The sequence below is a fragment of the Synechococcus sp. LTW-R genome, assembly GCF_014217875.1.
Classification (GTDB): domain Bacteria; phylum Cyanobacteriota; class Cyanobacteriia; order PCC-6307; family Cyanobiaceae; genus Vulcanococcus.
In genome coordinates, this window is sequence record NZ_CP059060.1 from 1,358,387 (window position 1) to 1,411,715 (window position 53,329).

Genomic DNA, 53,329 nt, shown 5'->3' on the forward strand with positions numbered 1-53,329 from the left:
GGGGCTGGAGTGCCGCGGGTAAGGCCGCACACCACTGCTCTTCCTGCGGCGACAGACCAACGCCAGAGGGCGCAGCCAACGGGGAGAGCCAGAGCAGGGGCGCCTGCGCCGGCACGCCTTCTAGGCTCCCGCGAGTTGAACCCTCACCCCCCATGGCCCTGCAGGTCGGAGACGTCGCACCGGAATTCAGCCTGCCTGATCAGAGCGGCAACAGCGTCAGCCTGAGCAGCTTCCGCGGGCAGCGCGTGGTCATTTACTTCTATCCCAAGGACGACACCCCGGGCTGCACCAAAGAGGCCTGCAACTTCCGCGATCAGTGGGCCAGCTTTGAGAAGCACGGCATCGCGGTGCTGGGGATCAGCAAGGACGGCGCCACCAGCCACAGCAAGTTCATCAGCAAATACGACCTGCCCTTCACCCTGCTCAGCGACGCCGAGCCCTGCCCTGTGGCGGAGAGCTACGGCAGCTATGGCCTCAAGAAATTCATGGGCCGCGAGTACATGGGGATGATGCGCCACACCTTTGTCGTGGACGCCGAGGGGAAGATCGAGAAGGCTTACCTCAAGGTCAAGGCGGCCTCCATGGCCGACGACATCCTTCAGGACCTCGGCCTCAGCTGAGCTGATCCAGGGCCTCCAAGCACAGGTTGGGGGCCTCAACAAACCGGCCCGGCTCCAACCAGGGGGCGAGACGCGGAGCGTCCCCCCCGGTCAGCCAAACGGTGCACTCCTCCTCGAGCTGCTGCTGGGCCTGCTTGATCGCACCCACCATCGCCTGGAGGCAGCCCACTTCCATCGCCGCGGCGGTCTCCTTCGGCCAGGGCGGCAGGGCGCGATCCACCCCATCGGTCTGCGGTAACTGGGCTGTGCCTTGATGCAGGCTGCGCAACTGCAGGGCCAGTCCGGCACTCAGGCGACCGCCGGCAAACGTCCCCTGGGCATCCACAAGGGTGAGGCTCAAGCTCGTGCCGGCATCCGCCACCAGGACGGGGCCCTGCTGCTGCCGCCAAGCCCACCAGCCCGCCAACGCCCGATCAATGCCGAGCCAAGCGGGGGCTCCAGCCAGGGGAACCTGCGCGAACGGCAGCCGCCGCTCCTCCGGCAACGCCAGGGCGGCGGACACCGAACCCACTGCAGCCCAGGCCCGAAGTGGCGGCACGCACCAGGGGGGCTCAGGGGATGCCGTATCCCAGCAGCGCAATCCCGAGGGCGAGCGCTCCGCCCAATGCCAACGGCTGTTGCCCACCAGCAACAGCTGGGCCATTTAGATGCCCTCGCCGGCCATCCCGGGAAGGTGAATGCCGCATTCCTGCTTCAAGCCGCCGAAGCGCGTGGCCCGTCCGCTGGCGCTGCCGTCGTCGGGGGCACTGGAATGCCAATCGCCGACCGTGGAATAGCCCTTGTCAAAGAGCGGGTGCTGGGGCAGGTCGTTCTCCTGCATGTAATAAAAGACGTCGCGGTTGTTCCAATCCAGCAAGGGGCGCAAGGCCCAGCGGCCGCGGATGAGCTGAACGGGATCCATCGCCTTGCGGTGGTCGGTCTGGCCGCCGCGGACGCCGCTGGCCCAGCAGCTGACCTTGAGGTCGTTCAGGGCCCGATCGAGGGGCTCGACCTTGCGAATCCGGTGGTAGGTCTCCAGGTCCTCCACCTGCCCGGTTTCCCACAGGCGACCGTGGAGGGCCTCCATGCGAGCGGGGCTCATGCCGGACTGGGCGACATGCAGCTGGAGACCAAGCCGCTCCACCAGAGCCTGGGAGTACTGATAGGTCTCGGGCGGCAGATAACCGGTATCCACCCAAATCACGGGAACCTGGCGATCCAACTGGCTGATCAGGTGCAGGGACACCGCGGCCTGAATGCCAAAGCTCGTGGTGAGGGCAAAGCCGTCACCGAAGGTCTCCAGTCCCCAACGCATGCGCTCCAGCGCACTCAACGACCGCAGCTGCTCACAGGCCTGCTGCGGATCGAAGCTGGGTGCGGAGGGGGAGGCAGACGTGCTCATCGCACCATCTTCCAATGCGGGGGGAGATGGTTAGGGTTCGCCCTGGTCTTCTTCTCCACCGTCTGCCGTGCCCCCATCCGAGGTTGAGCCCGCAGCTGTTGTGGTGATCGGCGGTGGCTTCGGTGGTCTCAATACGGCTTTGCAGCTGGCGGCCTCCGCAGAGCACCCGTCGGTGGTGCTGCTCGAGCCCCGCGAGCACTTTCTCTTCCTGCCCCTGCTCTACGAACTGCTCAGCGCTGAGCTGAAACGCTGGGAGATCGCCCCCCGCTACAGCGAACTCCTGGCGGGGTCCGGCGTGGTTTGGATCCAAGAGCGGGCCGCGCGCATCGACCGCGCTAACCGCACGATCACGACGGATAGCGGACGCCAACTGCCCTACAGCAGCGCCGTGATTGCCAGTGGCGGGCAACTGGAGACCTATGGCGTCCCTGGGGTCCGCGAGCACGCCATCGGCTTTCGCACCCTGGAGGACGTGGCCCAGATCCAGGGCTGGATTGACCAGCTCAACACCAAGCAATCGCCCCTGCAGCGGATTGGGATCGTGGGGGCCGGCGCCAGCGGCGTCGAACTGGCCTGCAAGCTGGCCGATCTGTTGGCGGGCAGCGCCATCGTCGAATTGGTGGAGCAAGGCCCCGAGCTGCTCCCGATTGCCAAGGCCTTCAACCGCGAGCAGGCCGGCAAGGCCCTACAGCAACGGGACATCCGGCTGCGCCTCAACACCCGTGTGGCCAGCGTGGAGGCCAACGGGCTGCAGTTGAAGCGACTCGGGGATGGCACGACCAGCGTGGAGACCCTGCGCTGCGATGGCGTGATCTGGACCGCCGGCTTGGCCGCCAGCGTGCCGGAGCTGGAGCCGCCCCTGCCCCTCGACCCGCGGGGTCGGCTGCGCTGCGCGCCCTCGCTCCAGGTGGAGGGCAGCGAGGACCTCTTTGTCCTGGGGGATGCCGCGGCCTGCCCGGACCCCAGCGGCGAGCACCCAAGCGGCGCCCTCTATCCCGCCAATGCCCAGGTGGCCTATCAGCAGGCCAGCTGCATTGCCCGCAACCTGCAACGCCTGCGCATCGGTGCCCCCCTGGACAGTTTCATCTGGAAGGATCTGGGGGAAATGATGGGCCTCGGGATTGGCCAGGCCAGCCTGACGGGCATGGGAGTCACCCTGGCCGGCCCCGCGGCCTTTCAACTGCGGCGCCTGGCTTACCTGGCGCGGATGCCCGGCCTGCCCCAACAGCTGAAGGTGGCCGGCGGTTGGCTGGCGAAGTGGTTGTGACCCGGCCCAGCGGCCTGCTGCTGGATGCGATGGGCACCCTGATTGGCCTGCGCCAGTCCGTCGGGGAGAGTTACGCCGCCATCGCCCAGGACTTTGGGCTGGAGGTCGCCCCCGAGGAGATCAATGGCGTCTTTGCTGGCCTCTTTCGCCAGGCGCCGGAGCTGGCCTTTCCCGCGCTGAGCGGAGAGGAGCTCGCCCAAGCGGAGGAACGGTGGTGGACCGATCTGGTGGCCAAAGTCTTCCAAGCCTGCGGTCACGACGCTCCGTTGCCGGACGGGTTTGGAACAACCCTCTTCCAGCACTTCGCCGATGCGGAACCCTGGCTGGTCTATCCCGATGTGGCCGCGAACCTGCAGCGCTGGAAGCAGCGGGGCTTGAAGCTGGCGGTGGTCAGCAACTTCGATCAGCGGCTGCTGGCCCTGCTGGAAGCACTCGAGCTCAGCCCCCTGCTGGATGCAGTGGTGGTCTCCTCTGTGGTCGGGGCCGCCAAACCCAGCCCCTTGCCGCTGCAGGTGGCGCTCGAGCAACTGGAGCTCAACGCTGATCAGGTCTGGCACATCGGCGATAGCCCAGAGGATCAGGCCAGTGCGGCGGCCGCAGGCCTCCGCTGCCTGCTGATCAAGCGCCCGAAACCCAAGGGCACCCCTTGAAGCAATCCGCGTTGATGGGCCGCACCGCTGGATTGCGGCCCGCTCAAACCCGGCGCTTGGAGCGGCTCAGCCATCGGCGCCACCCGGAGAGCGCCGGGGTCGACTGGATCAGCCTGCAGCGCCTGGCGGCCGAAAGCGCGGAGCTGGATCTCCCCCTCAGCCTGGTCCTTGATGAACGGGGCCTCTGCCGTCTGCTCTGGGTCGGCCCCCTGGAGCAATCGGGACGCCTGCTCGAGCGCCTGCCAGGGGGCCCCCGCCGGCAGGGCAACGCCCTGCGCTTGATCACCTGCGTCGGCCGGGCCAAGCACCTAGAGCCCCATGGCCATGAAGCCGTCGTGGGGCTCGACCTGCAGCCGGGTTTTTGGCTGCGCTTCGGCAACAGCCCCCAGGCCGGCGGCCACTGGCCCGCCGCGGCCTTCAGCCCGAGCAGCGACCCCCACTGCCCCTGGCGGACCTTGGAGGAGGACGATCTGGCGGCCCTCTGTGGGTTGGCGCCGCCGGAGACCCGTGAGCCCACGCACGCCCAAGCAACACCGGGAATCGAGCAGGTGCTGCTGCTGGTGCTCAGCCCCAGCGACCCCGAAGCGGCCCGCCGCGAAATCGCGGAGCTCGAAGGCCTCGTGCGCAGTGCGGGGGCCAAGCCCCTGGGCCTGGTGGTGCAGCGTCAGTCGAACCGCGTCGGCCAGAACCTTTGGGGTGAAGGCAAGGTGCAGGAGGCCGCTCTGGAAGCCCGGCGTCTGGGGGCGTCGCTGGTGGTGACCGATCGGGAACTCACCCCAGCCCAGGCCAGGAACCTGGAGGCACGGCTCGAGCTGCCCGTGAGCGACCGCAGTGAGCTGATCCTGGACATCTTTGCCCAACGGGCCGCCAGTGCCGCCGGGCGTCTCCAGGTGGAACTCGCGCAGCTGCGCTACCGCCTGCCCCGGCTCGCCGGCCGGGGCCTCTCGCTCTCTCGGCAAGGGGGGGGGATCGGCACCCGCGGCCCGGGGGAGACCCAGCTGGAGAAAGACCGGCGGGCCATTGCCCGCCGCATCGACAAATTGCAGCGGGATGTGCAAAAGCTCCGGGAACACCGGGCGCGGCTGCGCAGCAACCGGCGCTCCCAACGGCGCTTAGCCCTGGTGGGCTACACGAACGCCGGCAAAAGCTCCCTGCTAAACGCCCTGAGCAAGGCACCACAGCAGGAGGCGGTACTGGCGGAGAACAAGCTTTTCGCCACGCTGGATCCGACCACCCGGCGGATCGTGCAGCCCCATCCGGAGGGGGGTGCCCCGGCCCATTTGCTCCTGACGGACACGGTGGGCTTCATCCGCGACCTGCCGCCCCCGCTGGTGGAAGCCTTCCGCTCCACCCTGGAAGAAACCCTGGATGCCGATCGGCTGCTGCTCGTGGTCGACCTCTCCGATCCCGCCTGGAGCGAGCAGCTGCGCACCGTCCACGCGATCCTCGATGAGCTGGGCAGTGAGGTGCCCCGGCAGCTGATCGCCAACCAAATCGACCGCTGCCCCGCCGGAGCGATCGATCAGGCCAAAGCCCTGGACCCCAAAGTGCTGTTTGTCTCCGCCACCGGTGGGCTGGGCCTCGAGCACCTGAAGAGCAGCCTCTTCGCCTGAAGCCCGTCAGGGCCCCGGGCGGATGTGCCACCATCAGCGCCTTCAACCGGCCACGGCCATGCCTCTGCAGCTCGGCGACACCGTTCCCGATTTCACCCAGGACTCCCAGCTGGGTCCGATCAACCTCTACGACTTCGCTGGTGACAGCTGGGTTGTGCTGTTCTCCCACCCCGCTGACTACACCCCGGTCTGCACCACCGAACTGGGTGAGGTCTCCCGCCTGCGCGCGGAATGGGACAAGCGCAATGTCAAAACCATTGCGCTGAGCGTCGATTCCGCCGAGAGCCACAAGGGCTGGATCTGCGACATCAACGAGGTCCAGAACACCACCGTTGACTACCCGATCCTCGCCGACGAGGACAAGAAGGTGAGCGATCTCTACGGGATGATCCATCCCAATTCGCTCAACAACCTGACGGTGCGCTCGGTCTTTATCATCGACCCGAGCAAGAAGCTGCGCCTGCAGATCACCTATCCCGCCAGCACCGGCCGGAACTTCAACGAGATCCTGCGGGTGATCGACTCCCTGCAACTCACCGACCACCACCAGGTCGCCACCCCGGTGAACTGGACCGACGGTCAGGACTGCGTCGTGGTGCCTTCGATCCCCACGGACGAAGCCCGCAGCAAGTTCCCCAAGGGTGTCACCGAGATCAAGCCCTACCTGCGCATGACCCCGCAGCCCAACAAGTGACAGTGAGTCGCTGAACCCTCGTCAGAGGCGCTGGCCCTCGGGAGAATTCCCGGGGGCTTTTTGCTGGGCGATGCGGGTCTTGGGACTGATGAGCGGCACCAGCGCCGATGGCGTTGATGGGGTGCTCGCCAGCTTCCATGGACCGGTTCACCGGCCCCACTGGCAGATCCACGGCCGAGCCTCGGTGGCCTACCCGGCCCGCTTGCGCGATCAGATCGTGGCGGTCGGCCAGGGGCAACCCACCACGGCGGCGGACCTACTGGAACTCGGCGAAGCCCTGACCGAGGTGCAGGCCGAGGCGGCCCTGGCTTGCGATCCGAAGGGCAGCGCTGAGCGGGTGGGCTGCCATGGCCAGACCCTCTGGCACCGTCCCCCCAGCCCTGAGCGGGCCGGGAACAGCTGGCAACTGCTGCATGCGCAGCGCTTGGCCCACCGGCTGGACACGCCCGTGGTCTTTGATTTCCGTGCCGCCGATCTCGCCCTGGGCGGCCAAGGGGCGCCGCTCGTGCCGGCCGCGGATGCCGCCCTCCTTCCCCCCATTGGCGGCTGGCGGGCCCTGCTGAACCTGGGAGGCATCGCCAACTTGACCCTGCTGCCGCCCGGCTCGGGGCCTGAGCGGGGCGCGGCGGTGCTCGGCTGGGATTGCGGCCCCGCCAACACGCTGCTGGACCTGGCGGTGCGGCACTTCAGCCAGGGTGCCCAGAGCTTTGATGCGGGCGGGGCCTGGGCAGCCAAGGGCCAGGCCGATGAGGTCCTGATCAGCCGCTGGCTGCAGGAGCCCTACGTCCAGGGCCGGCCCCCAAAATCGACGGGCCGGGAGCTCTTTGGCGCCGCCGATCTCGAGCGCCGCCTGCGGGAGATCCATCCAGCCGAACCCGCCGATGCCCTCGCCACCTTGACGGGCTTCACCGCCGCGGTGGTCGCCCAGGATTTGCAGCACGGGACTCCCCCCTTGGAGCTGCTCGTGGCGGGGGGAGGCGTGCGCAACGCCACCTTGATGGCGGAACTGCGGCGACGCTGCCGCGGCCTGCGCCTGCGCCCCCTGGCGGAGCTTGGCATCGCCGAGAGCGATCGCGAGGCCTTGGCCTTTGCCCTGCTGACCTGGTGGCACGCCCGGGGCGTAAGTGGCTCGCTGACCTCGGTCACCGGAGCACGCCGCCCCTCGGTGCTTGGACTCTGCGCAGATCCACCGGGGCGGGCAGGCCAGCGGCCCTGAGATCAACTTCCGTCGCGAAGGATCGGCAAGAGGCGATGCCATCCATAAGGTGAGAGGGACCGGCCGAAGAATCGATGAGTTCCGGCAATGCCCCCGCGCTCTACGAGCGCATCCGCAGCGACCACGACCTCACCCAGGAGCTATTCCGGCAAGCCCTGCAGGACCCCTCAGGCACCCTCAGTCGCATCTGTGAACTGGGAGCCAGCTGGGGGCTGCCCGTCAGTCGCGACGACGTCAAAGCCCACCTGGCGAGCGTCGAGGATCCCGACACCAAGCAGTGGCTGCTCAAGGCCCGCGGCGGACTCTGAGCGGTTGCGCTGGGGACGGCGGTCTTCGCCCATCCAACTGAAAAACAGCCAGTAGCTGACGATCGCGAGGCCTGCGGCCACCACCAGGGCCGCCACCTGCTCGAGTCGCTTGACCATGGCGGTCCAGGCAGTCAGGAAGCTCCAGTCTGCCGGGCTGATCGGACCGGAATCGGCCGGAGGGAGATGATGCTGGTACGACCCAGGGCGTGAGCCCGAACCGGCGCCCTCTACCGCTACCGCCTTGCTTCGCCTCGAACGCGTCTCCAAGATCTATCCCACGGGCGAGGTGCTCCGGGATGTCACCTGGGAGGTGAAAGCCGGCGACCGCATTGGCCTGGTCGGCGTGAATGGCGCCGGAAAATCCACCCAGATGCGGATCATTTCTGGTCTGGAGGAGCCCAGCAGTGGGCAGGTGGTGAAGCAGGGGGAACCCCGCATCGTTTACCTCCAACAGGAATTTGACGTCGATCTGACGCGCACGGTGCGTCAGGAGCTCTTCCAGGCCTTCGGCGAGGCCGCACAGGTGCTCAACCGCCAGCGCCAGGTGGAAGAGGAGATGGCCTCCGAGAAGGCCGCGAGCGACCCCGATCACCTCGACGAGCTGATCCATGAACTCGGCCGGCTGCAAAGCCGCTTTGAGGGCCTCCATGGCTATGAGCTCGATGCCCGCATCGACAAGCTGCTGCCCACCATCGGCTTCACCCCGGAGGGGGCCGAGCAGCTCGTGGCGGACTACTCGGGCGGCTGGCAGATGCGGATTGCCCTGGGCAAGGTGCTCCTCCAAGAACCCGACCTGCTGCTGCTGGACGAACCGACGAACCACCTGGACGTCGAGACGATCCAATGGCTCGAGGACTACCTGATCGGCCAGACCTGTCCCCTGGTGGTCATCAGCCATGACCGGGCCTTCCTCGATCGGGTCTGCAACCAAATCGTCGAGACCGAACGGGGCGTCTCCCGCAGCTACCTGGGCAACTACAGCAACCACCTCGAGCAGAAGGCGCTGGAGCGGGAAGCCGGCCAGGCGGCCTTTGAGCGGCAACAGAAGGAACTCGCCACCCAACAGGCCTACATCGACCGCTTCCGCGCCAGCGCCACCCGATCCACCCAGGCCAAGAGCCGCGAGAAGCTGCTCGACAAGGTGGAGCGGATCGAGGCCCCCATCGAGAGCGTCAGCGGTCCACGCTTCCAGTTCCCGCCCGCGCCGCGCAGCGGACGGCTGATCGCTGAGATCAAGGACCTGACCCACAGCTACGGCGAGCAGATCCTCTTTTTGGGGGCGAACCTCGAAATTGAACGGGGCGATCGGATTGCCTTTGTCGGCCCCAATGGGGCCGGGAAATCGACCCTGCTGCGGCTGGTCATGGGCATCGAGACCCCCGAGGAGGGCTCAGCCGCGCTGGGGGAGCACAACGTGATCGCCAGCTACTTCGAGCAGAACCAAGCCGAAGCCTTGGATCTGAGCAAAACGGTGATCGACACCATGTTCGAGGCCGTGCCGGACTGGACCCAAACCCAGGTGCGCTCCCTGCTGGGCAGCTTCTGCTTCAGCAATGACGCCGTCTTCAAAGAGGTCGGCAAGCTCAGCGGCGGCGAGAAGGCCCGCCTGGCCCTGGCCCTGATGCTGCTCAGCCCCTGCAATCTGCTGGTGCTGGATGAGCCGACGAACCACCTCGACATCCCCGCGAAGGAGATGCTGGAGAACGCCCTGCGGGACTACGAAGGGGCGGCCCTGGTGGTCAGCCACGACCGTTATTTCGTCTCCCAGGTCGCCAACAAGATCGTCGAAATCCGCGACGGCGAACTGGTGGTCTATCGCGGCGATTACGCCTACTACCGCGAGAAGAAAGCCGAGGAGGCCGCCGCCACCCAAGCCGCCCTGGAGGCCGCCGAACAAGAGGCCAAGCGCAAGGCCAAACGCGACAAACAAAAAGCCAAGGAGGCAGCCCGAAAGTCCGCTGCCTGACAGGAAAAAGCCGGCAAAATTACAGGCAAGATCGAATAAATACCTAACGCATAAACTTCACATTGCCCTAGGCAAGATGACTCATTCTTCTAGGGGTTATCGACAACTTGTGCATAGGCTGTTAGGGACCATTCGAGAGCCGGCCATGGACCCCCTGTTCAACACCACTCCATCGGCCTTCAGCTCCAGCTACGGCTCCGCTCCAGTGCGCAACGAGAGCGACCCGGTGAGCAGCTACTTCGAATGCATCACGGCCTGCTCGGTGGATGACGGCGAATGCGTCACCCAATGCGTCGAGGTTCTGCGCGAGCAGCAATGAAGCCCTAGCGCTTCATCAAGGTCGAGAGCTCAACGGGGGTCACGCTGACCTCCAGGGTTCGACCATCCCGCTCCAGCTCAAGCCGCAAGGGGCGCCCAACGCCATGGCGACTGACCACCTGAATCAGGGCCGCCGGATCCGCCACCGCCTGTCCCGCCGCGGCCACGATCACATCGCCAGCCTGCACCCCAGCCCGGGCAGCGGGTCCAGCAGGCATCACGCTGCGCACCTTCGCTCCTGAGCCATTGCGCACCGGCTCAAGGGCGACCCCAACCATCGCGTGGCTGACCTTGCCACTGGTGACCAATTGCTCGGCCACCGAACGGGCCTGATTCACCGGAATAGCAAAGCCCAGGCCCGCCCCAGGTCCGGAGCGCACCAGGGTGTTGATGCCAATCACCTCGCCGTCGGCGTTCAGCAACGGACCACCGGAATTGCCGGGGTTAATGGCCGCATCCGTCTGAATCAGTTGCAGACGCTTATCGGTGATCCCCAAGGCCGCCGCGTTGCGGTTGAGGCTGCTGACGATCCCGAAGGTGACGGTCTGATCCAGTCCAAAGGGATTGCCCACGGCGATGACCCACTCCCCCACCTGCAGGGCATCGGAATCGCCCAGGGCGGCCACGGGCCAGGGACCCGGTCCGCTCAGGCGCACCACCGCCAGATCGGTGACGTCGTCACTGCCCACCACCTTCCCCTCGACGCGGCGGCCGTCGGGGAGGCCCACCATGACGCGCGTGCTGCCCTCCACAACGTGGGCATTGGTGAGCAGCAGGCCGGAGGCGTCGTAAAGCACCCCGCTGCCCTGGCCCCGCTCGGTCCGCTGGGAGGGCGGAATGCGGGTCGTGCCGCCCCCGGGCGGCAGACCGAAGAACTGCCGCAGCCTGGGGTCGTTGAACGGGAAAGGGGACACCAGGGCCCCGCCGGGGACCACGACGGTACGCTCCGTGTCGATCGTGACCACCGCCGGACCGGTGCGCTTGACCGCCTCGGCCACAAAGGATTGGCGTGTGATCGCCGGGGCGGGGGCGCTTTGGGCCGACACCGGCGGCAGACCCGCCAAGAGCGCACCACCGCTGCTCGCCAGCAGAAGGCCGGCCATCCGTGCCGCTACGCCAGCCATCCGATCTCGAGCAAATCTGCGAAACCGTAAGCAGAACGCTTCAAAGCGCGCAACCACCGGGGCGCACGCGATGATGGTCGGATCGTGCGCCTGGCTGGTTCATGCTCGCCACCACACCTGATCTCGGTTTGGTCGCCAGCAAGCTGCTGCCGCTGGTCTATGGCGCCTGTTTCATCGGCCTGCTCTGGCAGGCCTTCCGGATCATGGCCCGCGGTTACTCGGCGGTGCCGCGCCCCGGCGATCAAGACCGCACCCCCCAAGGCGATCGCACCGGCCGGTTGACCATTCATCCCGAACTCCTGGATCAGGACGGGCAACTCACCCAAGACGACCTGCTGACGGTTCGTTTTGGCGAGGACGACGACTAGCCCGCCTGGTTGAACGACCCCCAGGCAGCCCGCTTGGACCCTCCAGCTGGTACAACCAGTGGGTGCTTGTGAACATTGGCGGAGGCCGAGTGGAGCAAAGAACCCGGATCGTGGCTGCTGTGCTCAAGGCCATCAAGCTGCCCCCGCGCTTCCAGCTCAAGTTGGTGAAAGAGGATCCCGTTCGACTCGAACTGATCCTGACTCCTGCCTACGGCAAGGACCCCATCCTGGTGGGCCTGGTTGAGTCCCAGGACCTCGTGGCCCGCCGCGACCGCGAGGGGCGGATCCCCCGCGATCTTCAAGGCACCTGGGATTGGACGGTGCGTCACGGCAAGGTGAACACCGGCGGCTGGAACCCCTATCTCAAGGAAGCCCTGCAAACGATGTTCGAGACCGGTCTGCCGGCCATCGTTTACGAGGAACTGACTGGCGAGCTCTATCACCCGGTTGATGGCGCGCGCCACGTGCGCTGAGCCCCGAACCAGCCACCGTGCCGCTTCCGATTGAGCCGCTGCTGCCTGACCTGGTGCAGCAGCTCGGGCCAGGCGGCACCTTGCTCCTGCAGGCTCCGCCAGGGGCCGGCAAAACCACGGGCGTTCCCCTAGCGCTGCTCGAGGCGTTGCCGCCGGAGAGCGGCAGCATCTTGATGCTCGAGCCGCGTCGCTTGGCCGCCAAAGCCGCGGCCGAGCGCCTGGCCAGCAGCCTGGGGGAGGAGGTCGGCGACCGGGTCGGCTATCGGGTTCGCCTTGAAAGCCGCGTGACGGCGGCGACTCGGGTTGAGGTCATGACCGACGGCCTCTTCCTGAGGCAACTGCAGGCCGACCCCAGCCTGGAGGGGGTGGCCTGCGTGATCTTCGATGAATTCCACGAGCGCCGCAGCGAGGCGGACCTCGCCCTGGCCCTACTGCGGGAGGCCCGCACGCTGATTGCCCCAGAGGTGCGCCTCCTGGTGATGTCGGCGACGCTGAACCTCCAGCCCCTGCGCGAACAACTCCCGGAGGCGGCGCTGCTCACCAGCGAAGGGCGGTGCTTCCCGGTGGCCGTCCAGCACCAACCGGCCCGGGAGCGCGAGACCCTGGCGGCCCAAGTGGTGCGGGCCCTGGAAGCCCAGTGGCTCGACCAACGCCACGACCATGAAACGGTCCTGGTCTTCCTGCCGGGGCAACGCCAGATTCAGCAGTGCCAAGAGGCGATCGCGAGCACCCGCTGGTCAGAAGACCTGGAGATCTGCCCGCTGCACGGCAACTTGCCGTTGGGTGAGCAAAGTCGGGCGATCCAAGCCAGCCGCGGCCCAGCAGGGAAGGTGGTGCTGGCGACGGCCATTGCCGAAAGCTCTTTGACGATTGCGGGGGTGACCCTGGTCATCGACAGCGGCTTCAGCCGCCGCAGCCGCTTTGATCCCGCCAGCGGCATGGAGAGCCTGGTCACCCTGCCCGCCAGCCAGGCCAGCGCCGAACAACGGGCCGGACGGGCCGGACGCCTGGGGCCGGGGCGGGCGATTCGCCTCGGGAGCCCGGCCGAGCAGCAGCGGCGCCCGGCCTTTGATCCACCGGCCCTGCTGGAGGCCGACCCGGCCCCGCTGGTGCTGCAACTGGCCCAATGGGGCGCGGGCCTGGGCGAAGAGCTGCCCTGGCTGGAGCCGCCCCCACGCCCCCACCTGCTGGAGGGACAAGAGCTGCTGCGGCAGCTGGGGGCCCTGAACGGGGCGGGGCAACTCAGCGCCCATGGCCGTCAACTCAGCCAACTCGGGGTGCATCCCCGCCTGGGACAGGTGCTACTGCAGTCGCGGGACCTGGGTGTCCCCAGCCTGGGCTGTGCCCTGGCGGCCCTACTCAGCGAACGGGACCCGTTGCGGCTCGACGAGGCCGGCTGCGACCTGCTGCGCCGGTTGGATTGGCTGCGGCAGAACGGCCGCGACCATCGCCGCCGCACCATCCAACAGCTGCAGGCCCAACTGGAGCGCCAGCTCAAGGGCATGAAGACGGGCTCCCCTCAGCCCCAACCGGAAACGCCTGGCCATGAGGCCGTCCTCTGCGCGGAGCTGATTGCCCATGCCTACCCCGAGCGGGTCAGCCTGCAGCGCCCCGGTACGCCCGGCCGCTACCAGCTCCGATCGGGCCGTGGGGCGGAGCTCCATCCCGGCGACCCCCTCTGGGGCAGCGAGGCCCTGGCCATTGCCCATGCCGATGGCGGCGGCAGCGACTGCCGGATTCAACTGGCCCTGGCCCTTCCCAAAAGCAGCCTCGAGCAGCTGGCGCAGGAGCAGGGCGAACGCCGGCAGGCAGTGAGCTGGGATCCGGCCCAAGGGAGGGTCAAAGCCGAGGAGTGCCTGCAACTGGGGGCCCTCACCCTGGAGCGCCACCCCCTGCGGGATCCCCCCGCTGACGCGCTGCGGGCCGCCCTGTTGGAGGGCCTGGCCGATCTGGGGCTGGAAGCCCTGCCCTGGAACAAGGCCGCACGGCAATTGCAGCAGCGGCTCTGCCTGGCCCACCGGGAACTGGGCGCACCCTGGCTCGACCGCAGCGATGCGGCCCTCCTGGCGGATCCCGAACGCTGGCTGGGGGATCAATTGGACGGCCTGCGCTCACGCCAAGACCTGCAGGACCTCAACCTCTGCGAGGCCCTCTGGAGTGGCCTGGACTGGTCCCTGCGGCAGGAGCTGGAGACCCTGCTGCCGACGCGCTTGGCGATTCCCTCCGGCCGCGAGGCCAGCCTGGATTACACGGACGGGACCCCGGTGCTCGCCGTGAAGCTGCAGGAGCTCTTTGGTTCCGCCAACACCCCCACGGTGCTACGCGGACGCCTTCCAGTGACGGTGCAGCTGCTCTCGCCAGCCGGTCGGCCCGCCGCGATCACCCAGGACCTCGCCGGGTTCTGGAACGGGGCCTACAAGGACGTCCGGCGGGAGCTACGGGGCCGCTACCCCCGCCATCCCTGGCCCGAGGATCCGGCCAATGCACAGGCGACGGCCCTCACCAAGAAACGCCTGGAGCAGCAGCAGCGCTAGGCGGCCCAGAGGTGGCCAAAGCCAAAGTGGCGCAGCCCCTCGGCAATGCCCTGGCAGCCGTGGCCTTGGGCGTAATAGACGCCCGAGAGACGGGGCAACTGCTCCACCAAGGCCGGTTCGGCATTGCCGACCATGACCCCTTTGAGGCCGGTTTCAAACATCGCCAGATCGTTGAGGGTGTCCCCCGCGGTCACCACCGTGGCGTGATCGGCCTCCAGCCACTCCAGCAGCGAGAGCAGGGTGGTTCCCTTGTTCACCCCGCCGGGGAGCACATCGAAATATCGGTTGTCAGAGAGCACCACCGTGGCCCCCTCGGCCTCAATGACGGGGATCAGGTCCTGGTTGAACTGCTCGAGATCGACATAGAAGGCCAGGCGGCGATTGGAGCTCATCGGCTGCAGCTCCAGCCCGGGCTGCCCAGCCAAGAGAGTCCGGAGGCGCGGTTCAAGGGCTTGCCAGCGCTGCTCAATCGGATCGACCGCCAGGGGCACCGGCAGCAGCGAAGAACCGCAGGCCACGGTGCAACCCACGTCACCAATAACGAGGTGGGGTGCGGCCAGCCCCAACGGTTCGTCCACGCTCAGCACCTGGGCGATGGCCCCCAGATCCCTGCCGGTGCAGAAGACATGGAGGACGCGCTCCCGTTGCTCGGCCAGCCAGCGATAGAAGGCCCGGCGCTCCTCACTGGGTCCCCCCAGCAGGGTGCCATCGAGATCCGTGACCAGGACCAGCTCCGGGCGCTCCGGCAGCGGCGCAGAGAGCTGACTTTGCAGACGCGCTCGAGGGGACGTCACAAGGCACGCGGGCAAAGGCGCGCCAACGCTATCGGTGGGCCAAACTGGCTGCGGTTGTGCGATCTGCAGAGTCCTGGCCCGCTTCTACGCCAAAAATCGACGCGACGGTGCCCGCCTGCTCAGCTCGGCTCTGGTGCTGACCACCATTGCCCTGTTCAACCTTCAGAACCCGATTGGCCTGGGCCTCAGCGTGGTCGGCGCCCTCGTCTGCCTCTACTGGTGGAGCTGCTACCGCCAACTCGAGCGTTGATGCTCCCTCGCGCCTGAGCCCGTGTTGAAGAGCGACTCCGGCATCCCGCGTTACAGCGTCGCGGAACTGAACCAAGCGATTGGATCGCTGCTCGAGCGCGGCTTTGCGCCCCGCTTTCTGCTCGAGGCCACCGTTTCACGGCCGCAGCTGAAAAAGGGCCACCTCTGGCTGACCCTGGTTGATGAATCGGCGTCGATCTCTGGGGTGGTCTGGTCATCCCAGCGGGAGCGCCTGAGCTACCAGCCCCGCGAAGGGGATGGGGTGCTCGTGGTCGGCAAGCTGAACTTCTGGGCCAGCCGCGCCAACCTCTGCGTTCAGATCCTGGACATCCGGCCAGCCCTGAGCGCGGTGCTGCGGCAGTTCGAGCGGGTCTGCGCCGTGCTGGAGCCGGAGGGCCTCTTGGCGGCCGAGCGCAAGCGGGCCCTGCCGGAGATGCCAGCGGCGATTGCCCTGATGACGAGCGTGCCCAGCTCCGCCCTGGCGGACATGCTGCGTACAGCCCAGGAGCGCTGGCCGGCGACCACGGTCCACGTCGTCCCGATCCCCGTGCAGGGGATGGTGGCCGGCACCATTCGAGAGCGCCTGGCCGAGGTGATCGAACGCAGCGCCGACGCGCAGATTGAAGCGATCGTCCTCGCCCGGGGGGGCGGCAGCCGGGAAGACCTTGCGGTCTTCGATGACGAGGACCTGGCCCGGGATCTGGCGGCCAGTCCGATCCCGGTGGTGACCGGCCTGGGCCACGAGGACGACACGACCGTGGCGGATCTGGTGGCGGACTACCGGGCGGCGACCCCAACGGCGGCGATCGTGGCCCTGCTGCCGGACCGCGAGGCCCTGGCCCAGGGACTCCAGCACCGTCTGGCCATCGTGCGGCAACTGATGCTGCATCGCCTCCAGCAGGGACAGCAACGTCTTGAACTCCAGCGCCAGAGGCTGAACCAATGCCACCCCATGCGGCTGCTGGAGCAGGAGCGCAGCCGGCTGAAGCAACGGTTGCAGTTGCTCGAAGCCCTCTCGCCGCAACGGCTGCTCAGGCGCGGCTTCTCCTTGGTGCGCAAGGCCGACGGCTCCCTGCTGCGTTCCGTTAGCCAGAGCCAAAAGGGAGATGCGCTCCGCCTGGAACTGGTAGACGGCAAGATCGAGGCGGTGGTGGAGCAGGTGAGCGCCCAACCCTGATGCGATGACCGAGAGCAAACCCCAGCCCAAACGCAGAAAGACGGCCAGCAAGAGCAAGGCGGCTGAGGCCGAGCAGTGGCAGAAGGAGGTCGACCAGCTGAGCTACCAGGAGGCCAACACCGCACTGGAGCTCACCCTGGCCAAGTTGCAATCGGCGGAGTTGGAGGTGGAAGAGATGGCCGGGCTCTACCGCCGGGCCGAGGCCTATGCGGCCCGCTGCCAAGTCGTCCTCGAGCAGGTCGCCCAGGAAGTGGTCGAATGGGAGGCACTGAGCTCCTAGAGACCGCGATGACCGCCAAACCCGTGCAGCAACCCTGGCTGGCCTGGGTTTATCTCGCCCTGGCGGTGGCGGGGGGCGTGCTGCCCTGGCTCTCCAACCTGGAGTTCATGCGGCAGTACGGCGCGAGCTTTGACCTGGCCCAGTTCATCGCCTTAGCGAATGCCAATCCGGCCGCGGAATCCCTCTCCCGTGACTTGCTCGTGGGTGCGTCGGCGATCACGGTCTGGATGATTGTCGAGAGCCGTCGCCTGCAGATGCGCCATCTGTGGATCGTGCTGCTCAGTGCCGGCACGATCGCCTTTGCCTTCGCGGCCCCCTTCTTTCTGTTCCTGCGAGAGCGCCGTCTGGCCGAAATGGCACGAACGGCGGAAGGCTGACTACTGGTCCGTGACGTCCTGCACTTGAACGTCGACCACCGCATCACTGGCGGGGGCATCGACGGGTTTGGCCGCTGAGCCAGCGGGACGCACCTGGCTGAGGTCAGCGCCGCAGGCCGGACAGAGTGCGGAACCGACGCTTGGGGTGCCGCAGGCCGGACAGGTCACAAGGCGGCGCTTGAACCACTGCCAGGCCAAAAATCCGGCCCCACCGAGCACGAGCGGACCAAAGACGAGCAGCAGGGTGATGCCCTCGAGCACATCCACGAACAGACGACCGGCCAAGCCTGGAGCGATCAAGAGCACGCCGATCAGCGAGATCCAGAGCCAAGGAATCGGACGTTGCATCGCCTAGAGGGAACAGAGCCGCCGCACGCTCATCATCCTGCCGAAAGCTCGCGGCGCTTGCTGCAGACCACGCTGAGGGCCATGCCGTAATAGACAACGAGTGCCACCAGCCAGACCCAGAGACTCAGGACGAGGACACCACCGATCACGCCGTAGGCCTGGAAGCGCGCACCCAGGGAGATCAGGCTTCGCCCCAGGGCCAGGTTGAGCCCGGTGAGGGCTGTGCCGATCAGAAGCGCGCCAGGAACCAGAGGCCGCAACGGCACCCGCCGGGTCGGCATGAACGCCAGCAGGACGAACGCCAACGAGCAACTGATCAGAACGCTGATCCCCAAATCCACCAGCAGCGGCACAGGCGCCCAGAGGTGCAATTGCTCGGGCAACCAACTCTCCAAGAGCGAACGCCAGCTCCCCGGCTTGAGCAAACGCAGGTTCGTTGTGAGCTGGTCAAGGACGACAAAGAAGCCGATCAGAACAACAACAATGAGTGACTCAATACGGTTGCGAATAAACTTCCAAACCGGCTTTTTCCAGTTCTCCGGTGGAGTCAGGATTGGACGAAATCCCCAAAGCCGGTCCGCGCCGCGCTGGAGGCTGAGATAAGCGTTCGTCGAAGAAATCACCAAGAAGATGACACCAATCAAGCCCGCGCCGGTGCCCTGTTTATAGAGACGTAGCAGCGTCGTACTCACCAAGGGCAGAGCCGAAGGCGGCAAAAACTGATCTGCAAAGGCGATGACCTGATCAGCCAGACCATCCATCCGGCCCAGAACAAGCCCGGCCACACCCAAGGCAATCAGAAGAATCGGGAAGAAGGATTGAAGACTGTGATACGCGAATGCCGCGCTGAGATCGACACAATCTTCTCGATCCCAGAGGCGGTAGGCCTTCCAGAACGGCTTCACAATGGCGCGCCAGCGACGCGAACCCACCAACACCTGCACAATCACTTGGCCTGAATCAACAATAGGCCTCAGCCTCGGTCGCCCCATCGGGACGGAGCCTGGCCACCACGTCCAGCACCCAGGATTCCCGAGCCGCTATTTCAAGCCAACAAAAAAGCCACCCTTAAGGGGTGGCTTTCTCGCCTCAACCCATGGCTCTCATCTTCAGAAGAGAGCGGCATGGATTGAGTTAGTGGAGCGAATGTTTTACCTGGCATCGACCTATTTTCTCAGGGGGCTACCCCCCAAATATCGTCGGCGCTACAGCGTTTCACAGCCGAGTTCGAGATGGATCGGAGTGGTTCCACTGCGCCATGGACACCAGGATAGATATTCGCTCTCAGGTGAACCCTGAGAACTGCATAGGTTACGAACAACTCTCATGCTTGCTTTCGCTTGCTTGAGGTTGTCGCTCTGTAATTCAAAAGCTCTCCACATTGACCTTGCGATCATTGTGTTTTGAGAGATGAGATTTGGTCAAGCCCTCGGTCTATTAGTACTCCTCTGCTTCACGCATTACTGCGCTTCCACATAGAGCCTATCAACGGGTGTTCTGCCCGTGACCTTACTGGCTTAAGCCATGGGAATACTCATCTTGAGGTGGGCTTCCCACTTAGATGCTTTCAGCGGTTATCCACTCCGCACATGGCTACCCAGCGTTTACCGTTGGCACGATAACTGGTACACCAGAGGTGCGTTCCTCCCGGTCCTCTCGTACTAGGGAGAAATCCTCTCAATATTCCTGCGCATGCACCGGATATGGACCGAACTGTCTCACGACGTTCTGAACCCAGCTCGCGTACCGCTTTAATGGGCGAACAGCCCAACCCTTGGGACCGACTTCAGCCCCAGGTTGCGATGAGCCGACATCGAGGTGCCAAACCTCCCCGTCGATGTGAACTCTTGGGGGAGATCAGCCTGTTATCCCTAGAGTAACTTTTATCCGTTGAGCGACGGCCCTTCCACTCAGAACCGTCGGATCACTAAAGCCTACTTTCGTACCTGTTCGACTTGTAGGTCTCACAGTCAAGCTCCCTTCTGCTTTTGCACTCGTCGGCTGATTTCCAACCAGCCTGAGGGAACCTTTGCGCGCCTCCGTTACCTTTTAGGAGGCGACCGCCCCAGTCAAACTGCCCACCAGATACTGTCCGGTTCCCGGATAACGGGTAACCGTTAGAACCCTAGCTCGCAAAGAGTGGTATCTCACCAGTGGCTCACCATCACCCACAAGCAATGGATCAAAGCCTCCCACCTATCCTGCGCATTGCGAGCCCGAGCACAATACCAAGCTACAGTAAAGCTTCATAGGGTCTTTCTGTCCGGGTGCACGTAGTCCGCATCTTCACAGACAATTCTATTTCGCCGAGCCTCTCTCCGAGACAGCGCCCAGATCGTTACGCCTTTCGTGCGGGTCGGAACTTACCCGACAAGGAATTTCGCTACCTTAGGACCGTTATAGTTACGGCCGCCGTTCACCGGGGCTTCAGTCGTTAGCTTCGCTTGCGCTGACCAACTTCTTTAACCTTCCGGCACTGGGCAGGCGTCAGCCCCCATACATCGTCTTGCGACTTAGCGGAGACCTGTGTTTTTGGTAAACAGTCGCCTGGGCCTATTCACTGCGACCAGCTCGCGCTGGCACCCCTTCTCCCGAAGTTACGGGGTCATTTTGCCGAGTTCCTTAGAGAGAGTTACCTCGCGCCCCTCGGTATTCTCTACCACCCCACCTGTGTCGGTTTCGGGTACAGGTAATCATGCCTTAACGGGTATAGGGCTTTTCTTGGAAGCTTGACGTCACCAACTTCGCTGCCGTAGCAGCTCGCACTCACGCCTCAGCTCAAGCTGTTTTCGCCAGCTCTCAACGCCTCGAACGCTTGGACCGGTAACCAACATCCGGATTGGCTAGCCTTCTCCGTCCTCCTTCCCAAAACATGATCAGTACAGGAATGTTGACCTGTTATCCATCGACTACGCCTTTCGGCCTCGCCTTAGGTCCTGACTAACCCTCCGCGGACGAGCCTGCCGGAGGAACCCTTAGGGTTTCGGGGAATGGGATTCTCACCCATTTTTTCGCTACTCAAGCCGACATTCTCACTTCTATGCAGTCCACGCCCGCTTACGCTAACGCTTCACCCCACATAGAACGCTCCCCTACCATTAAACAAGTTTAATCCGCAGCTTCGGTACAACACTTAGCCCCGTTCATTTTCGGCGCAGGATCGCTCGACCAGTGAGCTATTACGCACTCCTTTGAGGATGGCTGCTTCTAGGCAAACCTCCTGGTTGTCTCGGCAATCCCACCTCCTTTATCACTTAGTGTTGATTTGGGGACCTTAGCTGGCGGTCTGGGCTGTTTCCCTTTCGACCATGGAGCTTATCCCCCACAGTCTGACTGCCTAGTTACACACAGGGTATTCAGAGTTCGTCTCGATTTGGTACCGCTCTCGCAGCCCGCACCGAAACGGTGGCTTTACCCCCCTGCTGGAGCACTAGACGCTACGCCTCAACGTATTTCGGGGAGAACCAGCTAGCTCCGGGTTCGATTGGCATTTCACCCCTAACCACAGCTCATCCGCTGATTTTTCAACATCAGTCGGTTCGGACCTCCACTTGGTATCACCCAAGCTTCATCCTGGCCATGGTTAGATCACCCGGGTTCGGGTCTATAAACACCGACAATCGCCCTATTCAGACTCGCTTTCGCTATGGCTCCACCATTTCCGGTTTAACCTGCCAGTGCCTATAAGTCGCCGGCTCATTCTTCAACAGGCACACGGTCACCCTATGAGTAGGGCTCCCATTGCTTGTAAGCTCACGGTTTCATGTTCTATTTCACTCCCCTCCCGGGGTTCTTTTCACCTTTCCCTCGCGGTACTGTTGCGCTATCGGTCACACAGGAGTACTTAGCCTTACGAGGTGGTCCTCGCTGATTCACACGGAATTCCACGTGCTCCGTGCTACTCGGGATACAGCTAGCTCAGTTCAGTTTTCGAATACGGGGCTTTCACCCTCTGTGGCGCGCCATTCAAACGCTTCTTCTAACCTCCCTGATACACGTTGCTGTCCCACAACCCCGATAGTCGAAACTATCGGTTTAGGCTCTTCCCCGTTCGCTCGCCGCTACTTAGGGAGTCGTTTTTACTTTCCTTTCCTCCAGCTACTAAGATGTTTCAGTTCGCTGGGTTGGCTCGCGCCAGCCTATAGATTCAGCTGGCCGTTCTAGGGGTTGCCCCATTCGGAAATTCCCGGATCAAAGCGTTTTTCCAGCTCCCCGAGACTTATCGCAGGTAAACACGTCCTTCATCGCCTCTGTGTGCCAAGGTATCCACCGTGAGCCCTTTGTAGCTTGACCAATTAATCCTCCTAACGCTTCAGGCTGTTGAGGCCCATTCTCTCAGTTTTCTCTTAACCAAAGATCAGATTGCTCTGCTTCTCGATCAGTTAGAAAAAAGGATCAAACTCCCCGCTCCTCGGCGGATTGGGAAGAACGCTAGAAGGTCTCGGCTCTCAAAAATAGAATTATCAGGTCACCATTCACCTTGCGGTGAACAATGCTCTGATCTCTATGAGATGCTTTTGTCTTTCCAGACTCACCTATGCAGTTGTCAAGGTTCTGCTAAATCCTCTCTCTTTCGAGAGTGAATTCAGCATCAGCTCAATCTTGACTCAATCATGAATCAGCAATGAGCTGAGGCTGAATACATCTGGTTCAACCAGTGGATTCTCTGCGAACAACGTCTAGTCACCAACTCAGAAGCTCTTCCTGGCTTAGGAGTTCAGATATGTTAGTGGAGGTTAGCGGACTCGAACCGCTGACATCCTGCTTGCAAAGCAGGCGCTCTACCAACTGAGCTAAACCCCCAAATGATCCAAAACTGGATTTTGGAATGGGCCATCCTGGACTTGAACCAGGGACCTCACCCTTATCAGGGGTGCGCTCTAACCACCTGAGCTAATGGCCCAGGAAGTGAACCCTCTATGGGGTGACCTAGACAACGTTTAGGAACTAAAAATCAATCGTTGTGCAGCCTTACGACTCACAGGATTGAAGTTGAGGTACCGATCGACCTAAGGTGACAGGATTTCGGCCTAAGAATAAAAGTACTCAGGCATCAAAATCGTTGTTTGTCTCCCTGTTAGGAGGTGATCCAGCCGCACCTTCCGGTACGGCTACCTTGTTACGACTTCACCCCAGTCATCAGCCCCACCTTCGACGTCCTCCTCCACAAGGGTTGGAGTAACGGCTTCGGGCGTGGCCAACTTCCATGGTGTGACGGGCGGTGTGTACAAGGCCCGGGAACGTATTCACCGCAGTATGCTGACCTGCGATTACTAGCGATTCCTCCTTCACGTAGGCGAGTTGCAGCCTACGATCTGAACTGAGCCACGGTTTATGGGATTTGCTAGCTCTCGCGAGTTTGCTGCCCTTTGTCCGTAGCATTGTAGTACGTGTGTAGCCCAGGATGTAAGGGGCATGATGACTTGACGTCATCCACACCTTCCTCCGGTTTATCACCGGCGGTCTCGCTAGAGTGCCCAACTAAATGCTGGCAACTAACGACGTGGGTTGCGCTCGTTGCGGGACTTAACCCAACATCTCACGACACGAGCTGACGACAGCCATGCACCACCTGTCACTGCGTTCCCGAAGGCACTCTCTCGTTTCCAAGAGATTCGCAGGATGTCAAACCCTGGTAAGGTTCTTCGCGTTGCATCGAATTAAACCACATACTCCACCGCTTGTGCGGGCCCCCGTCAATTCCTTTGAGTTTCACACTTGCGTGCGTACTCCCCAGGCGGAACACTTAACGCGTTGGCTACGACACCGAGGGGGTCGATTCCCCCGACACCTAGTGTTCATCGTTTACGGCCAGGACTACAGGGGTATCTAATCCCTTTCGCTCCCCTGGCTTTCGTCCATGAGCGTCAGTTATGGCCCAGCAGAGCGCCTTCGCCACTGGTGTTCTTCCCGATATCTACGCATTTCACCGCTACACCGGGAATTCCCTCTGCCCCTACCACACTCTAGTCTGTCAGTTTCCACTGCCGAAATGGAGTTAAGCTCCACGCTTTAACAGCAGACTTGACAGACCGCCTGCGGACGCTTTACGCCCAATAATTCCGGATAACGCTTGCCACTCCCGTATTACCGCGGCTGCTGGCACGGAATTAGCCGTGGCTTATTCATCAAGTACCGTCAGATCTTCTTCCTTGATAAAAGAGGTTTACAGCCCAGAGGCCTTCATCCCTCACGCGGCGTTGCTCCGTCAGGCTTTCGCCCATTGCGGAAAATTCCCCACTGCTGCCTCCCGTAGGAGTCTGGGCCGTGTCTCAGTCCCAGTGTGGCTGATCATCCTCTCAGACCAGCTACTGATCGATGTCTTGGTAGGCCATTACCCCACCAACTAACTAATCAGACGCGAGCTCATCCTCAGGCGAAATTCATTTCACCTCTCGGCATATGGGGTATTAGCGGTCGTTTCCAACCGTTATCCCCCTCCTGAGGGCAGATTCTCACGCGTTACTCACCCGTCCGCCACTAACCCGAAGGTTCGTTCGACTTGCATGTGTTAAGCACGCCGCCAGCGTTCATCCTGAGCCAGGATCAAACTCTCCGTTGTAGATCAAATCCTATTGATCACTTTCGTGATCTCAATTTGACTTGCCTCACCCACAACTCGCGCTGGCGCACGGTCGCAGTTGATGCCACTTCCTCTGACAGAAGCGTTCAAAGAGTGCAAAACAAAATCTCTTTCGTTCAGACTTTCCAGGATCTCAGATCCGGTCGTTGCTCCACTTGCTGCACACCGACACAACCGTCAACCGTGAGAGTCGACAGATCGTGCAAGCAACAAGCTTCCACAACTAAAAAACTTTTGACGGGACCTCACACCCTCACTGCATCTTCGTTAACCACTCACCTCAGCCTCTCAGCCTCAGCTCGCGACTAACGCAGTGAAAGCGTCAGTTCCTAAACGTTCAGTTGTCCAGGTGCTCCGATCGCCACACGCTTCTCAGCTCGACCCTCTCAGGTCTTTCGGGCTCTCGGTCCGCGGCCTCGCGACCGCTTGTTGAACTTACATCACCGAGTTCCCTCGGCTTTCAGTTCACCAGCGGCATCGCTGCCGCCGATCGAACCTACATCACCAAGTCACCTCGGGTTCCAGTTCGCTGCTCACTCGCCTTTCGGTTTGCTCGCAGCACATAACCATAACACCATCGGCCCCTCTGGGGTCAAGTGCTCTGTCCATGGCTGACGAAGCCCCAGAACATTTCTAGGGTTTGACAAGAGAGGCGACGAGCGGGAGGCCAGTCTTGGCCAAGCAATTCAGCCAGGAGCGACTTCGCGTCAGACCCAGCTCCCGCGAAGAAGCGGTTGTTGCTGCCGCCGAGGAGCATTTCGAGCGCACCCTCGTGCGGATTCGCGGCGAGCTCGTTGGATCCGTCGCGGCCCTCTCCCACCCCGGCGGTGTGGATGAAGCCCTGAACTACGGCGAGGTCTTCCTGCGGGACAACGTTCCCGTGATGCTCTACCTGCTGCTGAAGGGCCGCTACCAGATCGTTCGGAACTTCCTCGATATCTCCCTAGAGCTGCAGAGCAGCACTTACCAGACCCGCGGCGTCTTCCCCACCAGCTTTGTCGAACAGGGGGATGAGCTCCTCGCCGACTATGGGCAACGCTCCATTGGCCGCATCACCAGCGTTGACGCCAGTCTCTGGTGGCCCGTCCTCTGCTGGCTCTACGTCAAACGCAGCAAGGACTACGAGTTCGGCTCCAGCCAGAAAGTCCAGCGCGGCATCCAGCTCCTGCTCGATCTCGTCCTGCACCCCACCTTTGAGGGCACTCCGGTGCTCTTCGTGCCGGACTGCTCCTTCATGATTGACCGCCCCATGGACGTCTGGGGGGCACCGCTTGAGGTCGAAGTCCTGCTCTATGGCTGCCTCGGTTGCTGCTGCCAACTCATGGACCTGGCCCAGCAAAGCCACAACAGCCGCTTGCTCGAGCAACGCCTCGTCCTGACCAAGCAGTGGAAGTACGACCTGCGCCGCTATCTGCTCAAGCACTACTGGGTCACCAGCAAAACCATGCAGGTCCTGCGGCGACGACCCACCGAGCAATACGGCGAGCAGCAGTCCCTCAACGAATTCAACGTCCAACCCCAGGTCATCCCCCCCTGGCTGCAGGACTGGCTTGAAGACCGGGGCGGTTATCTGATCGGCAACATGCGCACCGGCAGACCGGACTTCCGCTTTTACAGCCTCGGTAACTGCCTCGGCTGCCTCTTTGGACTGATCACCGCCCCCCAGCAACGGGCCCTCTTCCGGCTCGTTCTGCACAACCGCGATGCCCTGATGGCGCAGATGCCCATGCGCATCTGCCATCCGCCACTCGAAGGCGACAAGTGGTCCGAAAAAACTGGATCGGACCCGAAGAACTGGCCCTGGAGTTATCACAACGGCGGCCACTGGCCGAGCCTGCTCTGGTACCTGGGCGGAGCCGTCCTTCTGCATCAGCAGCTCTATCCCACCGCCGATGTTCTGCTGATGGGACAGATGCAGGCCATGCTCGAAGAGTGCTATTGGATGCAGCTCAACCAGCTGCCCAGACAGCAGTGGGCTGAGTACTTCGATGGCCCCACGGGCACCTGGGTCGGCCAACAGGCCCGGACCTATCAGACCTGGACCATCGTCGGCTTCCTGCTCCTGCACCACCTCCTCCGGGTCAAGACCGAAGACGTCGGGATGCTCGACATCAACACGCCCTGAGTCCAGACACAAAAAAGCCCCGGCGTTCTGCCGAGGCTTTTGAGCTGCAGAAATTCAGATCCGAATCAGAACAGGCCGAGGGTCAGGGACTTGTCGATCGGCAGAGCAGCGCCAATGCCCAGGTAGATGGTGAACACGGTGCCGAACAGGAAGGCACCCATGGCCACGGGACGGCGGAAGGGGTTCTGGAACTTGTTGAAGCTCTCGATGAAGGGCACCAACATCAGACCCAGAGGAATCATGGTCTGCAGGGCGATACCCAGCAGCTTGTTGGGCACCACGCGCAGGATCTGGAAGACCGGATACAGGTACCACTCGGGAAGGATTTCCAGAGGAGTGGCAAAGGGATCAGCCTTGTCACCCAGCATCGCGGGGTCGAGAACAGCCAGGCCCACCAGGCATGCCAGGGTTCCCAGGATGACGACCGGGAAGATGTAGAGCAGATCGTTCGGCCAGGCGGGCTCGCCGTAATAGTTGTGGCCCATGCCCTTGGCGAGCTTGGCCCGCAGCTTGGGATCGCTGAGATCTGGCTTCTTAAGGATGTGCATGAGAGTGACCGGCGTAAGGGTCGTTTGTTTACCAGTGAAGGAAGGCTAGAAACCGCCCTGGGTTTGGCGGAGCCGTCAAAAGAGAAGCCGTCAGGGATCGCAACAAAGCGATCCCCAGGCCGAGATCACAAGGGACCGGAGATGCCCTGCTTCCGGATCATCAGGAAGTGCATGAGCATGAACACGGCCAGCAGCCAAGGCATCACAAAGGTGTGCAGGCTGTAGAAGCGAGTGAGGGTGGCTTGGCCAACGCTCTCGCCGCCGCGGAGCAGCTCAACCATGAAGTCACCGACCACGGGGACAGCGGCGGGGACGCCCGACACGATCTTCACGGCCCAGTAGCCGACTTGGTCCCAGGGGAGGGAGTAACCGGTCACACCGAAGGACACGGTGATCACGGCCATGGTCACGCCGGTGATCCAGGTGAGCTCACGGGGACGCTTGAAACCGCCGGTCAGATACACGCGGAAGACGTGCAGGATCAGCATCAGCACCATCATCGATGCGCTCCAGCGGTGGACGGAGCGGATCAGCCAGCCGAAGCTGACGTCGGTCATCAGGTACTGCACCGAGGCGTAGGCCTCAGCCACGGTCGGCTTGTAATAGAAGGTCATCGCGAAGCCGGTCGCGAACTGCACCAGGAAGCAGACCAGGGTGATGCCGCCCAGGCAATAGAAGATGTTGACGTGGGGCGGGACGTACTTCGACGCGACGTCGTCAACGATGTCCTGGATGTCCAGGCGCTCGTTGAACCAGTCGTAGACGGGCGATGACTTTCCGCCGGCGGCGGGTGAGGAGTTCGCCATGCAGCGATTGGGTTTGGTTGGCAGAGTCTACCGATCACCTCCTGCCGCACGTGAGCGCGACGCCGCTTGTGACATCACCGCCACAAAACCCGACTCCGCGGCATTTCAAGGGGCTCAGATCCATTGCAGCCATTGGACTGTCCTGGATTCTCAGCCTCTGGCTGACCGCCGCTCCGGCCCTGGCCCTGAACGATGGCCAACAACTCGTGGTCGAAAGCTGGCGCCTGGTGAACCAGAGCTACGTCGATCCGGACCGCTTCGAAACCATCCATTGGAAACGGCTCCGGCAAAAGGCCTTGGAGCGCTCCATCCAAAGCAGCGCCGATGCCTATGACGCCATTGAGGCGATGCTCGCGCCCATTGGCGATCCCTACACCCGCCTGCTCAGGCCTGCCGACTTCGTCACCCTGAAAGCCAATACAGAAGGAAGTGTCAGCGGCGTTGGCCTGCAGCTGGGAATCCGTCAGGACGACACGGCCATCGTCGTCATTGCCCCCCTCGAGGGGTCACCCGCCGCTGAAGCGGGCATCAGCAGCGCCAGCGTGCTCAGCCAGGTCGACGGCATCAGCACCGCCGAGCTCGGCCTGGAAGCCACGGCCGCACGGCTGCGGGGCCAAGAAGGAACGTCAGTTCTGCTGCAGCTGATCACCCCGAGCGGCAAGCCCCAAGAGGTTGAGCTCAAGCGGAGGCAGGTGGATCTGCAGCCCGTCCGCAGTCGCCTGCTCGAAGCCGATGGCCATCGCTTGGGCTACATCCGCATCACACAATTCGCTGAACCGGTGCCCCAGGAGCTGGCCAAAGCGCTGGAGGGCCTGCAGTCCAAGGGCATGGACGGTCTGATCCTCGATCTCAGGAACAACTCAGGGGGCTTGGTCAGTGCCGGCCTGGCCGTCGCCAACGTCTTTTTGGATGGCGGGCCCATCGTGGAAACCCAAAACCGAGATGGATTCAGCGATGCCCAGCAGGCCAACCGCGGCCAGCTCTATGGCGGGCCGATGTTGACCCTCGTCAATGGCGGCACCGCCAGCGCCAGCGAAATCCTGGCGGGAGCGCTGCAGGACGATGAGCGCTCCCAGTTAGTGGGCAGCCGCACCTTCGGCAAAGGCCTGATCCAGACCCTGATTGGCCTCGGGGGCGATGGCAGTGGACTGGCCGTGACGGTGGCTCGCTACCTGACCCCGAGCGGCCGGGACATCCAAAACTTGGGGATCGAGCCCAACCAGCGCCTGGCGGATCCGGAACCACTCAACCCCGGCGGCGATGGAGACACCTGGCTCGAGGTGGCCGTCCATCAGCTCGCTGAACAGATCGAGGCCGGATGAGCGCCCGCACCTATCACGATCCACTGCACGGGGCGATCCGCCTCTCCCGGCAGGAGCCCGCAGAAGCCCTCGCGATTGACCTGGTCGATACGCCGGTCTTTCAGCGCCTGAGGCGCATCCGGCAATTGGGGCCGGCCTACCTGACCTTCCACGGGGCGGAATCCAGTCGGTTCACCCACTCCCTGGGAGTGCTGCAACTCGCCCGCCAGGCCCTAGGGAATCTGGGGCGCAGCCATGCAGAGCTGAACGAGCACCGGGGAGTGCTCTATGCCGCGGCCCTGCTGCACGACGTCGGCCATGGCCCCCTCAGCCACACCGGCGAGGAAATGTATGGACTGCACCATGAGAGCTGGTCCAGCCGCCTCATCCGCGAGCACCCCGCGCTGCGGGAGCCGCTCGAGGCCTTTGCGCCAGGGACCGCAGATCACGTGGCGGACCTGCTCGAGCACGGCCGCTATCGCAATCCGGCGATCAAGGCGCTGGTCAGCAGCCAGCTCGACTGCGATCGCCTCGATTACCTCCTGCGCGACAGCTACAACACCGGCGCGAGCTATGGGGTGCTCGACCTCGAGCGCATCCTCGCCAGCCTGACCCTCGCCCCCGACGGCCAACTCGCCCTGCAGCCCAAGGGGCTCATGGCGGTGGAGCACTACCTCGTGGTGCGCAACCTGATGTACCGGAGCGTCTACAACCACCGCCTCAACGTGGTCTGCAATTGGCTCCTGAACCGCACCATCTCGCTCGCCCGCGAGCTCGGTCCAGCTCAGGTCTGGGCCGATGCGGTGATGGAGCGTTGGCTCTGGGATCCCAAACGGCTGGACCTTGAGGCCTTCCTTGGCAATGACGACGTCCGCACGGGCTACCACCTGCAGCGCTGGCTCGAGGAGGGACCGGCCCCACTGCAGCAGCTCTGCAGCCGGGTCATCAACCGAGAACTGCTGCGGGCCTCGGATCTGAGCCAGCTTCCCCAGGAGAGTCGCCTCAGCTTGCTGGCCAAAGCCCAGACCCTGAGCGAAGCCGCAGGACTACGCCCCGACCTCTGTTGCGGCCTGCACCAGCAGAGCAACAACGGTTATCACCCCTACAAAGGTGGGCTCAGGCTCTGGGATGGCCATCAGTTGGGGGCAATTGAGCAGCGCTCAGCCCTGATTCGCAGCTTGATCCAACCCACCCAAACCGCCTGGCTGATTCACCCGCCTGAGATCACGTCGGCGATCCGCGAGGCCCTGGCCCTGGAAGTTGCGGCTGGAGATCCCTAAGTTGCACGCCATGCAGGCCGCCCCCCGTCGCTTCGTTCTCAAACCGCTTCGTCAGGCGGAGGCCTCAGCCCTGGAGGAAGTGGGCTCGCAACTCGGGGCGGCCGAGGGCAGCGGGACGGCGGTGCTGGTCTGTGATGACCGCCCCCTGACCCTGCCGGAACTGCGGGCCATTGCGGAGCGGCTCGAACAAGCGGCGTGGCCGCTGCTGCGCGTCGAAGCACGCGAAGCCCTCAGCCTGGTTCCCGCCGCAGCGCTTGGACTCGAGACCGCGCTGATCGGCGACCAACTGCAGCCAACTCAGGCGGAACCGGACGGCAGCGATCTGACTATTCATCGCGGCACCCTCAGGTCGGGGGACCACCTGCAGGTCGAAGGCTCGCTGCTGGTGCTCGGCGATGTAAACCCTGGGGCTCGGGTCAGCGCTGGCGGGGATGTCCGGGTCTGGGGGCGGCTGAGGGGCATCGCCCACGCCGGCAAGGCGGGCAACGGCGCGGCCCGGATCGTGGCCCTGCAGCTGCGGCCGCTTCAGCTGCGCATTGCCGATACCGTCGCCCGGGGCCCCGAGGATCTCCCCCCTGCCGGATTCAGCGAGGAAGCCCTGCTGCTCGATGGGGCGATTGCGATCCGTCCGGCCGAACCGCTCTGGCCGCAGGAGGGCTAACGGTTCACCAAGCCCAAGACCCCCAGGCCAGCGGCCACGGCCATGAACCAAAGGGGAGAGATCTTGGTGCGCAGCATCAAGAAACAGACCACCGCCGAGACCGCATAGGCCGGCGTGTCGTGATCGGAGATGCGCAGGATCTTCAGACCTACCGCGAAGAGCACACCCAAGGTGATCGGCCCCATCGCCCGCTCGAAGGCCAAGCGAAACGGTGAGGTCTTGAAGCGGTTCCAGCTCAAGGCCGCGATCACCATCAACAGGGTCGAGGGCAGCAGGATCACGACCTCCGCCATGACCCCACTGAGCAGCGCCCAAAAGGGGCCCTCCTCAAAGGCCGCCCCCATGCCGAGCAAGCCGACAATCATCGAGCTCGGGCCCGGGGCACCTTCGGCGATGGCATAGATCTCGGCGAACTGCTGGGAGCTCAGCCAGCAGTACTTGTCGACGGCCATGTAGTGGTATTCCGCCAGCAGCGTGTTCCCACCGCCCAGGGAAAACAGCGAGAGGCTGAGGAAATCCCAGATGACGGCGATCAGGTTGCGCCAATCCCCCAGATGGGCGGGTTGGCAGGCCGCAGCCAGAAGCAGGGTCATGGCTTTCTCGGCCAGTACCAGACCATCGCCAAGGGCCCCGCCACAAGCACCAGGGGCACGAGGCGCACGTGGAAGACGGTCATCGCCACAAAACTGATGGCCGCCAGCAACAGGGCGACGCGGTCATGGAGATAGGCGGCGGCGATCTTGAAGCCCATTGAGAGGGCCATGCCTGCAGAGGCCGTAATCACTCCCGCCAGGAGACGATCCATCGCCATCGACGTGTGCAGGTAGTAGTAAGCGAGCCCCAGGCCCATCAGCACGCTGAAGGGCAGCAGCAAGATCCCCGCCAACGCCGCCAGGGCACCGCCTAAGCCGCGGAAATGGCTACCGATGTAGATCGCCATGTTGATCTGGTTCGGTCCGGGGAAGAGGCGGGCAACCGTCAGACCGGTGATGAACTCCTGCTTGGTCATCCAACCCTTGTCTTCCACGACAATCCGCTCGCTCCAAGCCGAAAGCCCGCCTCCAAAGGAGGAGAGGGCCACCTGCTGCATGCCCCAGAACAATTGCCAATGGGTGGGGGGCATCAGTCGTGCACGAAGTGGGGGTCGGGCGGCAGCTCACCCTCCTCGTGATAAGCCGGGTCGAGGGGGTCAGGGGCGCTGTACTTCTTGGCGGCCTCCCAGTCGGCGTTGAACGTCTCCGACAACCGAGCGATGACGTCCGGTGCATCCACCTCAATCACCAATTCGCGGCGGAGATCAAAGGCACTGCGGTCGATGTTCATCGAGCCGGTCATTGCAGCCTGCTCATCCACCAGGATCAACTTGGCGTGCAGCTTCAGCTGCTTCTGACGGCGGATCTTGACCCCGGCATGCTCGAGGAGCCTGAGGGAGCTGAAGGTGTCATAGACATCCCAATCGCTCAGGCCGTGCTTGCCGCCGCAGAGCACCCTGACCTTGACCCCTCGCTGCTTCGCGGCCACCAGCCGCTCGAGGATCACGGCGTCCACAAACTTGGGGTGCTGAATCCGCAACGACTCCTGGGCGCTATCGATCACCCGGGCCATTTGCCCGCGGCTGTGGACATTGCTCCAAACCAAGCCCACATCGAGGCGCGGATCGAAGGCCCGGCGTTCCCAATCCGCTTCAAAACCCGCGACCACCTGTTCAATGACAAGCGGGTCCTGGCTGATGACGCCGTAATCACGGGTTTCGGTGAAGTACTTATCCGAAAGGTTGAAGGTGGCGATCAGGGCGGCATGGCCATCGATGACCATGGATTTCTCATGGGTGACCGGGAAGCGCTCGCTGGTCCAGGCCACCTCTACACCCCAGCCCTGAAGCAGGGCATAGGCCTTATCGTTCCAGCGGTCACCGCCTGAGGTGTGGGGATTGAGCATCACGCGGATCCGCACACCCCGTTGCTGCGCGCGAAGGAGGGCCTGCTCGACGGCCTCGCTCTGGAGCTTGAACTGCTTGATCAGCAGTTGGGACTGGGCCTGATCGATACAATGCAACGACCGCCTCGGCCCCGTCATCGGGCATCACGAGAAGACGCTGACTGGCTGCCATGGCGGCCCAGAAATGACGTCTGATGTCTAGAGAGAAACGGCTGGATTGGCCTTAACCTTCACGCACGTTTCGGTGCGCTGTGGCCTCCAGTAGTCGCTTCATCCTGATCTGCTCAGGCAAAGGGGGTGTGGGCAAAACCACCCTGACCGCCAACTTGGGCATTGCTCTGGCCAGGCAGGGCATGCGCACAGCCGTTCTGGATGCCGACTTCGGTCTGCGCAACCTCGATCTCCTGCTGGGCCTCGAGAACCGGATCGTCTACACCGCCCAGGACGTTCTCTCGGAGACCTGCCGGCTCGAGCAGGCCTTGGTGAAGCACAAGCAGGAGCCCAACCTCGCCCTGCTGCCTGCGGGCAATCCGCGGATGCTCGAGTGGCTGAAGCCCGAGGACATGCAAACCATCGCCGAGATGCTCGGCGAGACCCATGACATCGTCCTGATCGACTGCCCGGCGGGCATCGAAGACGGCTTTAAGAACGCGGCCGCCGCGGCTAAGGAAGCCATCGTCATCACCACCCCTGAAGTGTCCGCGGTGCGGGACGCTGACCGGGTGATCGGCTTGCTCAACACCCGGGGCATCAAGCCGATTCAGATGGTCCTCAACCGGGTTCGCCCGAAGATGATGGCCAACCAGGAAATGCTGGCGGTGGATGACGTCACCGACATCCTGGCCCTGCCTCTGTTGGGGCTGGTGCTCGAAGACGAGCAAGTGATTGTGAGCACCAACCGCGGTGAACCCCTAACCCTGAACGGCTCCAACTCACCCGCCGCCACCGCCTACAGCAACATCGCCCGGCGCATCTGCGGCGAGGACGTGCCGCTCATCGATCCCTCCAAGGTGAAGCAAGGCTTGCGCGCCAAGCTCAGCCGCCTGATACAAACCAAGATTTTCTGAACTGATGAGCCTGCGCGAATTCATCGACAAGTTGCTTGGGCGTCAGACCGCCAGCGCCACCACGGCTAAGGAGCGCCTGCAGCTGGTGCTGGCCCATGACCGCAGCGACCTGAATCCGGAACTGCTGGAGCAGATGCGCCGCGAGATCCTCGAGGTGGTTAGCCGCTACGTCGAGATTGACCTCAGCGAAGGGGATGTGAGCCTCGAGACCGAAGACCGCGTGACCGCTCTGGTGGCCAACCTGCCGATCCGCAGGGCCATCTTTAAGCCCACCCCGGCGGAAACCGAGGAGGGCGCAGAGGCCGAGGACGCCAGCGAGACCCCGAGCGCAGAGGCGGAAGCGAGCGAAACCGAAGAGGCCATCGCCAGCCAGGCCTGATTGATGGGAAAGCTGAGGGGAGTTGCCTCTCCCCATGGTTGCCCCCGCAGGCCTTCAACCCACGCCAGCAGAGCGGCGCGTGCTCTCGGAATTGCGACGCGGCAAAAGCAACGGTTCGATCGCAACCACCTTGGCCATCAGTCGACGCACGGTCGAATGCCACCTTTCGCGTCTGCTCAGCAAAACCGGTTGCCGCAACCGCACCCAGCTCCTGCTCTGGTCCATGACCGAGCGATAAGCTCTGGCTGGGGCCAGTCCCCTTTGCCGGCTTAGCTCAGTGGTAGAGCAGCGCTTTTGTAAAGCGAAGGCCATCGGTTCAAATCCGTTAGCCGGCTTTTCAAGGACAGTCCCGGTCCTCCTCGTCAATCAACACTCCTACAACTGGGGTGATGAGGCGGCCTTTCTCGGACTCCAGAGCGCACTCGCATCTCGGGGTTACCGGATCGAGCTGATCCTGGGCAACACCCACGCCATACCGGAAGGCGGCTGCATCGCCGCTTCAGGCATCCCCTTTTATCCGGCGCAAGTCAGAACACGTCTCGAGCGCTGGTTGCTGTCAGCCTCCCTACTCCATCCAGCCCTGTGGTTTCTCAGCTGAAACACCAACACAGGTCCAACGAGAGACACAAAAAGCCCCGCGAATGCGGGGCTAGGGGTTCATATCAAGCGGGAGTCACTTGACGTACTTCAGACCTCGGTAGTTCAGCTGAGGGTGCTTCTGGGAGACAGCCTCTTTGTTCTGCTGGTACTTCTGGCCGCGGTAGGTGAGGGTCATGGGTGGTTCCTCGGAGTCAGCCCAGGTCCCCGTTCCATGGCCTGGATCGAACTGCGCCTCAGACACCAAAGGGTGCCGAGGTGAACGTTTTGTAGCGATTGCTACAGCACCGTTTTAGCCGCGCCAAAACCAGGCGTGTCGTTCAGCCGATTACATAACGCTGATTTCGATGCTTAATCGCTCGGGCAGTTCTGACGCGGGGTCAAAAAGAACAGCAGCTCGCACTGAAAACGCGTGAAATCACTGAGGGCGTTCTCCACATCCCCCGGATACCCCTGATCGGTCTGATCCGACGACGGGAGGGGGCCGATTGGCGGCGGCAGGGCTTCAGCCATCGCGACCCCAGGCAGAGCCGAAAGGGATGCCGCAAGAACAACAGCAGGCCAACGGGTCATCACCGCACCACAGCTCTACTCACTCCTTAGCCATGGCCAAAGCGAACGGCAAGACATGAAAAAGCCCGCCGGATCCCGAAGGATCAAGCGGGCCATTCAGGAGTGGACGTGGATCAGGCTGGGCTCAGCCGACGCTCCACACACCACCGGCAATCTTCACCAGGGGAGCCACGATCGTGGTGCCCGCCAGGAACCAAGCGAAGGCAGCGCCGCCGCAACCGCCGAGCCAGAAGCCGCTAGCGAATTCGGCCCAACCAGCCTTGGTGAACAGATCTGAGGGGGGGTTGTCGATGGTGGCGTCAGCCGGCTGCACGTTGGGGCCGCGGCCAGCGGTGCCGTAGATCGACAGGCACACCGTCAGGATCGAAACCAGACCCACGGCAGCGAGCAGACCAGCGGTGCTGGCGTACTCGGTGGCGCGCAGGGGGCCGCAGATGGTGAAAGGGCCGTAGAGGAAGAAGCCATGGGCCATGCCCACTTCCAGACCGCGACGGTTGGGAGAGAGGGCAGGGCGATACGCAGGCAGCGCACTCAGGAAAGCGCGGCTGAAGTAGCTGCTGTTGACGGGAGTGGCCAGATTGCCGACGCAGGGGTCGGCCACGGGGGTCACGGTCATCGGGGGAAGAACGTCAGGAGGCTGGGGAATAAAGCGGCGACAACTCAGTCGCGGGCTTCAATCACGTTGAACAACAGGGCCATGGCCACAGCAGGAGCCAGGATCCCGACAAGGGGCACGAACACCGAGGGCATCCAGGCGGCGACGAAGTCTCCGGTCATCAGCGTGGGCCAATACAGCTAACGTTCGGCACTGTAAGGAGACCTCCCTGAGCTGCTCTTCGGGGCCTCCAGGGGCGACATAAAAGTTCAGACCAACCCCACGCCGAGCCATGACCCAGGCCCTCACCGGAATCGTCCTCGCCGGCGTCGTGGCGGCCTGCTGGGTCCTGGGCCGGCCCAAGCGCAACATCCTGCGCTCCACCGATGCCTCCGCCATTGCGGCCATCAACCGCAGCCAGATGGAACTGGTCATCCCCGCTGGCACCGGCGATGCCAAGGGACAAACCAGCGGCCTAACCGTGCAACTGCCCGCCGCCCATGACCGCCGCGGCCGCGGGCTGCTGCTCAAGCAGCTCGAGGCACAGTTCCGTGCCGGTGGTGAAGCGCGCCGCAGCGCCATGGCGGTCTGCCAGCTCTGGCGTCACCGCGAGGCCCTGCCCCTGATGCGCCGCGGCCTGCGCGATGCCGACCAGGTCGTCGCCGCCCTCGCCGCCGATGCCATGACCCACTTCCGAGGCCGCAGCAGCGCTCCTGTGGCCGCCGCTCAGCCGCTCAAGCTGCCGCGCAACGTCTCGCGGATGCGATAGATCGGGCGACCTTGGCTCTCGTGATAAGTGCGCATCTGCACCTCTGAGAGCAAGCCAAAGCAGAACAGCTGCACCCCGGTGATCAAAGCCAGAACAGCCACCAGCAGCAGGGGGCGATTGCCGATCTCAGCGCCCCCCAACTTCACCGCGAGCAGATAGGCGCTCAGCAAGGCGCCAATCCCCATTGCGCTCAGCCCCCCAAAACCGAAGACGTACATCGGCCTGGTCAAGAAGCGCTTCATGAACCAGACGGTGAACAGATCCATCAGCACCCGGAAGGTGCGATCAATCCCGTACTTGCTCTGGCCGAACTGGCGGGCGTTGTGGTTCACCTTCACCTCCGCAATCCGAGCCCCCTCGATGAAGGCCAAGGCGGGCAGGAAGCGGTGCAGCTCCCCATAGAGGTTCATGTCCTCCACCAACTCGCGGCGGTAGGCCTTGAGGGAACAGCCGTAGTCGTGGAGCCGCACCCCGGTCACCCGCGCGATCAGGGCATTGGCAATCTTGCTGGGGAGCAACCGGCTGACGGCATGGTCCTGACGCTGGTGACGCCAGCCGCTGACCAGGTCGTAGCCCTCCTCGAGGCGCCCCAGCAGCATCGGGATGTCGGCCGGATCGTTCTGCAGGTCCCCGTCCAAGGTGACGATCAAGCGCCCGCGGCTGGCGTCAAAACCCGCAGCCATGGCCGCGGTCTGGCCGTAGTTGCGCCGCAACAGAACCGCCACCAGCTCCGGGGCCCCGGCCGCCTGCTGCCGCAACACATCCGCGGTGCGATCCGAGGAGCCGTCATCCACGAGCACCAGCTCAAAAGAGCGCCCCAGGGGGCGCAGGGCCAGCAGCAGCTTCTCCACCAGCAGCGGCAGGCTCTCCTCCTCGTTAAAGAGAGGCACCACGATCGAGAGTTCTGGAACGCTGGCGCTGCTCAACGGGACCGCTCAAGTTCGCTGGAACCTAGAGGAAAGCCCCCCAATTCGTTCAACCCGGAAGGAACCAAGCCACCCCAAGCCCCAGGTAGGTGCCCAGCAGGTAGCCCAACAAACCAATCGCCACCGAAGGCACCGCCAGCTCGGCCCGACCAATCGCCGTCGCCAAGGCCAAGGCCGTGCTGGGGCCGCCAATGGAGGCCTGTGAGGCCACCAGGGTTTCAGCCAAGGGCCAGCGCAGCCAACGGCGGAAGAGGAGAAGCAGCAACAGGGCCTGCACCAGGACCACAAAGGCCGCGTACAGCAACACCGGCAGGCCCTCCCCCAGCAGCCCCGCCACCGGGGAGCTCAGGCCCATCACCGTGAAAAAGGGCTGGATCAGGAGCAGACCAAGGCCATAGCAACCGCGCCGGCTGGCGGGCGCGGGCAGCTGGGCCACCAGAAGCGCCACCGTGGTTAACACCAGGATCGAGGGCACAAACGGCAACACGGCGCTCAGGGCCTGGGCCAAGACCAGGACCGCCAAGCCCCAGAGGCCCGCCAGCCACCAGGAGCGCTCCGGCTGATCGCTGGGGGGACTGTCAGCCCACGCCGCATCCACGGGGGTGTCGGCCCGCAGCCCCAGCCAGGTGCTGACGGCGAACCAGACCGCAAACACGACGTAGTCCGCGGCGGTGGCCAGGGTCAGGAGGGTCTCTGGCGGATTCAAGGTCCGGGCCACCGAGACGAAGTTCAAGCTGCCGCCGGTGAAGGTCGCGGTGTACATCCCCGCCAACACGCTCCGGTCATCCCCCAAGAGGGGATGCAGCAACCAGGCCCCAAGCAACACCCCCAACACGGTGCTCAAGGCCGCCATCAGGAAGGGACCCAGCAATTGCCTGGCCTGGGGCCACAGACGCCGCAGGTCCACCGCGAGTAACAGCAGACCAATCGCCAGGGAGGTCAGTGGGCCGTTCACCCAGCCCGCCGCCTCGGCCTGGAGCTGCACGCCGCCCAGGTTGCTCACCAGCAACCCCAACAGCAGCACCACCATCGTCATCCCCAACTGACGCCCCCAGGGTGTGCGCCGCGACAGCAGCCAACCCAGGGCCGTCAGGAGGAGAACCAGCAACAAGGACCAGAGCATGGGCATCAAGGCAGGGTGGAGCCGTCGTGGCAGCGCACCACCCGACCGGCGCCGCGCAACTCCTGGCGATAGTGAACGCTGACGGGATCGATCAGCTGACGATCCAGGCCGTCGACGCCCAAGCCATCACGGCCATGCTCCCGGCCCGAGCTGTGCAGGTAGCGGCCCTGCCCGAGGTACAGCCCGACATGGGTGCAGCGCTGGGGGCGTCCAAAAAAGATCAAGTCGCCCGGGTGCAGCTGGCTGTAGCAACCCGGGGCGACCGCCACGGGCTGGCAGAACCGCTCCTGTTGGTAGGCGTCCCGCGGAATCCACACACCAGCGGCGGCATAGGCGGCCTGGGTGAAGCCCGAGCAGTCGAAATCCGGGCCGAGGCTGCCGCCCCAGAGGTAGTGATTGCTCTGCTGCCGCGCGGCGTCCGCGAAGGCCAAGACCGCTGGCAGACGTTCTGCGATGGTCGCTTCGCAGAGGAGCCGCGATTGGTCAGCCGCGATGCAGCGGGCATGGCCGAGCAGATCGCGCGGATCGATCCAACCCGGGTAGCCGTCCTCTAGCAGCCGCACCCGAACCCGCCGCCCCGTCGGCTCGGCGTCATCGAGCACCTGCAGGGCACGGCCGGCCCAGGCCTGGGTGGCCAGGCCCGAACCCAACCAGTGGCTGTAAAGGTTGAGCGGCGCATCGATGCGCCAACGGCTGCCCGGATGCAGCAGCTCCAAGGCCACGGGTGCTCCCACGGACAACCTGCTTAACCTCGCCATGACCCCGAGTGGCTGCGATGGCTTTCTACTGCCCAAATGGGGAGATGGAGCAAGCACTGGCTGCGGCGATCAGCAGCCTGGAGCAGGACGGCCGGCCGGGGCTAAGCGAGCAGCTCTCGGTCACCTGGATTCGGTACGGGCAGTCCCTGCGCCACGGCTCCGGCGCGGAAGGCCAAGGCACCCATTGGCGCGGCAACCAGGCGCGCTATCCCGCCAGCGTGGTGAAGCTGCTTTATCTCCTGGCCGCCGAGGCCTGGTTGCAGCGGGAGCTCATCGAGGACAGTCCGGAACTGCGCCGGGCCCTGGCCGACATGATCCGGGACTCCAGCAACGACGCCACCGGCTTGGTCGTGGACCTGCTGACAGGAACCTGCAGTGGCCCGGACCTGCCGGCCGCTGCCCTGGAGAGCTGGAACCAGCAACGCCAACTGATCAACCGCTGGTACGCGGAACGGGGCTGGCCCGAGTGGCCCGGCAATAACGCCTGCCAGAAGACCTGGGGCGATGGCCCCTATGGCCGGGAGCGCCAGTCCTATGGGCCCCAGCTAGAAAACCGCAACCGCCTCAGCAGCAACCTCACAGCCCGGGTCTTGCAGGCGGTCATGGGCCGTGAACTGCTCTCACCAGTCGCCTGCGGCCGGATGCAGGAGCTCTTGACCCGCAGCCTGGATCCAGGGGAGCGGGCCGCGGACCCCGAGAACCAAGTCGATGGCTTTCTCGGCGGCGGTCTCCCCGAGGGTGCCCAGCTCTGGAGCAAGGCCGGCTGGATGAGCCAGGCGCGCCACGACGCCGCCTACATCGAGGTCGAGGGGAAGGCCCCCGCCCTGTTGGTCGTGCTCAGCGAGGGTCCCGAGCGTGCCCAAGACGAAGCGCTGCTGCAGGAGCTCTGCCGGCGACTGCTCGAGGTCTAGAAACTCAAAACCCCAGCCTGGGGTCGGGCTGGGGCTTGGAACGGAGAGGGAGGGATTCGAACCCTCGACAGAAGTTGCCTCCTGTAACTCCTTAGCAGGGAGCCGCTTTCAACCACTCAGCCACCTCTCCAGCGGCCCGCAAAGACTATCAGGCGCTGGCACCGCGGCCAGCTCGTTGGGGGAGCCGCGGCAGGCGATGTTTGAAACCGCAGAGGATCTCCCAAGGAATCGTTCCGATCGGCTCACTCCAGGCCTGCGGATCGATCCGCTCCCCGGCCTCCTCCCCGAGCAAGGTCACCACGCTGCCGGCCTCCAGCGCGGGCACGTCGGTGGCGTCCAGCACGAGTTGATCCATCGTGATCGCCCCCACCTGGGGCAGCCGATGCCCGGCGAAGAGCACCTCCAGGCGATTGGAGAGCAGCCGCGGGACACCATCGGCATAGCCGATGCCCACCACCGCCAAACGGCTGGGGCGCTGAGTGACGAACCGATGGCCGTAGCTCACCCCGACCCCGGCGGGCACCTCGCGAATCAGGCTGACCCGGGCGCGGACGTGCATCGCCGGCTGCAGGCTCAGCCCAGCGCCAAGGTGCTCCGAGGGCCGTTGGCCGTAGAGGGCTAGCCCAACCCGCACCAAGTCGTAGTGCAGCTGCGGGCTGCGCAGGGTCCCCGCAGAATTCGCCAGGTGGCGGCAGCCCGGGGCCAACTGCTGCTGCTGTAGGCCGCTGAGGACCGCATCAAAACGCTGCTGCTGGGTCGCCGTGAGGGCATCGAGGCCATCTCCGGGGGCATCCGCTCCGGCCAGATGGGAATAGACCCCGGCCATCTGCAGCGCATCCAGGCCCTGAATGGCCTCCACCAGGCGCGGTCCCTCCTCCCAGGGCGCCCCTAGGCGGGTCATGCCGGTGTCCAATTTCAGGTGAACCGCCAGCTGGCGGCCACTACCACTGGCCAGGTTCTGGCAGAGCAGGGCCTCGCGCATGCCGCTGAGGGTGGGCATCAACTGCCAGTGCAGGCAGGCCCGCAATTCATCGGGATGGCTGAGGTTGCCGAGCACCAGGACGGGCTGATCGAGCCCCGCCTGACGCAACTCGACCCCCTCCTGGAGGGTCGCGACACCGAAGCAGCTGGCGCCACCAGCGGCCGCCGAGCGGGCGACGGGCACGGCCCCATGGCCATAGCCGTCGGCCTTGACCACGGCCATCAGGGCACAGCCGGGGTGTAGGGAGCGCCTCAGGGCATCCGCGTTGACCTGGATCGCCGCTTCGTCGATTTCAACCCAGGCCCTCTGGCGCGGATGGGGCTGCGGCAGCAAGGCCGCGGCTGCGGGGTCATCGAAGGCAGCAGCAGGCGATGCGTCAACCATCCGCCCTTGGCAGTGCACCTAGCATGCATAGAAATTACGGGGTTGCCCAGCGCAGCTCCCCGGGCAGCGCTCCCATGGGCTCCGTTCTGGTTCTGAATGCCTCCTACGAGCCCCTGAACGTCACCAGCTGGCGCAGGGCCACGGTGATGGTGCTCAAGGGCAAGGCCGAAGGGCTGGAGCATTCACCGGGGCGTCAACTCCGGCCGGGGCTGGGGCTGCCGACGGTGATCCGCTTGCGGCAGTTCGTGCGGGTCCCCTTCCGGCCCCTGCCCCTGACCCGCCGGAACGTCTTCCACCGCGACGGCCACCGCTGCCAGTACTGCGGCAGCAGCAGCGAGCGGCTCTCGATCGATCACGTCCTACCCCGCAGCCGCGGCGGCAGCAACAGCTGGGACAACGTCACCACGGCCTGCCTCCGCTGCAACGTCCACAAGGGCAACCGCACCCCTAAGGAGGCGAGCATGCCCCTGCACTCCGCCCCACGCCGGCCCGTGAGCGGCGCGGTCTTTGAAGCCCAGCGCCAGATGGCCAACGGGGGCCACCGGGAATGGGCCAAGTACGTCGACGGCTGGGAAGAACCGCTCGCTAGTTGACCCCGCTGGCCTGGTCGGCCAGTGCCTCCAACTGACGGCGCTGGTCGGCGGAGACGCAAGCCCCAATCAGCTCTGCCAGCTGGCCCTGCAGCACCGGCTCGAGCGAGAAGTTGCGGCCGAGGCGGTGGTCCGTCGTGCGGTTGTCCTTGTAGTTGTAGGTGCGGATCTTCTCGCTGCGATCGCCGCTGCCCACCTGGGCCAAGCGGGCCGAGCGCTCCTTGGCGTTGGCCTCCGCTAGTTCACGCTCATAGAGCTTGGCCCGCAGGATTTCCAGGGCCCGTTCTCGGTTCTGAAGCTGGGAGCGCTCCTGGGTGCAGAAGACCCGAATGCCGGTGGGCTTGTGCAGCAAGTCGACCGCCGTCTCCACCTTGTTCACGTTCTGGCCGCCGGCACCGCCGGAGCGGGCCGTGCTGATTTCCAGGTCGGTCGGGTCGATCTGAACCTCGACGGGGTCGGCCTCGGGCATCACCGCGACGGTCGCCGTGGAGGTATGAACGCGCCCCTGGGATTCGGTGGCGGGGACCCGTTGCACCCGGTGCACGCCCGCCTCGAATTTCAGCTGGCTGAACACGCTGTCGCCCTGGATCGCCAGGATCAATTCCTTGTAGCCGCCGAGTTCCGCCTCCGAGGCACTCACCGGCTGCACCTTCCAACCAACGCTCTGGGCGTAGCGCTCATACATCCGCGCCAAGTCACCGGCCCAGATAGCCGCCTCGTCGCCGCCAGCGCCGGCACGGATCTCGAGCATCACGCTGCGCTCATCCCGGGGATCACGGGGGAGAAGCGCCAGGGTCAGCTGTTCTTCCATGGCCGCGATCTGCGTCGCCAAGCCGCTCAGCTCCTCCTGGGCGAGGGCTTCCATGTCCTGGTCCCCACGGGACTCCTTCAGGAGCTCCTTGGCCTCCTGTTCCTGTTTGCGCCATTGGCAGAGCTGGTCATAGCCATTGACCAGGGGTTCCAGCCGAGCCCGCTCCCGGGCGATGGGCTCAAGCTGGGCTGGATTGGCCGCCACATCCGGGTCGGCCAACTGGCGCTCCAGGGTGTCAAAGGTGGCGCGCGCCGTCTCTAGACGTTCACGCAGAAAGGAAGCATCCATGGGAGCGGCTCAAGCCAGCAAAAAAGCCGGACGCCCATAGAGCATCCGGCTTGAGGAATCGAGGTCACGACAGACGTGAAGGACAAATCAGGCGTTGTCGGCTGCGTCGACCTTTTTCTCGGCTTTGGCATCGGCGCCACCGGCGCCGCCCATGCCGTACTTGCGCATGAAGCGGTCTACACGGCCCTCGGTGTCCAGAATCTTCTGGGTACCGGTATAGAAGGGGTGGTTGCCGCTCCAGACGTCGACGTGGATCTCGGGAGAGGTGGAGCCAGTGGTCATCACCACTTCTCCGTTACAGATCACCTTGGCATCGGGATACCAGGTGGGATGGATGTCGGCCTTCGGCATGACGGGTACGGGGCTGAGGGGCGAAAGCGCAATCAGCGCTTGGAGAACTGAGGAGCCTTACGGGCTTTCTTCAGGCCGTACTTACGACGCTCCTTGGCGCGGGGGTCACGGCTGAGGTGGCCTTCGGTCTTGAGAGGCTTGCGGTTGTCGGGGGACAACTCGCACAGGGCGCGGGCAGCGCCTTGCTTGATCGCATCGGCCTGACCGGTCAGACCGCCACCACGCACGTTGACCAGGATGTCGTACTCGGCGCCCAGACCCAGGGTCTGCAGAGGAGCCTTGACGGCCGCCAGGTAGGCGGGGTTGTAGTTCAGGTAGTTGTCACCGGGCCGACCATTGATGGTCACGGTGCCATTGCCAGGAACGACGCGGACGCGTGCCACGGAGGTCTTACGACGGCCGGTTCCCCAGTAAACGACTTTGGTGGTGCTCATTTGGTGGAAGCGGCGGGATCGAGGGCCAGAGCCTTGGGCTGCTGGGCGGCGTGGGGGTGTTCAGCACCCTTGTAGACCTTCAGCTTGCGGAACAGCTGACGACCGAGGGCGTTGTGGGGGAGCATTCCCTTCACAGCCTTCTCGATGATCCGCTCGGGGATCCGTGCCTGCAGGGCAGCGAAGGTTTCGGTCTTCATGCCACCGGGGCGACCGGAGTGGCGGCGGTAGAGCTTGTCGGAAGCCTTGTTACCGCTCACCTTCACCTTCTCAGCGTTGATCACCACGACGAAGTCGCCGGCGTCGATGTGAGGGGCGAAGTTGGGGTTGTTCTTACCCCGCAGAACCGAAGCGACCTCGGTGGCAAGCCGGCCGAGGGTCTGGTTCTCAGCGTCCACCAGATACCACTGGCGGGCTGAGGAATCCTGGGGAGGGACGAGAGTCTTGTTCATCGCGCCGGCGGGCCGGTTCGGATAGGACCCCATCACCACGCTTAGGCGGGTGGGGTTGGACAGGGTGTCTGGACTGTGGGTCTCGACTAATGACGGCAGCCACCCGATCACTCGGGTGTCAATCGCTCGTTGAGTGAACCTACCGCTTCGCCGATCCCCACTACTGGGGACAGGGTTTGGGGCAGGGGCTGGCCGCCGATGGACATCGGCAGGTCAACTCTGAGACCGGCAGACCCAGTCAGTGCAAGGACTGACCCGGTGCTGCTGGCGGTGCATCAGAGCCCTCCAGCAAATACCGCGGTTGACAATCGTACCAGGCAGCCCTGGGAAAGATCTCACTCGGGTAGCCCACCCGCAGCAGGCACAAACCCTGTGGGGGAGCAGCTTCTTTGACCTCCTCACGGGCCTGACTCCGCCAGCGACGGCTGAACGCCTCCAGGCTGAGCCGGCCCTCGCCAACGGCCACGAGCTGGCCCATCACCAGGCGGACCATCCCGTAGAGGAAACCACTGGCCTGGAGCTCGACCTCCAGCAGATCGCCCCGACGCCGCACCGAGACCTCCTGCAGGGTCGTCCGAGAGTGGGAACGGGCGCTACCGGCACGCTCAAAGGCCGCGAAGTCGTGCTCCCCGAGCATCTCCTCGAGGGCCGCTCGCATCCGATCCTCATCAAGCTGGAACTGGTAGCGGTGCCAGCTCCAGGGGGCCAGGAAGAGGTTCGGGATCCGGGCGTTGTAGATCGTGTAGCGATAGCGCCGGTAGGTCGCCGAGAAGCACGCGTGCCAGTCCGGCGCCACCGGCGCAGCAGAACGCACCCGGATGCTGGCCGGGAGACGGCCATTCAGGGCCGCGGGCCAGCGATGGGCGGGGATCGGACCGGCGCAGTCGAAGTGAACGACCTGGCCTGAGGCATGGACGCCGCTATCGGTCCTGCCCGCCGCCACCACGGTGGCCGGTCCGCCGGGGTCCAACTGAGCCAGGGCGGCTTCCAGGGTTTCTTGAACGCTCGGGTCCCGGGGCTGGCGCTGCCAGCCGCAGTAGGCGGAACCGTCGTATTGAAGACAGAGGGCGGTCCGCCTGAGCTGCTCGGTGGGCGTGCTGTCGGTCAAGGCTGATGCCTCTGAAGCCATAAAAAACCGCGCAGAGGACGGACCTCCGCGCGGTGGTGCTGATCAAGCGAAGGATCTCTAGAGATCAGACGAGCTCGATGATCGCCATCTCAGCGTTGTCACCACGGCGGGGGACGGTGCGGATGATGCGGGTGTAACCGCCATTGCGGTCGCCGTAACGCTCCTGGGCCTTGTCAAACAGGGCGTGCACCAGTTGCTTGTCGTAGATGTAGCCGATGGCTCGGCGACGGGCGGCCAGGCTGCCGTCCTTGGCCAGGGTGATCATGCGCTCGGCTTCGTCACGGAGAGCCTTGGCGCGGGCCTTGGTGGTGGTCAGACGACCCTCACGGATCAGCTGGGTGGTCAGGGCGCGAAGCATGGCTTTGCGCTGGTCGGCGGGACGCCCCAATTTGGGGACTCGGCACTGGTGACGCATGACTAAATCGGATGAAACGAGGGGGAGACAGGTGCTGCTGCGCGATCAGGCGCTGGTGCGGCTCTGGGGCAGGGAGATACCGATGCGCTCGAGGGCCTCGATCACCTCGTCGGCCGACTTGGAACCGAAGTTCTTGATTTCGAGCAGATCTTCGTAGCTGAAGCCCATTAGGTCAGACACGGAGTTGACTTGGGCGCGCTTCAGGCAGTTGTAGGCGCGAACCGAAAGGTTCAGCTCTTCAAGGGGGATCTGAGCTTCTGGGGAGGGCTCGGGCTCCTGGCTTTGCTCCTCTTCCATGGTCAGGGTCGCCATGGGCTGGATCAGGGTGATCAGCTGATTGGCGGCCTGGGCCATCGCGTCGTCAGGCGTCAGAGAGCCGTCGGTCAGGATCTCCAGACGCAGGCGCTCGCGGGCGGAACCGCCTTCGCCAACCGCGGTCTCATCGATCGTGTAGTTGGCGCGCTGGACGGGCATGAACACGGCGTCGATCTGCAGGAGATCAACGGCACTGGTGTCCTCGACACGACGGTCAACGGGGCGGTAGCCAACGCCACGCTCGACGTGAACTTCCAGCTCCAGGCTGTGGCCCTCGGCGACGGTGGCGATCGGACGCTCAGGGTCGATCACGCTCACCTGGGAGGAGAACTGCAGGTCGCCAGCGGTCACGGTGGCGGGACCGTTGACCACCAGGCGGCCGATCTCCAGCTCGCGGCTGCGGCTGTTGACGGCGACGTCCTTGCAGTTCAGCAGAATGTCGAGAACGTCCTCGCGAACGCCGGGGACGGTGGCGTATTCGTGGTTGACGCCGGCGATGCGCACGGCGGTGATGGCGCTGCCCTCAAGGGCGCCCATCAGCATGCGGCGCAGGGAGTTACCCAGGGTGGTCGCCTGGCCACGCTCAAGGGGGCCAATGACGAAGACGCCGGTTTGGGAACGATCGTCAGCGATCTGGTGTTCAACCCGATCAATCTGGTACTGCAACACGGTCTGAAGCTCAGATAGGTGGATGGCCCCCCTCTGGGGCTAGTCGATGCGTCGAATCAGACCCGGCGACGCTTGGAACGGCGGCAACCGTTGTGGGGCAGCGGGGTGACGTCACGGATCAGGGTGATCTCGAGACCAGCAACCTGCAGAGCACGGATGGCGGTTTCACGACCGGAACCAGGACCGCGAACCAGCACCTCGATTTGGCGCATCCCCTGCTCAAGGGCGCGACGGGCAGCTGCTTCAGCGGCGGTTTGGGCGGCGAAGGGGGTGCCTTTACGGGCGCCCTTGAAACCACTTGCACCAGCGGAGCTCCAGGAGATCACTTCACCGGCGGTGTCAGTGATGGAGACGATGGTGTTGTTGAACGTGCTCTGGATGTGAGCAACGCCGTTGGGGACGTTGCGCTTCGTCTTCTTGGAACCAGACTTTTTGGCGGGCTTGGCCATGGATAAAGCCCTGCAAGAGCAGGGAGGTGATCGGGGGTCTTAAGGGAGCAACCTGGTGACGACGGCACGCACTCGGCCGAACGGCAGGCGCTATGGGGCCATAGGCCTGAAGCAAGCGGTGGCTTACTTCTTCTTACCGGCCACGGTCTTGCGGCTACCGCGGCGAGTACGGGCGTTGGTGCGGGTGCGCTGACCGCGGACGGGCAGACCGACGCGGTGGCGACGACCACGGACGCAACCGATGTCCTGAAGGCGCTTCATGGCCATGCCCTCTTGACGACGCAGGTCGCCCTCAAGGGTGTAGCTCTCGGTTGCACCGCGAAGCTTTTGAATGTCGGAATCTTCCAGGTCCTTGACGCGGGTGTCGGGGTTCACACCGGTCTTGGCCAGAATCTTTTGGGCCGTGGTCAGGCCGATTCCGTAGACGTAGGTCAGGGCGATTTCGATCCTCTTGTCGCGAGGAATATCAACGCCGGCAATACGAGCCACTGAAAAAACGTTGGGGTGAGCAGGGGAAAGGCCTAAGCGGGGGCCTCGGATAGAACCGAGGTCAACGATCAAGCCGGGTTTTGTCCAAACGGACCGGGGCAAGGTCAGCGGGGGATCAACCCTGGCGCTGCTTGTGCTTCGGGTTGGCGCAGATCACCATCACCCGACCATGCCGGCGAATCACGCGGCACTTGTCGCACATTTTCTTGACCGAGGCACGCACCTTCATGGGAGCGGTCTCTCCAAATTTCCAAACAGCGAACTTACCACAGGGGTCAACCCAACAGGGCTGCGATCCGCTCTGCGATGGCCTCGACCGTACCGACCGCTTCGACGGGCGCAATCAGGCCACGCTCGCGGTAGTAAGCGATCAGAGGCTCGGTTTGCTCGCGGTAGACCTCGAGGCGATGGCGGATGACCTCCTCGTTGTCATCGGCCCGCCCGCGAGAGAGCAGACGCTGCACCAGGACGCCGTCATCGAGTTCCATCAGAACGACGAGCTCGATCTGCTGGCCAAGCTCCTCGAGCAGGCTGGCCAGGGCATCAGCCTGGGCGACATTGCGGGGGAACCCATCCAGCAGCCAACCACCGCTGTGGTTTTGCAACCGGCTGCGGACGATGGCGAGCACCAAGGTATCGCTCACCAGCTCGCCGCGGGCCATGACCGCCTCGGCCTCTTTGCCCAACTCACTGCCGGCAGCGACTTCAGCGCGCAGCAGATCGCCGGTGGAGAGGTGCAGCAGCCCTTGGCTCTCGGCCAGCTTCTGGGCTTGGGTGCCCTTGCCCGCACCGGGGGGGCCAAGGAAGAGGAGACGTTGCTTCATGGCAGGAAGAGAAGAAAAACGAAGGGGCCGGGAATTACTGGCGAACCATGCCTTCGTAGCGCTGCGAGATCACAGCGGTTTGCAGTTGCTTCGCGGTCTGGATGGCGACGCCCACAAGGATCAGCAGGCTGGTGGCGCCGAGGCCTTGGAAGGTCTGAACCCGAGTGGCGGACTCAACCGCCGACGGCACGATGGCAACCGCCCCGAGGAACAGGGCGCCAAGCAGGGTGAGACGGTTCTGGATGCCGGTCAGGTAGGCCGTGGTAGCCGAGCCGGGACGGACTCCGGGGATGGCGACCCCACCCCGCTTCAGGTTCGAGGCCACATCCACCGGACGGACCGTCAGGGTGGCGTAGAAGAACGAGAAGCCAATGATCAGACCGAAGAACAGCAACGCATAGACCCAAGGGGTGCTGCTATTGGGGCTCAAGAAACTGGCGATCTGAATCAGGGTCGGGTTCTTGCTGAAGTTGGCGATCTGCAGGGGTAGGAAGACCACCGCCGAGGCAAAGATGATCGGCATCACGCCGCCGGCATTGAGCTTCAAAGGCAGATAGCTCTGACGGGCGGAGATCCCCGCTCCACCGACCTGACGCTTGGCACTGACGATGGGGATGCGGCGGCTGCCCTCCTCGACGCAGACGATGCCAACGATGGTGATCAAGAAGACCGCCACCAGAACGACGATGCCGCCGACGGCCTCGCGACCACCGGTTTGGGCCAACTCAATGGTGGAGCCCAGAGCCCGCGGCAGGGTCGCGACGATGTTCAGATAGATGACCAGGGACGCCCCCTGGCCAATACCGCGCTCGGTGATGACCTCACTGAGCCACATCACCACCATCGAACCGGTCACCAGGGCAATTGCCGTCTGGGCGACGAACACCAAGTCCGGCGTCCCGGGCAGTGCGTAGGGCCTGAGGATCAGGGCAAAGACGATGCTCTGAAAGAGACCCCAGCCCAGAGCGACATAGCGGGTGTACTGGGCAATCTTGCGGCGGCCCGCCTCACCCTCATTCTTCTGCAGATCCTCCAGCTGGGGTAGGGCCGAAGTCAGCAGCTGAATGATGATCGAGGCGTTGATGAAAGGAAGGATCCCTAGAGCAAAGACACCGAGGGCGGAGATGCCGCCACCGGTGAAGATGTCGAGGAAGCCCAGCAGGGAACCACCCTGAGACGCGAACGCCTGGAAGGCTGCGCGGTCAATCCCAGGCACGGGGATATAGATGCCCAGGCGCACCAGGAGCAGAAGCCCCAAGGTGATGAGAACCCTGTTGCGCAGGTCCTTGGCTTGAACCAGCTGCGTGAGGATTTCACCGGCACTGGGGTTACGCCCCCGGCTGACGACCATGGCGGGTGTTGACGAACAAGAAAAAACCGTCTGGTGATCGGATCGATCGCCAGACGGCATTGACCTTAATGGGCCGTGGACAGGCGGAGATCAGATCTCTTCGCAGGTGCCACCGGCAGCTTCGATCTTCTGGCGGGCAGAAGCGGTGAAGGCGGCCGCTTGAACGGTCAGCTTCACGCTCAGATCACCATTACCCAGGACCTTCAGGGGGTGCTTGGGGTTGGTCACCAGGCCGTCCTTGACCAGGGTGTCGATGTTGACGGTGCTGCCGGCTTTGAGCTCGGCAAGCTTCGCAACATTGATCACCGTGTAGTTCTTCGGATTGATGACGGTGAAGTGCTTGAGCTTCGGCACCCGGCGGTACAGAGGCATCTGACCACCTTCGAAGCCAGGACGGGTCGGACGACCCGAGCGGGACTTCTGGCCACGCATACCGAAACCACAGCTGGCGCCTTGGCCAGCGGCGATACCGCGACCCTTACGCAGCTTGCGGCGGCGGGAGCCGGCTTGCGGCTTGAGGGTTTGGAGGTTGAGCGATGTCATGGCGGGCCTCAGGAGTAGATCTGCTCAAGGGAGATGCCACGCTCCTTGGCGGTCTCCTTGTGGGTGCGCAGGCCAGCCAGGGCATCCATGGCGGCGCGGGCGTTGTTGAGGGGGGTCTTGGAGCCTAGGCGCTTGGCCAGCACGTTCTTAATGCCGGCGAGCTCAAGCACCGTGCGGATGGAACCACCCGCGATCACACCGGTACCGGGGGCAGCGGGGCGGATCAGGACGCTGGCAGCGCCATCGCGACCGTTGCTCAGGGTGGGGATCGAGGAGTGACGGGTCAGGGGCACCTTGACCAGGTGCTTCTTACCGTCAGCGACGCCCTTGCGGACGGCACCGATCACGTCGCCAGCCTTGCCGACGCCGACGCCAACCTGGCCTTTCTCGTTGCCGACGACAACGATGGCCCGGAAGCTCATCTTCTTACCGCCCTTCACGGTCTTGGAGACGCGGCGGATTTGCACCACGCGCTCTTGCCATTCGGAGTCACGCTCCTGGCCACGGCGGCCACGGCGGTCGCCACCGCGACGGTCGCCACGGCCTTCGCCGCGACCACCACGACGCTGATCCTGCTGCTGGCCTTCGGCCGCTGCGGGCACATCAGCTGCCGCTGGGATGGCGCTGGACTGGTTGTTGTTGGTTTCGGTCATGGTGAGAGCAGGGATCAGAACTGAAGGCCCGCTTCCCGGGCGGCGTCAGCCAGGGCCTTGACACGGCCGTGGTAGAGCTTGCCGCCACGATCGAAGACCACCGATTGAATGCCCTTGGCGAGGGCACGCTTGGCGACCAGCTGACCGACTGCGACAGAAGCATCGCAGGTGGCGCCGATGGTGACGTTGCTGCGGAGCTCTTTATCGACGGTGGACGCAGAGCAAAGGGTGCTCTGGGCGACGTCGTCGATGACTTGGGCGTAGATGTGGTTGTTGGAGCGGAACACAGCCAGGCGAGGACGCGCGGCGGTGCCGGAGAGATTGCGGCGCAGACGGCGGTGACGCTTTTGTGTCTGCTGCTTGCGGGAAAGGGTGGACATGGAAGTACTGGGTAAAAACGCTTAAGCAGACCTCACTTCTTACCGGTCTTACCGGCCTTGCGGAGGATGCGTTCGCCCTCGTACTTGATGCCCTTGCCCTTGTAAGGCTCGGGGGGACGGATGGCGCGAACCTTGGCCGCTTCGTTGCCGACCAGCTCCTTATCGGGGCCGGAGACAATCACGGTGGTGTTGCCGTCAACGGCGAAGGTCACGCCCTCGGGGGCGATCATTTCGACCTGATGGCTGTAGCCAGCGCTGACGACGAGCTTCTTGCCCTGAACGGCGGCGCGGTAACCCACACCGACGATCTCGAGCTTGCGGGTGAAGCCCTTGCTGACACCCTCGACCATGTTGGCGACGAGGGTCCGGCACAGACCGTGGCGCTCGCGGGAGCGGCGGCTGGTGCTGGAGGGGGACACCACGATGGTGCTGCCGTCCTGAGCAACCGCCACGCCGTCAGGCAGGGTGCGGCTCAGTTCGCCTTTGGGGCCTTTGACTTTGACGTCGAGGCCGTTGAGGCTGACGGTGACGCCGCCCGGAACGGGAATCGGCGATTTACCAATACGAGACATGAATCAATCCCCCTAATCAGTAGACGTAAGCGAGCACTTCGCCACCGACGCCCTGCTTGCGGGCGTCGCGGTCGCTCATCACACCTTTGGAGGTGGAGATGATGGCCACGCCGAGGCCGCCCAGCACTTTGGGGAGCTGACGAGTGTTCTTGTAAACGCGCAGGCCAGGCTTGCTGACGCGCTGCACGGTGCGAATAATCGGCTGGCGGTGCTTACCGCTGTACTTCAGTTCCAGCACCAGGTGCTTCATCACGCCTTCACCTTCTTCGGTGATCTCGGCGATGAAACCTTCCTGTTGCAGCACCTTGGCGATGCTTTGGGCCATGCGCGAAGCCGGCACCTTGGTGGATTGATGACGCTTCTCACTCGCATTGCGAATGCGGGTGAGCATGTCGGAAATCGGGTCGTGATTAGCCATAGGTCGGGTCCGAAGAGGGCTCAGTTGCTGCGGAACGGCATTCCCATCTCGCGGAGGAGGGCCCGGCCCTCTTCGTCGTTACGGGCAGTGGTCACGATGGTGATGTCCATGCCCCGGATGGCATCGATCTTGTCGA

Annotated in this window: 64 protein-coding genes, 4 tRNA genes and 3 rRNA genes (2 of these 71 cut by a window edge); 27 read left to right on the forward strand and 44 right to left on the reverse strand. The window is 64.0% G+C overall.

Annotated elements, in window-relative coordinates:
* Window positions 1–115 carry the start of a 4'-phosphopantetheinyl transferase superfamily protein gene (locus H0O22_RS07695; RefSeq protein ID WP_185186134.1) on the reverse strand. Its footprint begins 521 nt before the window's first position, so 115 of the gene's 636 nt are visible here — the first part of the coding sequence; it begins with the start codon at window positions 113–115; its stop codon lies beyond the left edge, outside the window.
* Window positions 116–152: 37 nt separating this feature from the next.
* On the opposite strand from H0O22_RS07695, the gene bcp reads away from it, so the two are divergent.
* Window positions 153–620, forward strand: coding sequence for a thioredoxin-dependent thiol peroxidase (bcp, locus tag H0O22_RS07700; RefSeq protein WP_185186135.1), 468 nt, complete (start codon window positions 153–155; stop codon window positions 618–620).
* Here bcp and H0O22_RS07705 read toward each other — a convergent pair.
* Together H0O22_RS07705 and H0O22_RS07710 are read right to left on the reverse strand one after the other, a co-directional pair.
* On the reverse strand, window positions 613–1,263 hold the full coding sequence (locus H0O22_RS07705; RefSeq protein ID WP_185186136.1) for a type III pantothenate kinase: 651 nt from the start codon (window positions 1,261–1,263) through the stop codon (window positions 613–615). The genes bcp and H0O22_RS07705 overlap by 8 nt on opposite strands.
* Complete coding sequence (locus H0O22_RS07710) at window positions 1,264–2,001, reverse strand: phosphoadenylyl-sulfate reductase (protein ID WP_185186137.1); 738 nt, start codon at window positions 1,999–2,001, stop codon at window positions 1,264–1,266.
* A 67-nt stretch (window positions 2,002–2,068) separates the two neighbouring features.
* On the opposite strand from H0O22_RS07710, the gene H0O22_RS07715 reads away from it, so the two are divergent.
* The 8 genes from H0O22_RS07715 to H0O22_RS07750 all read left to right on the forward strand — a co-directional run bounded on the left by H0O22_RS07715 (window position 2,069) and on the right by H0O22_RS07750 (window position 10,034).
* A complete protein-coding gene (locus H0O22_RS07715; protein WP_255439220.1) occupies window positions 2,069–3,268 on the forward strand; it encodes an NAD(P)/FAD-dependent oxidoreductase in 1,200 nt (399 codons plus the stop codon).
* Window positions 3,265–3,918, forward strand: a complete 654-nt coding sequence (locus H0O22_RS07720) for an HAD-IA family hydrolase (protein ID WP_185186138.1) — start codon at window positions 3,265–3,267, stop codon at window positions 3,916–3,918. The genes H0O22_RS07715 and H0O22_RS07720 overlap by 4 nt, the downstream gene beginning before the upstream one ends.
* On the forward strand, window positions 3,915–5,531 hold the full coding sequence (hflX, locus tag H0O22_RS07725; RefSeq protein WP_255439221.1) for a GTPase HflX: 1,617 nt from the start codon (window positions 3,915–3,917) through the stop codon (window positions 5,529–5,531). Before H0O22_RS07720 ends, hflX begins: the two co-directional genes overlap by 4 nt.
* 58 nt (window positions 5,532–5,589) lie before the next feature.
* Entirely contained in the window at window positions 5,590–6,225 is a 636-nt protein-coding gene (locus tag H0O22_RS07730; protein WP_185186139.1) for a peroxiredoxin, read from the forward strand.
* Between the two features lie 70 nt (window positions 6,226–6,295).
* Window positions 6,296–7,441, forward strand: coding sequence for an anhydro-N-acetylmuramic acid kinase (locus H0O22_RS07735; RefSeq protein WP_185186140.1), 1,146 nt, complete (start codon window positions 6,296–6,298; stop codon window positions 7,439–7,441).
* A gap of 74 nt (window positions 7,442–7,515) precedes the next feature.
* Entirely contained in the window at window positions 7,516–7,749 is a 234-nt protein-coding gene (locus H0O22_RS07740) for a hypothetical protein (RefSeq protein WP_185186141.1), read from the forward strand.
* A gap of 241 nt (window positions 7,750–7,990) precedes the next feature.
* Window positions 7,991–9,715 (forward strand): ABC-F family ATP-binding cassette domain-containing protein, encoded by a 1,725-nt coding sequence (locus H0O22_RS07745; RefSeq protein ID WP_185186142.1) that lies wholly within the window; start codon window positions 7,991–7,993, stop codon window positions 9,713–9,715.
* A gap of 145 nt (window positions 9,716–9,860) precedes the next feature.
* Complete coding sequence (locus H0O22_RS07750; protein ID WP_185186143.1) at window positions 9,861–10,034, forward strand: hypothetical protein; 174 nt, start codon at window positions 9,861–9,863, stop codon at window positions 10,032–10,034.
* Window positions 10,035–10,038: 4 nt separating this feature from the next.
* On the opposite strand, the gene H0O22_RS07755 is transcribed toward H0O22_RS07750, so the two are convergent.
* Entirely contained in the window at window positions 10,039–11,136 is a 1,098-nt protein-coding gene (locus tag H0O22_RS07755; RefSeq protein WP_185186144.1) for a trypsin-like peptidase domain-containing protein, read from the reverse strand.
* A 122-nt stretch (window positions 11,137–11,258) separates the two neighbouring features.
* On the opposite strand from H0O22_RS07755, the gene H0O22_RS07760 reads away from it, so the two are divergent.
* The 3 genes from H0O22_RS07760 to hrpB all read left to right on the forward strand — a co-directional run bounded on the left by H0O22_RS07760 (window position 11,259) and on the right by hrpB (window position 14,532).
* A complete protein-coding gene (locus H0O22_RS07760) occupies window positions 11,259–11,525 on the forward strand; it encodes a DUF2973 domain-containing protein (protein WP_185186145.1) in 267 nt (88 codons plus the stop codon).
* A gap of 89 nt (window positions 11,526–11,614) precedes the next feature.
* Window positions 11,615–11,998 carry a hypothetical protein gene (locus tag H0O22_RS07765; protein WP_185186146.1) on the forward strand — a complete coding sequence of 128 codons (384 nt, stop codon included), beginning with the start codon at window positions 11,615–11,617 and terminating at the stop codon, window positions 11,996–11,998.
* A gap of 17 nt (window positions 11,999–12,015) precedes the next feature.
* Entirely contained in the window at window positions 12,016–14,532 is a 2,517-nt protein-coding gene (hrpB, locus tag H0O22_RS07770) for an ATP-dependent helicase HrpB (protein WP_185186147.1), read from the forward strand.
* On the opposite strand, the gene H0O22_RS07775 is transcribed toward hrpB, so the two are convergent.
* On the reverse strand, window positions 14,529–15,326 hold the full coding sequence (locus H0O22_RS07775; RefSeq protein ID WP_255439222.1) for an HAD family hydrolase: 798 nt from the start codon (window positions 15,324–15,326) through the stop codon (window positions 14,529–14,531). The two genes, hrpB and H0O22_RS07775, sit on opposite strands and share 4 nt — an antisense overlap.
* Before the next feature lie 34 nt (window positions 15,327–15,360).
* Here H0O22_RS07775 and H0O22_RS07780 point away from each other — a divergent pair, with 34 nt between their 5' ends.
* From H0O22_RS07780 to H0O22_RS07795, 4 genes are read left to right on the forward strand one after another with little or no spacing between them, the layout of a single operon-like run.
* Window positions 15,361–15,576, forward strand: a complete 216-nt coding sequence (locus H0O22_RS07780) for a hypothetical protein (protein ID WP_185188457.1) — start codon at window positions 15,361–15,363, stop codon at window positions 15,574–15,576.
* 24 nt (window positions 15,577–15,600) lie between these two features.
* Window positions 15,601–16,752 (forward strand): exodeoxyribonuclease VII large subunit, encoded by a 1,152-nt coding sequence (xseA, locus tag H0O22_RS07785; RefSeq protein WP_185188368.1) that lies wholly within the window; start codon window positions 15,601–15,603, stop codon window positions 16,750–16,752.
* A gap of 4 nt (window positions 16,753–16,756) precedes the next feature.
* Window positions 16,757–17,032, forward strand: a complete 276-nt coding sequence (xseB, locus tag H0O22_RS07790) for an exodeoxyribonuclease VII small subunit (RefSeq protein WP_185186148.1) — start codon at window positions 16,757–16,759, stop codon at window positions 17,030–17,032.
* 8 nt (window positions 17,033–17,040) lie between these two features.
* Window positions 17,041–17,409 (forward strand): DUF2834 domain-containing protein, encoded by a 369-nt coding sequence (locus H0O22_RS07795; RefSeq protein WP_185186149.1) that lies wholly within the window; start codon window positions 17,041–17,043, stop codon window positions 17,407–17,409.
* Here H0O22_RS07795 and H0O22_RS07800 read toward each other — a convergent pair whose 3' ends face one another.
* The 7 genes from H0O22_RS07800 to H0O22_RS07830 all read right to left on the reverse strand — a co-directional run bounded on the left by H0O22_RS07800 (window position 17,410) and on the right by H0O22_RS07830 (window position 24,319).
* A complete protein-coding gene (locus H0O22_RS07800) occupies window positions 17,410–17,757 on the reverse strand; it encodes a zinc ribbon domain-containing protein (protein WP_185186150.1) in 348 nt (115 codons plus the stop codon).
* A gap of 32 nt (window positions 17,758–17,789) precedes the next feature.
* Entirely contained in the window at window positions 17,790–18,707 is a 918-nt protein-coding gene (locus H0O22_RS07805) for a YihY/virulence factor BrkB family protein (protein WP_255439223.1), read from the reverse strand.
* A gap of 203 nt (window positions 18,708–18,910) precedes the next feature.
* Window positions 18,911–19,027 (reverse strand): 5S ribosomal RNA (gene rrf / locus H0O22_RS07810).
* A 147-nt stretch (window positions 19,028–19,174) separates the two neighbouring features.
* Window positions 19,175–22,050: ribosomal RNA gene (locus H0O22_RS07815) — 23S ribosomal RNA — on the reverse strand.
* Between the two features lie 437 nt (window positions 22,051–22,487).
* Window positions 22,488–22,560, reverse strand: a tRNA-Ala gene (locus tag H0O22_RS07820).
* 26 nt (window positions 22,561–22,586) lie between these two features.
* Window positions 22,587–22,660, reverse strand: a tRNA-Ile gene (locus tag H0O22_RS07825).
* Between the two features lie 174 nt (window positions 22,661–22,834).
* Window positions 22,835–24,319, reverse strand: a 16S ribosomal RNA gene (locus H0O22_RS07830).
* The 16S, 23S and 5S rRNA genes sit together here with 2 tRNA genes alongside, the layout of an rRNA operon.
* A 694-nt stretch (window positions 24,320–25,013) precedes the next feature.
* On the opposite strand from H0O22_RS07830, the gene H0O22_RS07835 reads away from it, so the two are divergent.
* Window positions 25,014–26,465, forward strand: a complete 1,452-nt coding sequence (locus H0O22_RS07835; protein ID WP_185186151.1) for a glycoside hydrolase 100 family protein — start codon at window positions 25,014–25,016, stop codon at window positions 26,463–26,465.
* A 65-nt stretch (window positions 26,466–26,530) separates the two neighbouring features.
* Here the strand turns inward: H0O22_RS07835 and petD are convergent, their stop codons facing one another.
* Both petD and petB read right to left on the reverse strand, forming a co-directional pair.
* Window positions 26,531–27,013 carry a cytochrome b6-f complex subunit IV gene (petD, locus tag H0O22_RS07840; protein WP_010315067.1) on the reverse strand — a complete coding sequence of 161 codons (483 nt, stop codon included), beginning with the start codon at window positions 27,011–27,013 and terminating at the stop codon, window positions 26,531–26,533.
* Window positions 27,014–27,138: 125 nt separating this feature from the next.
* Window positions 27,139–27,819 (reverse strand): cytochrome b6, encoded by a 681-nt coding sequence (petB, locus tag H0O22_RS07845; protein ID WP_010315065.1) that lies wholly within the window; start codon window positions 27,817–27,819, stop codon window positions 27,139–27,141.
* A 17-nt stretch (window positions 27,820–27,836) separates the two neighbouring features.
* Between petB and ctpZ the strand changes: the two genes are divergently transcribed.
* From ctpZ to H0O22_RS07860, 3 genes are read left to right on the forward strand one after another with little or no spacing between them, the layout of a single operon-like run.
* Entirely contained in the window at window positions 27,837–29,141 is a 1,305-nt protein-coding gene (gene ctpZ, locus H0O22_RS07850) for a carboxyl-terminal processing protease CtpZ (protein ID WP_185186152.1), read from the forward strand.
* A complete protein-coding gene (locus tag H0O22_RS07855) occupies window positions 29,138–30,400 on the forward strand; it encodes an HD domain-containing protein (RefSeq protein WP_185186153.1) in 1,263 nt (420 codons plus the stop codon). Before ctpZ ends, H0O22_RS07855 begins: the two co-directional genes overlap by 4 nt.
* 10 nt (window positions 30,401–30,410) lie before the next feature.
* Window positions 30,411–31,061, forward strand: a complete 651-nt coding sequence (locus H0O22_RS07860) for a septum site-determining protein MinC (RefSeq protein ID WP_370521417.1) — start codon at window positions 30,411–30,413, stop codon at window positions 31,059–31,061.
* On the opposite strand, the gene H0O22_RS07865 is transcribed toward H0O22_RS07860, so the two are convergent.
* From H0O22_RS07865 to H0O22_RS07875, 3 genes are read right to left on the reverse strand one after another with little or no spacing between them, the layout of a single operon-like run.
* On the reverse strand, window positions 31,058–31,654 hold the full coding sequence (locus H0O22_RS07865) for a chromate transporter (RefSeq protein WP_185186155.1): 597 nt from the start codon (window positions 31,652–31,654) through the stop codon (window positions 31,058–31,060). The genes H0O22_RS07860 and H0O22_RS07865 overlap by 4 nt on opposite strands.
* On the reverse strand, window positions 31,651–32,184 hold the full coding sequence (locus H0O22_RS07870) for a chromate transporter (RefSeq protein WP_185186156.1): 534 nt from the start codon (window positions 32,182–32,184) through the stop codon (window positions 31,651–31,653). Before H0O22_RS07870 ends, H0O22_RS07865 begins: the two co-directional genes overlap by 4 nt.
* Complete coding sequence (locus H0O22_RS07875; RefSeq protein ID WP_255439224.1) at window positions 32,184–33,116, reverse strand: phosphatidylserine/phosphatidylglycerophosphate/cardiolipin synthase family protein; 933 nt, start codon at window positions 33,114–33,116, stop codon at window positions 32,184–32,186. The genes H0O22_RS07870 and H0O22_RS07875 overlap by 1 nt, the downstream gene beginning before the upstream one ends.
* Before the next feature lie 134 nt (window positions 33,117–33,250).
* Between H0O22_RS07875 and minD the strand changes: the two genes are divergently transcribed.
* The 4 genes from minD (at window position 33,251) to H0O22_RS07895 (ending at window position 34,780) form a co-directional block, all read left to right on the forward strand.
* Window positions 33,251–34,066 (forward strand): septum site-determining protein MinD, encoded by an 816-nt coding sequence (gene minD / locus H0O22_RS07880; protein WP_185186157.1) that lies wholly within the window; start codon window positions 33,251–33,253, stop codon window positions 34,064–34,066.
* Between the two features lie 4 nt (window positions 34,067–34,070).
* Window positions 34,071–34,445 (forward strand): cell division topological specificity factor MinE, encoded by a 375-nt coding sequence (gene minE, locus H0O22_RS07885; protein WP_185186158.1) that lies wholly within the window; start codon window positions 34,071–34,073, stop codon window positions 34,443–34,445.
* A gap of 34 nt (window positions 34,446–34,479) precedes the next feature.
* Complete coding sequence (locus H0O22_RS07890) at window positions 34,480–34,683, forward strand: response regulator transcription factor (protein ID WP_185186159.1); 204 nt, start codon at window positions 34,480–34,482, stop codon at window positions 34,681–34,683.
* Between the two features lie 25 nt (window positions 34,684–34,708).
* Window positions 34,709–34,780: transfer RNA gene (locus tag H0O22_RS07895), tRNA-Thr, on the forward strand.
* A gap of 338 nt (window positions 34,781–35,118) precedes the next feature.
* Here the strand turns inward: H0O22_RS07895 and H0O22_RS07900 are convergent.
* From H0O22_RS07900 to H0O22_RS07915, 4 genes are all read right to left on the reverse strand, one after another.
* Window positions 35,119–35,286, reverse strand: coding sequence for a DUF4278 domain-containing protein (locus H0O22_RS07900; RefSeq protein WP_185186160.1), 168 nt, complete (start codon window positions 35,284–35,286; stop codon window positions 35,119–35,121).
* Between the two features lie 107 nt (window positions 35,287–35,393).
* Entirely contained in the window at window positions 35,394–35,615 is a 222-nt protein-coding gene (locus H0O22_RS07905; protein WP_185186161.1) for a hypothetical protein, read from the reverse strand.
* A 124-nt stretch (window positions 35,616–35,739) separates the two neighbouring features.
* Window positions 35,740–36,231: a photosystem I reaction center subunit XI gene (locus H0O22_RS07910; protein WP_185186162.1), complete on the reverse strand. Its 492-nt coding sequence runs from the start codon at window positions 36,229–36,231 to the stop codon at window positions 35,740–35,742.
* 44 nt (window positions 36,232–36,275) lie between these two features.
* Window positions 36,276–36,392 carry a photosystem I reaction center subunit VIII gene (locus H0O22_RS07915; RefSeq protein ID WP_010315023.1) on the reverse strand — a complete coding sequence of 39 codons (117 nt, stop codon included), beginning with the start codon at window positions 36,390–36,392 and terminating at the stop codon, window positions 36,276–36,278.
* Between the two features lie 110 nt (window positions 36,393–36,502).
* Here H0O22_RS07915 and H0O22_RS07920 point away from each other — a divergent pair, with 110 nt between their 5' ends.
* The gene (locus tag H0O22_RS07920) at window positions 36,503–36,979 is read left to right on the forward strand and encodes a HEAT repeat domain-containing protein (protein WP_185186163.1); all 477 of its coding nucleotides are present in this window, start codon (window positions 36,503–36,505) and stop codon (window positions 36,977–36,979) included.
* On the opposite strand, the gene H0O22_RS07925 is transcribed toward H0O22_RS07920, so the two are convergent.
* The 3 genes from H0O22_RS07925 to H0O22_RS07935 are packed head-to-tail and all read right to left on the reverse strand — an operon-like array spanning window position 36,937 to window position 39,786.
* Window positions 36,937–37,905 (reverse strand): glycosyltransferase family 2 protein, encoded by a 969-nt coding sequence (locus H0O22_RS07925; RefSeq protein WP_185186164.1) that lies wholly within the window; start codon window positions 37,903–37,905, stop codon window positions 36,937–36,939. The genes H0O22_RS07920 and H0O22_RS07925 overlap by 43 nt on opposite strands.
* 49 nt (window positions 37,906–37,954) lie before the next feature.
* On the reverse strand, window positions 37,955–39,034 hold the full coding sequence (locus tag H0O22_RS07930; protein WP_185186165.1) for a DUF819 family protein: 1,080 nt from the start codon (window positions 39,032–39,034) through the stop codon (window positions 37,955–37,957).
* Entirely contained in the window at window positions 39,034–39,786 is a 753-nt protein-coding gene (locus H0O22_RS07935) for a C40 family peptidase (RefSeq protein ID WP_185186166.1), read from the reverse strand. The genes H0O22_RS07930 and H0O22_RS07935 overlap by 1 nt, the downstream gene beginning before the upstream one ends.
* A gap of 17 nt (window positions 39,787–39,803) precedes the next feature.
* Here H0O22_RS07935 and H0O22_RS07940 point away from each other — a divergent pair, with 17 nt between their 5' ends.
* Window positions 39,804–40,697 carry a serine hydrolase gene (locus tag H0O22_RS07940; protein WP_185186167.1) on the forward strand — a complete coding sequence of 298 codons (894 nt, stop codon included), beginning with the start codon at window positions 39,804–39,806 and terminating at the stop codon, window positions 40,695–40,697.
* A 41-nt stretch (window positions 40,698–40,738) separates the two neighbouring features.
* Here H0O22_RS07940 and H0O22_RS07945 read toward each other — a convergent pair.
* A tRNA-Ser gene (locus H0O22_RS07945) sits at window positions 40,739–40,827 on the reverse strand.
* Between the two features lie 18 nt (window positions 40,828–40,845).
* On the reverse strand, window positions 40,846–42,063 hold the full coding sequence (alr, locus tag H0O22_RS07950; protein WP_185186168.1) for an alanine racemase: 1,218 nt from the start codon (window positions 42,061–42,063) through the stop codon (window positions 40,846–40,848).
* 74 nt (window positions 42,064–42,137) lie between these two features.
* On the opposite strand from alr, the gene H0O22_RS07955 reads away from it, so the two are divergent.
* Window positions 42,138–42,656 (forward strand): HNH endonuclease, encoded by a 519-nt coding sequence (locus H0O22_RS07955; protein WP_185188370.1) that lies wholly within the window; start codon window positions 42,138–42,140, stop codon window positions 42,654–42,656.
* On the opposite strand, the gene prfA is transcribed toward H0O22_RS07955, so the two are convergent.
* The 18 genes from prfA to rplE all read right to left on the reverse strand — a co-directional run.
* A complete protein-coding gene (gene prfA, locus H0O22_RS07960; RefSeq protein WP_185186169.1) occupies window positions 42,649–43,752 on the reverse strand; it encodes a peptide chain release factor 1 in 1,104 nt (367 codons plus the stop codon). The two genes, H0O22_RS07955 and prfA, sit on opposite strands and share 8 nt — an antisense overlap.
* Window positions 43,753–43,839: 87 nt before the next feature.
* Window positions 43,840–44,103, reverse strand: a complete 264-nt coding sequence (gene rpmE, locus H0O22_RS07965) for a 50S ribosomal protein L31 (protein WP_185186170.1) — start codon at window positions 44,101–44,103, stop codon at window positions 43,840–43,842.
* Between the two features lie 32 nt (window positions 44,104–44,135).
* A complete protein-coding gene (gene rpsI / locus H0O22_RS07970; protein ID WP_185186171.1) occupies window positions 44,136–44,537 on the reverse strand; it encodes a 30S ribosomal protein S9 in 402 nt (133 codons plus the stop codon).
* Window positions 44,534–44,986, reverse strand: coding sequence for a 50S ribosomal protein L13 (rplM, locus tag H0O22_RS07975; protein WP_185188371.1), 453 nt, complete (start codon window positions 44,984–44,986; stop codon window positions 44,534–44,536). The genes rpsI and rplM overlap by 4 nt, the downstream gene beginning before the upstream one ends.
* Window positions 44,987–45,224: 238 nt before the next feature.
* Window positions 45,225–46,094 (reverse strand): tRNA pseudouridine(38-40) synthase TruA, encoded by an 870-nt coding sequence (gene truA / locus H0O22_RS07980; RefSeq protein WP_370521418.1) that lies wholly within the window; start codon window positions 46,092–46,094, stop codon window positions 45,225–45,227.
* Window positions 46,095–46,179: 85 nt separating this feature from the next.
* Window positions 46,180–46,530, reverse strand: a complete 351-nt coding sequence (gene rplQ, locus H0O22_RS07985) for a 50S ribosomal protein L17 (RefSeq protein WP_010314995.1) — start codon at window positions 46,528–46,530, stop codon at window positions 46,180–46,182.
* Between the two features lie 45 nt (window positions 46,531–46,575).
* Complete coding sequence (locus tag H0O22_RS07990) at window positions 46,576–47,514, reverse strand: DNA-directed RNA polymerase subunit alpha (protein ID WP_185186173.1); 939 nt, start codon at window positions 47,512–47,514, stop codon at window positions 46,576–46,578.
* A 56-nt stretch (window positions 47,515–47,570) separates the two neighbouring features.
* Window positions 47,571–47,963: a 30S ribosomal protein S11 gene (gene rpsK / locus H0O22_RS07995; protein WP_010314991.1), complete on the reverse strand. Its 393-nt coding sequence runs from the start codon at window positions 47,961–47,963 to the stop codon at window positions 47,571–47,573.
* Window positions 47,964–48,086: 123 nt separating this feature from the next.
* A complete protein-coding gene (gene rpsM / locus H0O22_RS08000; protein WP_185186174.1) occupies window positions 48,087–48,452 on the reverse strand; it encodes a 30S ribosomal protein S13 in 366 nt (121 codons plus the stop codon).
* 115 nt (window positions 48,453–48,567) lie between these two features.
* Window positions 48,568–48,681, reverse strand: a complete 114-nt coding sequence (rpmJ, locus tag H0O22_RS08005) for a 50S ribosomal protein L36 (RefSeq protein WP_010311631.1) — start codon at window positions 48,679–48,681, stop codon at window positions 48,568–48,570.
* Window positions 48,682–48,727: 46 nt separating this feature from the next.
* Entirely contained in the window at window positions 48,728–49,276 is a 549-nt protein-coding gene (locus H0O22_RS08010) for an adenylate kinase (protein WP_185186175.1), read from the reverse strand.
* Between the two features lie 34 nt (window positions 49,277–49,310).
* A complete protein-coding gene (gene secY, locus H0O22_RS08015; protein ID WP_185186176.1) occupies window positions 49,311–50,627 on the reverse strand; it encodes a preprotein translocase subunit SecY in 1,317 nt (438 codons plus the stop codon).
* 90 nt (window positions 50,628–50,717) lie between these two features.
* Complete coding sequence (gene rplO, locus H0O22_RS08020; protein ID WP_185186177.1) at window positions 50,718–51,170, reverse strand: 50S ribosomal protein L15; 453 nt, start codon at window positions 51,168–51,170, stop codon at window positions 50,718–50,720.
* 8 nt (window positions 51,171–51,178) lie between these two features.
* Entirely contained in the window at window positions 51,179–51,823 is a 645-nt protein-coding gene (gene rpsE, locus H0O22_RS08025; RefSeq protein WP_185186178.1) for a 30S ribosomal protein S5, read from the reverse strand.
* Between the two features lie 14 nt (window positions 51,824–51,837).
* Window positions 51,838–52,203, reverse strand: coding sequence for a 50S ribosomal protein L18 (rplR, locus tag H0O22_RS08030; RefSeq protein ID WP_185186179.1), 366 nt, complete (start codon window positions 52,201–52,203; stop codon window positions 51,838–51,840).
* Between the two features lie 32 nt (window positions 52,204–52,235).
* The gene (gene rplF / locus H0O22_RS08035; protein ID WP_185186180.1) at window positions 52,236–52,775 is read right to left on the reverse strand and encodes a 50S ribosomal protein L6; all 540 of its coding nucleotides are present in this window, start codon (window positions 52,773–52,775) and stop codon (window positions 52,236–52,238) included.
* Window positions 52,776–52,791: 16 nt separating this feature from the next.
* Window positions 52,792–53,193, reverse strand: coding sequence for a 30S ribosomal protein S8 (gene rpsH / locus H0O22_RS08040; RefSeq protein WP_010314954.1), 402 nt, complete (start codon window positions 53,191–53,193; stop codon window positions 52,792–52,794).
* A gap of 20 nt (window positions 53,194–53,213) precedes the next feature.
* Window positions 53,214–53,329: the 3' end of a 50S ribosomal protein L5 gene (gene rplE / locus H0O22_RS08045; protein ID WP_010314952.1), read on the reverse strand. 424 nt of this gene lie beyond the right edge of the window; only the last 116 of its 540 coding nucleotides appear in the window; its start codon lies beyond the right edge, outside the window; it ends in the stop codon at window positions 53,214–53,216.

Coding starts and splice junctions, on each gene's coding strand:
- bcp (WP_185186135.1), top strand. CDS start 153: ATGGCCCTGCAGGTCGGAGACGTCGCACCGGAATTCAGCCTGCCTGAT.
- H0O22_RS07705 (WP_185186136.1), bottom strand. CDS start 1,263: ATGGCCCAGCTGTTGCTGGTGGGCAACAGCCGTTGGCATTGGGCGGAG.
- H0O22_RS07710 (WP_185186137.1), bottom strand. CDS start 2,001: ATGAGCACGTCTGCCTCCCCCTCCGCACCCAGCTTCGATCCGCAGCAG.
- H0O22_RS07730 (WP_185186139.1), top strand. CDS start 5,590: ATGCCTCTGCAGCTCGGCGACACCGTTCCCGATTTCACCCAGGACTCC.
- H0O22_RS07735 (WP_185186140.1), top strand. CDS start 6,296: ATGCGGGTCTTGGGACTGATGAGCGGCACCAGCGCCGATGGCGTTGAT.
- H0O22_RS07740 (WP_185186141.1), top strand. CDS start 7,516: ATGAGTTCCGGCAATGCCCCCGCGCTCTACGAGCGCATCCGCAGCGAC.
- H0O22_RS07750 (WP_185186143.1), top strand. CDS start 9,861: ATGGACCCCCTGTTCAACACCACTCCATCGGCCTTCAGCTCCAGCTAC.
- H0O22_RS07755 (WP_185186144.1), bottom strand. CDS start 11,136: ATGGCCGGCCTTCTGCTGGCGAGCAGCGGTGGTGCGCTCTTGGCGGGT.
- H0O22_RS07760 (WP_185186145.1), top strand. CDS start 11,259: ATGCTCGCCACCACACCTGATCTCGGTTTGGTCGCCAGCAAGCTGCTG.
- xseB (WP_185186148.1), top strand. CDS start 16,757: ATGACCGAGAGCAAACCCCAGCCCAAACGCAGAAAGACGGCCAGCAAG.
- H0O22_RS07795 (WP_185186149.1), top strand. CDS start 17,041: ATGACCGCCAAACCCGTGCAGCAACCCTGGCTGGCCTGGGTTTATCTC.
- H0O22_RS07800 (WP_185186150.1), bottom strand. CDS start 17,757: ATGCAACGTCCGATTCCTTGGCTCTGGATCTCGCTGATCGGCGTGCTC.
- petD (WP_010315067.1), bottom strand. CDS start 27,013: ATGCACATCCTTAAGAAGCCAGATCTCAGCGATCCCAAGCTGCGGGCC.
- petB (WP_010315065.1), bottom strand. CDS start 27,819: ATGGCGAACTCCTCACCCGCCGCCGGCGGAAAGTCATCGCCCGTCTAC.
- H0O22_RS07855 (WP_185186153.1), top strand. CDS start 29,138: ATGAGCGCCCGCACCTATCACGATCCACTGCACGGGGCGATCCGCCTC.
- H0O22_RS07860 (WP_370521417.1), top strand. CDS start 30,411: ATGCAGGCCGCCCCCCGTCGCTTCGTTCTCAAACCGCTTCGTCAGGCG.
- H0O22_RS07865 (WP_185186155.1), bottom strand. CDS start 31,654: ATGACCCTGCTTCTGGCTGCGGCCTGCCAACCCGCCCATCTGGGGGAT.
- H0O22_RS07870 (WP_185186156.1), bottom strand. CDS start 32,184: ATGCCCCCCACCCATTGGCAATTGTTCTGGGGCATGCAGCAGGTGGCC.
- minE (WP_185186158.1), top strand. CDS start 34,071: ATGAGCCTGCGCGAATTCATCGACAAGTTGCTTGGGCGTCAGACCGCC.
- H0O22_RS07890 (WP_185186159.1), top strand. CDS start 34,480: ATGGTTGCCCCCGCAGGCCTTCAACCCACGCCAGCAGAGCGGCGCGTG.
- H0O22_RS07905 (WP_185186161.1), bottom strand. CDS start 35,615: ATGACCCGTTGGCCTGCTGTTGTTCTTGCGGCATCCCTTTCGGCTCTG.
- H0O22_RS07910 (WP_185186162.1), bottom strand. CDS start 36,231: ATGACCGTGACCCCCGTGGCCGACCCCTGCGTCGGCAATCTGGCCACT.
- H0O22_RS07915 (WP_010315023.1), bottom strand. CDS start 36,392: ATGACCGGAGACTTCGTCGCCGCCTGGATGCCCTCGGTGTTCGTGCCC.
- H0O22_RS07920 (WP_185186163.1), top strand. CDS start 36,503: ATGACCCAGGCCCTCACCGGAATCGTCCTCGCCGGCGTCGTGGCGGCC.
- H0O22_RS07930 (WP_185186165.1), bottom strand. CDS start 39,034: ATGCCCATGCTCTGGTCCTTGTTGCTGGTTCTCCTCCTGACGGCCCTG.
- H0O22_RS07935 (WP_185186166.1), bottom strand. CDS start 39,786: ATGGCGAGGTTAAGCAGGTTGTCCGTGGGAGCACCCGTGGCCTTGGAG.
- H0O22_RS07940 (WP_185186167.1), top strand. CDS start 39,804: ATGGCTTTCTACTGCCCAAATGGGGAGATGGAGCAAGCACTGGCTGCG.
- alr (WP_185186168.1), bottom strand. CDS start 42,063: ATGGTTGACGCATCGCCTGCTGCTGCCTTCGATGACCCCGCAGCCGCG.
- H0O22_RS07955 (WP_185188370.1), top strand. CDS start 42,138: ATGGGCTCCGTTCTGGTTCTGAATGCCTCCTACGAGCCCCTGAACGTC.
- prfA (WP_185186169.1), bottom strand. CDS start 43,752: ATGGATGCTTCCTTTCTGCGTGAACGTCTAGAGACGGCGCGCGCCACC.
- rpmE (WP_185186170.1), bottom strand. CDS start 44,103: ATGCCGAAGGCCGACATCCATCCCACCTGGTATCCCGATGCCAAGGTG.
- rpsI (WP_185186171.1), bottom strand. CDS start 44,537: ATGAGCACCACCAAAGTCGTTTACTGGGGAACCGGCCGTCGTAAGACC.
- rplM (WP_185188371.1), bottom strand. CDS start 44,986: ATGAACAAGACTCTCGTCCCTCCCCAGGATTCCTCAGCCCGCCAGTGG.
- rplQ (WP_010314995.1), bottom strand. CDS start 46,530: ATGCGTCACCAGTGCCGAGTCCCCAAATTGGGGCGTCCCGCCGACCAG.
- rpsK (WP_010314991.1), bottom strand. CDS start 47,963: ATGGCCAAGCCCGCCAAAAAGTCTGGTTCCAAGAAGACGAAGCGCAAC.
- rpmJ (WP_010311631.1), bottom strand. CDS start 48,681: ATGAAGGTGCGTGCCTCGGTCAAGAAAATGTGCGACAAGTGCCGCGTG.
- H0O22_RS08010 (WP_185186175.1), bottom strand. CDS start 49,276: ATGAAGCAACGTCTCCTCTTCCTTGGCCCCCCCGGTGCGGGCAAGGGC.
- secY (WP_185186176.1), bottom strand. CDS start 50,627: ATGGTCGTCAGCCGGGGGCGTAACCCCAGTGCCGGTGAAATCCTCACG.
- rplO (WP_185186177.1), bottom strand. CDS start 51,170: ATGACATCGCTCAACCTCCAAACCCTCAAGCCGCAAGCCGGCTCCCGC.
- rpsE (WP_185186178.1), bottom strand. CDS start 51,823: ATGACCGAAACCAACAACAACCAGTCCAGCGCCATCCCAGCGGCAGCT.
- rplR (WP_185186179.1), bottom strand. CDS start 52,203: ATGTCCACCCTTTCCCGCAAGCAGCAGACACAAAAGCGTCACCGCCGT.
- rplF (WP_185186180.1), bottom strand. CDS start 52,775: ATGTCTCGTATTGGTAAATCGCCGATTCCCGTTCCGGGCGGCGTCACC.
- rpsH (WP_010314954.1), bottom strand. CDS start 53,193: ATGGCTAATCACGACCCGATTTCCGACATGCTCACCCGCATTCGCAAT.